The sequence below is a fragment of the Robiginitalea insularis genome (assembly GCF_052497835.1).
Map to the genome: position 1 here is coordinate 773,296 of NZ_CP199296.1, position 57,671 is coordinate 830,966.

Genomic DNA, 57,671 nt, shown 5'->3' on the forward strand with positions numbered 1-57,671 from the left:
TTACCTCACAGGTAAGGCAATCCAGGGGATGGTCCGTCAATACGAGTTCGATGATATTTTTACGCAACTTCTGGATTCGCTTGCTGCTGGTGTAGATAAACTGGCCTTCCACTACAGGGGTATGACAGGACGCCACTGTTTTCATGGGACCATCTTTTTCCTGGCTGATCTCTACACTGCAAACCCGACACGCACCAAAAGGATCGAGATTGGGGGCATCGCAGAGGGTGGGTACCAGGTTTTCGTCTGCATGCCTGCGGATAAAGGACAAAAGGGTATCTCCTTCCTCATAAGGATAGGCAACATCATTTATATAAGCAGTTTTCATGGGCATCAATCAGTTAAAAAAGGCTTTTAATTCAGAATCAAAATACTGGAGTATATTTCTTACTGGCAGGGGAATGCCACCCCCATGCGCACACAAAGAACCCTCTTCAAGAGTGGTTAGCAGATCTTCAAAAAGCTCCTTGTCTATGGTGTAGTCTCCTTTCAGGGCTTTGCCCGCCAATTCATGGGCCCGTTTGGTACCCAGGCGGCAGGGAAAGCATTTCCCGCAACTTTCATAAGCCGCGAAATCAAATAAATGTTCGATGTAGCGCATCATGGGATACTCTTCCGGGATACTTACCACAGAGGCATGGCCGAGCAAAAAGCCCTGGCCTGCAAAAGATTCGAAATCCAAAGTAAGGTCTCCAATTTTTGAAACCGGTACCACCCCACCCAGCGGGCCACCAATCTGAACCGCCTTTACCGGAGATTTAAAACCCCCTCCCAAAGTTTCGAAAACCTCCCTTAGCGGAGTTCCCATCTCCACTTCATAAAGGCCAGGCCGTTTGAAAAAGCTGTCCAGGCAAACCAGTTTCGTCCCGGAAGACTTTGCAGTCCCGATCGCCTTCCAGCTTTTCCCACCTTCAGTCATTATATAATGAAGGGCCGCCAGCGTTTCCACATTATTTACAACGGTTGGCTTATTGAACAAGCCTTTTTGGGCTGGATAAGGCGGGCGTACCCGCACCTCGGGGCGTTGCCCCTCAATGGAATTGATCAGTGCGGTTTCCTCCCCGCAGATATAGGACCCCTGGGCCTGTATGATCTTAAACTCAAAATCAAAGCCGCTATTGGCAATATTTTTCCCGGCCAGACCGGCAGTATTCAGGGAATCAATAGCATTTTGCATTACTTCCACAGCTTCCGGATATTCCGCCCGGATATAAACGATGCCGTGATGGGCTCCGGTTATGTAACCGCTCACCAGCATCCCAAAAAGTACAGAATGCGGTCTTTGCTCCAGTAAATAGCGATCGGAATAGGCCCCCGGATCCCCCTCATCTGCATTGCAGATTATAAATTTGGGACTGCCTTCTGCTTTCCGGCAGAAATCCAGTTTGCTGCCCATGGGAAAACCGGCTCCTCCCCTTCCCCTGAGACCTGAATCTTTAACCTCCTGCAAGGCCTTTTCTGAAGGTCCCTTTAAAATTTTTAACCAGGGCTTGTAATATTCTTCGATTCCAGGGAAGGCCTTCGTGAGAATTTCGACTCCACTGCTTGCCGTGTGGTAGCTGTCGGCTGCAATCTCAGCTTCATCGTCGAGGATATCCTTCAGGGCCGCTATATCATCCCCTGAATAATTCTTCCCCTTATAGTGAAAAGCTGCATTTTCATGGCACCTCCCCAGACAGGTCATGTGCCCGACCTGTTCTGCCTCAAAATGTTCCCTTAGCTTATCCAGAACGCCTGCCTGGGTTCCGGCACATTCACAGGCAGACCCGTTGCAGACATAAACCTGTTTTCCGCGGTTTTCAGGCTTCATAAAGTCGTAAAAAGAAGCTGTCCCGAAGGTATTCGCCTTTCCGATGAGGAATTCCTCCGCCAACAAGGCCAGTTCCCGGGCATCCGGGCTGCCCGAAGGCCTGGCCAGTTGTCCCATTTTGTCAAAGAGATTGTCATGCAAGCCTTTGCGACCGAGAAGTTCACTTAAATTTTCTGACATGGACTAACTTACTTTAGGTTTTTTTACCAATTCCCGTTTATTGTTGATGCGATGCGGATGAGAATAGCAGGTTGCACGGCCCTGCCGGCAAAATCCCAGCAGTGTAATCCCCAGTTCCTTCGCATAATCAACCGCCAGGGATGAGGGGGCTGAAACCGCCGCCAGAAAGGGGATGCCCGCCTTAAATGCCTTAATGGTTATTTCATAGGAAATCCTTCCGCTGACCGTCATGGCCATGGCTTCCTTTAAACACCCTTCCAGCAATAACCAGCCGATCACCTTATCTACTGCATTATGCCTGCCAATATCTTCGCGTACCACCAGCAGCTGCCCCTCTGAATCAAAGGCTGCGGCTGCGTGGGTACCTCCTGATTGTTTGAAATCGTGCTGCCCGCGATTCATCTGCTCAAACATTTCGCTAAAACTCCCTGCAGGGAATTGAATGGCCGCCTCAATGGATTTCCCCAAAAAAGCCTGTTCCCCCAATTCTGTTTTCCCGCATATTCCACAGGAAGAAACGGATAAAAGGCTTCTGCTGTTGGAATATCCACTCCCCAAAAGATTTTTGGGGATATCCAGATCCACAACGCTTACGATCCCTTCCTCGGTTTCCTTTTCCAACACCATGGATGGGTGGTAGCTACTATCCGAAATGATGGCCTCGGAATGCAGTAAACCGCGGACTAATTCTCTATCGGAACCCGGGGTTCGCATTGAAAGGGTAAAAGGTTTTCCATTGATGTTGATCTGCAGGGCTTCTTCAACGGTCAGGGAGTCCCCTACGGGATCCGCCCCGTCCAGGTCGAATTTAATTCCCTGATAAATCCGTGTGGCCATAGCTATTGAGCATTAGGTAAGCCCTTGAGGCAAAGCCTTACTGTATTAAAGATACTGGTTTTTCTTATAATTCTCCCGGATCAGCAGGGTCGCATGCTGTTAAAGCTGACGCGCTCAGGCAGTATAACAGAAAGAATATTTTGATTTGATGGCTTTTATTCCCCTTCAGAGGGTTTAAACCAGGAAGCATATTCAATATAGTTGCGGGCAATCCTGCGGATCTCTCCCTCGCTTAGTTCGGGGCTTATATCCTTTATTTTACGGGCGGGCACCCCGGCGTAAACGGATCCTTCCGGGACTATTGTGCCAGCAGTCAAGACGGCCCCGGCAGCGATGATGGAATTACTGCCCACCACGCAGTCATCCATTATTATGCTACCCATGCCCACCAGCACATTGTCCTTCAGGGTACAGCCATGAACAATGGCATTGTGCCCTATGGAGACATCATTCCCGATATTGGTGGGCGCCTTTTTATACGTACAGTGGATTACCGCCCCATCCTGCACATTTACGCGATCCCCCATTTTGATGTAATGAACATCTCCCCTGATTACAGCGTTAAACCAGATACTGCATTGCTCACCCATGACCACATCTCCCACCAGGGTGGCGTTTGCGGCCACAAAACAATCTTGCCCCATTTGCGGAGACTTGCCTAAAACGGCCTGAATATATGCCATTGAATACTTGTAATGATTCGTCTAAATTTATTCAAAAAAGCGCAATAATTCTCTTTTCCGGGAGGGAGCGACCATGATTTCCTTTCCGCTGTTCAGCAAAACGCTGCCCCCCTTCCCTTTGCGGTACCGAACCACTTCACTCACGTTTACCAGATACGATTTATGAACGCGGGCAAAGGGGAAGGCACTCAGTGCCTCCTCGAAATATTTAAGGGTTTTACTCACTAAGATCTTTCGGTTGGCCAGGAAAATCCTGGTATAATTATCATCCGCCTGGCAATAGTGGATCTGACTTACATCCAGAACTTCAAAACCATCCTGTAAGGGGATCGTAATCTTCCCTTCAACCTTTTTAACCCCCTGAAGTACTTTATCATTCAGGGCCGCTTCCCGTGCCTTGATTTCCCTGACGTAATCCACCGCACTTACCAGGGCATCTATGGAAATAGGCTTCATCAAATAGTAGGCAGCATGCTGATTCAGGGCATCCATTGCGTACTGCTGATAGGCGGTAACAAAAATGATCTCAAAATTTCGATCGGGTAGTTTTTCAAGCAAATCAAAGGCATTCCCGAAAGGCATTTCCACGTCGAGGAACAGCAGGTCGGGATCTGTATTGCCAATCACCTCCATTGCCTCATTGATATTCGAGGCCTGCCCCGATACCCGTACCCCATTGCAGTATTTCAGGAGGTAGTTTTCCAGGATTTCACGACTTTGCGCTTCGTCGTCGATCAGGACCGCTTTTAATTCCATATGGCTATTTTTTTCTGATTTTTAAAAGGACCCGCGTACCGGAACCATCCGCATTGAGATCGCTTACTTCCACCGAGATCCTGTCTCCATACATTTGGTTCAGGATACTAATGCGCTTTGCAATATTCCCCATCCCCCGGGATTTTTGCTGACGCTGGTTTTTGGTTTTCAGGCGGGCCGATTGTTTACGGCCGATTCCGTTGTCTGTTACTTCTATACTGATGGCATTGGCCAGCAATGGTCTTATCTGCACCTTAAGAATCCCTTTGTCGTCCTTATAGCGAAGCCCGTGCCAGACAGCGTTTTCCAGAAAGGGCTGCAGTAACATGGGGGGGATCTCAAAAGCCTCAACATCCAGGGCGGGAGCCACGTCAATGCTGTAGTCAAATTTATCCGGGAAACGGGTATGCTCCAGCTTCAGGTATAGTTCGAGCAGTTCGATTTCCTCTGACAGGGGGATAAGGTCCTTTTCTGAATTTTCGAGCACCCGGCGCATTAAAACCGAAAAATCGCTCAGGTACCGATTGGCGGCCCGTTCGTCATTTTTGGCGATATAGTTGTTTACCGAATTCAAAGCATTGAAAATAAAGTGGGGGTTCATCTGGGTCCGAAGGCCTTTGAGGGCCAAAAGGTAATTGGCCAGTTGTTGCTGGCGATTACTGCGATAGTAAAAGAAGGCTGCCAGGCCGGTGAGCAGCAATCCGAAGATCAGGGAATAGATGATCCACTGCTGGCGTTTATTGATCTCTTCAGTGAGCCGCTGTTCGGTCAGGGCCAGCTCGTATTTGCTGCGGGAGAGTTCCCGCTCCTGCTCCAGGCTGTTAATCCGGCTCTGACTCTCTGAAATTTCCCTGCTAAAGCGTGAAGCCTGTGAGAGCTCCTGTTCCTTTCTGATATACAGGGTATCTACAAGGGTAACGTATTGCTGGTACAGGTCCAGGGCCTTTTTGAAATCTCCCTTGTCCCGATAGACCTCCGATAATTTGCGGGTAGCATCTTTCTGAACTACCAGGTCTCCCTGGTTATCGGCTTCCTTAATGCTTTCGGAAAGAAAGGGAATAGCCAGGTCGTTCTGGTCCTGGGCTATATATGCACTGGCAATTTTATAGTTCACCCCTTGTGTGCTAATGGAATCCGACTCGGATTCCGGCGCTCCCTCGTTGAGAGACTTAAGTTGTTCCAGGCTTTGTTTTCGAAGGGCAATTTCTTCCGGATACCTGCTTTGCTGGTTATAGAAATCTGCCACCTTTTCAAATTCCTGGACGGCCCGCCTCGGGTTCTGGGCCTTTGCCTGTTTCAGGGAATTCCCATAATAAGTTTCGGCCTCCGTAGACCGATTGGCCCGCTGATAGGCATCTGCTATTTTAGAATTCAGATCCGGGATCTTGGGGGCAATCTGGTTTTTGCTGGCTATGGTTAGCGCCTGCTGGTAATAGGATACCGCCGTATTGGCCTGGATACGGTTGCGGTAGGCATCCCCCAGGGTTTCGTAGAGCTCCAGTTTTTGGTAGGGGATCAGCCCGGCCTGGTCTACCCTTGGGGAAAGCAGGTCTATGGCCTTGTCATTATCCTTGTGCAGGACATAAGCCTTCCCCAGAAGTAAAAGCGTTCTGGGGTTATCGAAGGTTTCCAGGCCTTCTTCATAATTGGAAATGGCCAGGTCCAGCTGCCCGTGAAACTGGTAAATTTCGCCCAGGGTAGTGAGGGATAGGGCCAGCTCTCTTCTGCTGCTTCGCCCGTCCAGGATTTCAATGGAGCGGGATATGAAATTCAGGCTTTTGCTTAGATCTTTGCGCTTAAACCAATTGGCCGAATCCAGCAAGATCCGGTGTTGTTCGGAACGGGTTAAAGAAACCTCCTCCCGGGTCGTTGCTGTAACCGTATCCAGCCCCGAAACAACTACTTTGATATCCTCATTATCCTTAATCCTGTAACGGACCGTCTGTATATCAGGCCCTCTTACGATCAGCACATCTCCTGCAGCCGCCTTTACACGAAATTCGCCCATACCATCAGTAAGCGTAAAAACCCCCTGGTCCGTGCTTACCTCAATTCCGGATAATGGAACTTCCCCGGTTTCTGAAACCACCCTTCCCTTCAGCGTAAATTCCTGCCGCATCCCGGGTACCTGACCAAAAAGCCATGCCGTTGGCAGTAATAGAATCAGTATAAGGACCAGCCGGCTTTTCATCAGGAACACGCTTAGAGAAGTATAAACTTAATCCATTTCGCTCAGTCCGTAAAACGCGCTGATGCCGAAAACTACCTTTATAAGCTGCCTTTTCAGGAGATCCCTAATGCTTTAGCCTGCTTGACTCATTCAAAAGGCCGGTTCGCTCATCTCCCGTTTTTTGTCTGGGAATATGCAGGTAGATTGCCCCTAAAAGTTGGAAAGATTATGAAAACAAAAAAATTTATTACAACCGTTATCCTCTTTTTGGCCTTTGCCTGCTCTTTGTTTGCCAGGCCTGAAAAGGAGTCACCTGAAACAGCATACCACAGATCCAGGGTTCAGATTGCGCTGCTGCTGGATACCAGTAACAGTATGGATGGCCTGATCAACCAGGCCAAGGCCACCCTGTGGGAACTGGTAAATGAATTTGCCTATGTGCGTTGTTCTGAAGACAGGACCCCGTCTTTGGAAATTGCCCTTTACGAATACGGCAACAGCCGCCTGAGCCCCAGGGGCGGATATATCCGGCAGGTCTTACCCTTCAGCAGCGACCTGGATGAAATATCAGAGAAATTATTTTCGCTGAGTACACAGGGGGGTGATGAGTATTGCGGGCAGGTTATCGCCACAGCCCTGCGACAACTGGAGTGGAGCCGGTCCGAAAGGGACCTCAAGTTTGTTTTTATTGCCGGAAATGAGCCTTTTAATCAGGGGGAAATAAGCTATAAAAGCGTCCTTGAGGACAGCTGTGAAAAAGGCCTGATCGTCAATACCATTTTTTGCGGGGATTACCAGCTTGGTATCCGCACCCTGTGGGAAGACGGGGCCAAACGGGGCGGGGGACAGTACTCAGCCATAGATCACCTGCGGGAGATTGTACACATAAAGACCCCTTATGATGAAGTTATCATTGAATTAAACCGGAAACTAAACCAGACCTATATCGGTTATGGGTCCAAAGGAGCGGCCAAAAAGCAATTACAGGCTACACAGGACGCCAATGCCATGGAAATGGAAGAGGCAGTACTGGCAGAAAGGGCAGTCAGTAAAAGTTCTGGATATTATCGCAACAGCGAGTGGGACCTGGTAGATGCCTATGCTGAAAACCAAATAAAGCTATCCGGGATCGATAAAACCTCCCTGCCAGCCAGTGTTCGGTCTATGGACGAGCCCACCCTCAAAAAACACCTGCAGACCCAACTCGGTGAGCGCAGGCGCATTCAAAAGGAGATCAGGGAAGTGAACCAGAAAAGGGAAGCCTATCTATCAGAACAGAGAGCCGACACATCAGACGCGCTTGAAAGCGCACTGAAAGCCGCAATAAGAAAGCAGGTTTCAGATAAGAATTATCACTGGATCAAGTGATTAAACGATAGCAGGAGGATGGTGTCGTTGGAGAAAGACCCGGCTTGGTTTATTCAGGTCGGGTTTTTCATTTAATAGTTTACCGCCGGGCAGTTGCAATCGTATCTTTTTGCGGATAACTGGCCAAAATCATATCCCAGCGTAATTTGGTGGAAGCCGCCGTTATCCAGGCGAATGTCTCCGGATTGATACGAATAGTTATAGGAAAACATAAACTGACCCACATTTACCCCCACAATTGGCGTAAATAGCTGCAGGCGCTGTTCCCCGAAATTCCCGTTGGTGAGAAATTGGGCTCCGTCAAAGCTGCGTCGGTAAGACAGCCCGCCCCAAAGGGTTCCGAACCCGACTTCCCGATATACTTTGGCGTTGATATCGATTGTCTTTTCTTTGGTGAAATCCGTAAGCTGCAACAAAACGGATGGTTCGTATTGCCACTTCCCCCTGCCAAAAACATAGCCGGCAGACAAGAGGTATCGCCTGAGATTGTCAAATTCTATAGCCGTATATAAATCCCGGCCAGTGCCCAGGGCGTTCAATACGGAAACATGTGCATAAAATTCAAGGAAATTATAAGACATCCCAAAATCCACATTGAAATAGCCCACACTGTTACGGCCACCGGTAATAATGGGGTCGGCAATCACAGAGCGAAATTCGGTTTCGTCCAGGCTGCTTTGGATGTAACCGGCGCTCATCCCGAAAGAAAGCTGATTAAGCACCCTGTAATCAGGACTGAATTGCAAGTGATGGGCATAGGTAAGTTTCAGGCCGGTCTGGGCATGGTATCCATTGGCATCGTTAAAGACGATAGCACCTACCCCACTGCTGGTTTGTGGAATCCGATAATGGAAACTAAGGGTTTGTAAATTAGGGGCCTCGTCTACGCTAAACCACTGTTTTCGGGCCGTCAGCCGGATTTTCCCCCCTTCCCCGACTCCTGCCATGGCGGGGTGGACCAGGTAATAATTATCGGATAAGTAGTCAAAGTAAACCGGTATACCTTCCTGTCCTCTGATCGCATGAATAGCAAGGCCGAAAACAAAAAGGAACAAGAAGGTGATTCGTTTCATCTAATCAGACTGGGCGCAGGTTGGTCATTGGGTTAAATATAGAGTATAACGGCAGAAAAGAGACATTATTATGTTCAAGTATCCCCTGAAAATACCCTATTTTTGCATCAAATTCAGGATTCCATGAAAGAATATGTGATCACCGTAAAAGAAACGAACAACCCTAGTATTTTGAAGTTTGAAACCAATCATCCCCTGGTGGAGGCTGGTCACTATGAGTACCGCAACATCGATGAGGCGAAGAATGCCCCGCTGGCGCAACAGTTGTTTTACCTGCCCTTTATCAAAACGGTCTATATATCCGGAAATTTTATCGCCATGGAACGCTTCGATATCGTGCAATGGGAAGACGTAAAAGATGAAGTGGCTCAGCAACTGGTAGAATACCTCAATGCAGGGGAACCTGTGGTTACTGAGGAACCCAAAAAAGATAAGGTGGCCGTTACCGTCTATGCAGAGGTGACCCCCAACCCTGCGGTAATGAAATTTGTCGCTAACAAGAAATTGGTGCCTGACGTTTTCGAGTTCAAAAATATTGACGAGGCCGCCACCTCACCCCTGGCGCGCAAATTATTTGAATTCCCTTTCGTAAAAGAGGTTTTTATGGACCTTAACTATATTTCAGTCACTAAATACGAGGTGGCAGACTGGAACGAGGTAACCATGGAACTCAGGGAATTTATACGGGAATACCTCGCACAGGGCGCGGAAGTTATCAGTGCGGATACCCCAAGGTCTTCAGGGGTACAGCAAGCGGGCTCCGCAACCGGGGCTCAAAACCTGGATGAAACCTCACAGGAGATTGTGAATATTCTGGAAGAGTACGTGAAACCAGCTGTTGCCAGTGATGGCGGCAATATTGTTTTTCAGTCTTATGAGGCCGAAAGCAAAACCGTACACGTCATTCTACAGGGTGCCTGCAGTGGTTGCCCATCTTCTACCTTCACCCTCAAAAATGGTATACAAACCATGCTGCAGAACATGATGGGAGACAGGGTTGAAGAGGTAGTTGCCATCAACGGATGATTTGAGTGAAATCCCTTGAGTTTTCTGCCATTATTTAGTATCTTATAGGGACACTTAAAAATTCAAGATTATGGCAATATTAAAAGTAATTGAACTGCTCGCGAACTCCGATAAAAGTTGGGAAGACGCAGCACAAAAAGCACTGGATCAGGCGTCGCGCTCAGTAGACCACATCCGTTCCGTTTATATCAATGAACAAAGTGCTACCGTTAAGGACGGAAAAATTGACGATTACCGGGTAAATGTAAAAATCACCTTTGAGGTGAAATAGGCCATTCCCCTGAAAAAACCGGCGCCCGTATCCTGCGGGCGCTTTTTTTGTACAAATACCATTAACGAATATTAGTGAATACCAGACAACCTAATAATCTGATACACGAAAGCAGCCCATACTTGCTGCAGCATGCCTACAATCCGGTCCAATGGGAGGCCTGGAATGAACAAACGCTTCAGGCAGCCAGGGAGTCTGGTAAATTGATGATTATCAGCATTGGTTATGCCGCCTGCCACTGGTGCCACGTAATGGAACACGAATGTTTTGAAGACCCCGAAGTAGCCGAGGTCATGAATACACGATTTATCCCGGTTAAGGTAGACAGGGAAGAACGCCCGGATGTGGACCAGATCTATATGGATGCCCTGCAGATCATGACCGGGAGCGGTGGCTGGCCCCTCAACATCGTAGCTTTACCGGACGGACGTCCCTTCTGGGGGGCCACATATGTACGAAAACCGGATTGGATACGGGTACTGAGCCAGTTGTCCAAACTCTACAGGGAAGACCCGGATAAGATCCGGGAATACGCAGACGACCTCACCGGGGCCCTGCACCGTATCAATGAAATAGTACCCGGGCAACCATCCGGGCCGGATCTGGACAGGCAAAGGCTGTCCGGTCTGATTGAGGACTGGAAGCCCCGGTTTGACCCGCAATATGGAGGCAACAGAGGAGCCCCGAAATTTATGATGCCTGTAACGATGGAGCTATTCCTGCATTGGGGTTTTCGAACGGGAGATGAACAAATCATCAACCATACAAGGAAAACACTTGATGCCATGGCTGCAGGCGGGCTTTACGACCAGATTGGTGGCGGGTTCTCCAGGTATTCGGTGGATGAACGCTGGCATGTTCCCCACTTCGAGAAAATGTTATATGACAATGCGCAGTTGCTTTCCCTGTACGCCAGGGCCTATGCTGTTTTTAATGAGAATGATTATAAAAATGTGGTCCGGCAGACCCTGGCTTTTTTAGACAGGGAATTAAAATCGGAAGCTGGTGGCTACCAGGCTTCCCTGGATGCAGACAGCCTGAATTCAGAAGGAATATCCGAAGAAGGAGCTTTCTACGTCTGGACTGCAGCGGAATTAAAAACCATTCTGAAAAAAGACTATGGTTGGTTCAGTGATTATTACAACCTGAATTCAAAAGGGCTCTGGGAAGACGAAAAATACGTGCTCTGCCGCACTTTAAGTAAAAAGGAGGTTGCGACAGCCCATAAGATGACCCTTAGGGAATTCTGCGAGCGTCTCCAAATAACACGCAGCAAACTGCTGGAAATCCGTAACCGGCGGCCCCGGCCCGGGCTGGATCATAAAATCATCACCTCCTGGAATGGCTTGCTGCTCAGTGGCCTGGCAGATTCATACCGGTATTGCGGGCTTCATGAAAGTCTTGAAGCAGCCACCACCCTGGCAGGGTTTATCAGATCAGGCCTTAGCACCCCTGATGGCGGGCTTTACCATACACAACCCGGAGCGACCGCATCCATAAATGGCTTTCTTGAAGATTACGCCACCGTCATCCAGGGATATATCGACCTGTATGAGGCCGGGCAGGATCTTCTCTGGATGGAAGCTGCCAGAGAACTTATGGAATTTTGTCTGGAGCACTTTTCAGACGGTGAGAGCCCCCTGCTCTACTTTGTGTCCGACCTGGATGAACCCCTGATCCGCAGAAGCAAAGAAGTAAATGACAACGTAATCCCGGCATCCAATTCCATTATGGGGAAAAACCTGTTTCGGCTGGGTTTGTTTTTCGGGAAGGAATCCTATATCGTTCAGGCCGAGCAAATGCTCTCGGCAATGACACCGGCTATTGAGAAATACCCCTCACAATACAGCAACTGGATGCAGCTGGCCCTTTGGCTTACCGAAGACTTTTCTGAGGTGGTCATCACAGGACCGGAAGCCGGGAATTATCTGGAAGCAATGTTCCGGGATTATCTGCCCAATACTTTATTTGCTGCTTCCGTGCAGGCATCGGACCTGCCTTTATTCCACAACCGGTACAAGGCTGACCAAACCCGTATTTTTATTTGCAAAAAGGGCCACTGCCTTAAGCCACTCAACTCACCGGATGCAGCCCTTACAATGCTCCAAAAAACCTTTCAGCCTTAACAGATATTTAGATTTATTAAATTGGGAACCTCTTTCAATTTTTGTATACTGAAAACCTAAATTAATTAACTACAACAATGGACGAATTAAAAAATTACGAAAGTTATATTGAAGATGGTCTGACGCTGATGTGGGAGTTCTTACCCAATCTCATAACGGCCCTGATCATTTTGGTGGTGGGTTCCTGGATCATCCGCTTTATCAACCGGCTGGTGAAACGCTTTTTTGATAAAAAGGATTACGATGAGGCCCTGGAATCCTTTTTGATGAGCTTTATTAAAATAGGATTAAAACTCCTGCTCTTTGTATTGGTAATTACCCAGTTAGGAGTACAGTCTTCCTCATTGGTAGCCATGGTGGGTGCTGCCGGACTTGCGGTGGGGCTGGCCTTACAGGGATCTCTGGCCAACTTTGCCGGGGGAGTACTGATACTGTTGTTCAAGCCATTTAAAGTAGGGGATTTTATCTCCGCACAGGGCGTGGACGGCACGGTCAAGGAGATTTCCATCTTTACAACCAAACTGAACACCTTTGGGAACCAGGTGGCCATTATCCCCAACGGCCAGCTCTCCAACAACAATATTATCAATTACAATGCGGAGGATACCCGACGTGATAAAATAGATGTGGGGATAGGCTATGGATCCAACATCAAAAAAGCAAAGGATATCCTGCTGGAAATCTGCGCTGAGGACGATAGGATTCTAAAGGAACCGGCACCCGAGGTGTATGTGGGCGAACTTGCCGACAGTTCCGTAAATCTTACGCTGCGCTTTTGGGCAAATAATCCTGATTTCTGGAAAGCGCATTTCCATGTTATGGAGACCCTGAAGCTCCGCTTTGATAAGGAAGGAATTGAAATCCCATTCCCTCAGAGGGACATACATATGAAAAAATAGGGGTTTATTTCCCGGGGTTTTTACCGCCATGGGCGATAAAATCCTTCAGGTAATATGGCTCAAAATACGCCAGATCTTCGAAAGCTTGCCGCTGATATTTATCAAAGGCAAGCTTTCCCATTTCACGGGACGATGGAAAAAGCCCTGGATAAAAGATAAAATTGGGGTGTTTCAAAACTTCGGCACATTTCGAAGTCCCGGTACCCAGGAAATGAACCTTCCCTTTTTGGGCCAGCTCCAGAAAAGAATCCGGGTCAACAACTTTAGCGACTGTAGGGGCCATTCGCTTGTGGTCGCTGTCAAAAACCGCGGTATAGACTTCCATGCGCCGGGCATCCATCAGGGGAACGATCAGGCCCTCTGCAGGTGTTAATTGCCTGGCGAGGGATTCCAGGGTAGGGATACTGATCAGCGGAATATCCAGGGCGAAACAAAGCCCTTTGGCCGAGGCAACACCAATACGCAGGCCGGTATAGGAACCCGGGCCTTTGCTCACGGCAATTGCCTGCAAATCGGCAAGGGCGATACCGGCTTCCACAACCACTTCCTCAATATAAAGGTGCAGCAATTCCGCATGTGAATAGCCAGGGCTGTTGTCTTCACGAATCGCTACCAGGTCCTGGTTTTTATACAGACTTACCGAACAATTTGTTCCGGCGGTTTCCAGATTTAATATCCATGCCATAGCCCGCAAAGATAAGGCCCCGGGCAATGCAAAAGCAAACCCGGGGCCTTTATCCGTTAGTGATTCATTCTCAGTCCAGGGAAATCGGAATCCCGTAGAAGAATTCCAGCAATTTGATCCTGAATATATAGTCGTATTTCGAACGTACTACTTCAGCTTCGGCATTATCCAAACGGGACTGTGCCTGACTAAAATCAAAGGCGTTCATAAGGCCTACCTCGTAACGCTCCTTGGCATAATCATAGGCCAGCCGCCTTGCTTCAAGGGTTTTCTGAGCCGCTTCATAGGTCTTTGCTGCATTCTGAACATCCACATAAGATTGGTTTACAGTAGTTTCCAGATCCAGCTTGTCCTGCTCCAGTTGTAATTCCTGCCTTTTCATGGAAATTTCAGCCCGCCTCACACTGTTGCGGGTACTGAACCCATTAAAAATGGGAATATTGATCCGGGCCCCGTATGAAATACCATCGTTGATCCATAACTGATCTGCAAAACTGATTTCCCCTCCGGTAAGCGGATCTCTGGTCTGGTCTGAATACCGTGTATTGTAGTTGAAAAAGGCACTCAGGGTTGGGTAATAAGCACCCTTGGCTATTTGCAGGTCCTTCTGGGCTAATTCAACATTGGCCTCCGAATTTTTAATATCGTTGCGGAAGGTAAGGGCCTTGCCAAAGATTTCTTTGGGGCTGTAGTTCAGGATATCGGAGGGGGGGACTTCAAAATCCTCGTCGGCAATATCAAAATTTGCATAATCCGTAATTTGCAGCAATTGAGCCAGGGCAATGCGCGAAAGCAATACCCGGTTTTCCCCATTGATAATCTGCTGTTCCTGTCCGGCAGCAGTAGATTCAATTTCCAGCAGGTCTCCTCTGGGCAAAACCCCGGCTTCTACCTGTTCGCGTGTACGGAATAAATCCTGCTCGGTTACAGCGTACTGGGCACGGAATACCTTAAGGGATTCTTTGTCGGATAACACCTGCAGGTAAGCGTTCGCAACATTCAGCCGGATATCGTCTACCAGGTCATCCAGGCGGTACTGAGAGGAAATCGCCAGCATTTCTGCACGCCGGACCCGGTTGATATTCCTGAGACCGTCAAAGAGCGTGAGGGCAGCCGTAGCGTTTCCGGTAGCCGTGATAATGGTAGTGGTTACCGGGGCATTGGTGGTAGGGTCAAAGGTAAGACCCGTGTTTCCGCCTCCCTGCAACTGAGCATCCAATCTGGGAAGCAAGCCGCCGATGGCATCGGAACGATCAATTTTATCGTTCATCAGGTCCAGTTCAAATTGCTGTATGGAAATATTGTTTTCCACGGCATAGGTAACGCATTCCTCCAGGGTCCATTTTTTCATTTGGGCCTGGGTTACTGCTACATTCAGGATACAGATAAGTATCCCCAGGGGCAACCAGCGTGTTAATTTCATTTGATTTGATTGGTTCATTTTTTGAAGCTTTGATGAATTAGTTATTGTCCTCGTCATCTTTAACAGGTTCCGTCTTATTCCAAATCTTGATTTTGTCCTCTTCTTTCAGCCCGGAGAGGATCTCAACGTAAATACCGTCAGAAATTCCTGTTTCTATATCCCTTCTTTCATATTTATTTTCCCCTACCTCAACTTCTACATAAGGTTTTTCGGTTTCCTTGTCAAACTGCAGCAAAGCCTCCTTTATAGCCAGGACACTATCCTTTTGCTCAAGTACCAAAGAGGCATTGGCGCTATAACCGGCACGGATGAAAAAGTCTTCGTTCAGGGCCACATCGCCCTCTATACGAAACTGCACAGCTCCCTGATCTTCCACTCCCTTAGGGGCAATGAACTTCAGGTTGGCGTCAAACTCCTTATCCTGAATGGCACCAAGGCTGATCTTCAGCGGCATATTCAGTTTCAGTTTGCCCACTTCAGCCTCATCTACCTGTCCCTCAAAAATCATTTTGCTCAGATCCGCTATGGTGGCGATAGTAGTACCATCGTTAAAGTTGTTGGACTGTATAACCTGGTCTCCTTCTTCTACCGGAATTTCAAGGATAGTCCCTGCAACTGTCGCACGGATATTGGTGTTGGCAGAGGTAGAGCCCCCGGCCGAACCCCGCTGAATGATCTGATAGTCATTCTTTGCATTTTCCACTTCCAGCAGCGCCTGGTCATACTGCAGCTGCAGGTTGTTGAAGGTCTGGCTGGAGATGACGCCCCGGTCAAACAATTTCTTGTTCCGGTCGTATTCTATCTTGGTATTGTCCAGGGCAATTTGTGCATTCCGTACACGTCCCCTGGCCTGATATAAAGCCTGTTCGTTGGGCACGACCTTAATTACGGCTATCAGGTCCCCGGCCGCAACTTTAGCGCCTTCTTCCAGGTAAATCTTCTCGATAATACCTGATACCTGGGGCTTTATTTCAATCTCGTCCTGAGGTATGACTTTTCCTGTTGCCACTACCTTGTTGACGATGGTCTGTTTGCTCAGGGTGGTGGTATCAAATACTACGGCAGGCTTGCTATTGGTTTTCAGCACCCTGGCAACTGCGTAGAGCGTTCCAAGTGCCAAAACAGTGATCAGTCCGTATTTTACGTATTTATTCATGGTTACTTAGTGTTAGTTTTCTTGTTATAAAGCTTATAATTATTCTTCTCGTAATGCATCTATGGGTTTGATTTTAACCGCCCTGTTTGCCGGGATCAGGCCAATAAGGATACTCAGGCCTACCATGAGCACAAAAGAGACGATTACCTGCAGCATACTCACCGTTGGATTGGTAAATGGCGCGTCTTCAGTCTGCCCGAAGGCAACGTCCAGCCCATGCAGGATTCCTATGGATATGATAAAACCAATCAGGCCTGCAAAGAAAGTCAGCACGATGGATTCCATAATAATCTGTCTTCTGATTACTTTTGGAGTTGCCCCCAAAGCCCTGCGTATCCCAATTTCATTGGTGCGCTCTTTAACGGTAATCAGCAGAATATTACTGACGGCGATTACCCCTGCCAGGAGGGTAAATATCCCAACGAAAAAAGAGAAGCCCGAGAGGACCAAAGTAAAAGCATTGATCCCTTCGAAGATTTTTGAAAAATCAAAGGAGCCAAACGCCCTCGCATCATCAGGATGTACATTGTATTTCCGTTTGAGCAGGTCCTTTATCTTTTTCTCGGCCACGGCAACGGATTTGTCGTCATCCACAAGTATTGCCATCCAGCCCACCTCATCCCCGCTGTTAAATGCTGTCTGGAATGTGGTAAAGGGAACAAAGACGGTATTCTCCCCTTCAAAATTTATATTGTCATTTCGTTTAAACGTACCTACAACTGTAAAATAAATTCCGTTGATTTTGATGCTTTCCCCTATGGGATCTTCTCCTTTCTCAAAGAGTAACTTATAGGCATCAATCCCGATGACGCAAACTTTCCGTGCCTGTTCAATATCGTTCTGGTTGATAAACCGCCCTTCCACAATTTTCTTTTTGGACATCAGGTCAATGGTGGGGAAATCCCCATATACACTGGAACCACTTGTTTTTCCTGCCCTGAGCACGGTAACCGTACCCCTGAAATTTCCCAGTTGAATACGGGGTGAAATGGTATTTACCTCTGGCACCTGGCTTTTTATCAGTTCAACATCGTCCAGGCTGAGGTCTATCGACCGGCCCCTTTCAAACCCTTTATAGGGCATGGAAGTACGCTGTGTCCAAAGGAACATACTGTTGGTGGCTGTTCCGGCAAAAATTTGATCAAAACCGTTTTTCATGCCATTGGTAGCGCCCAGCAAACCGATCAGGATCACTATGGCAAAGATCACCCCAAGGGTGGTGAGGAAAGTCCTCAGCATATTCTTGGTCAGGGTGTTGAATACCTCACTCCATAAGTCTCTGTCAAATATTCCCATGGTTAGTCTGCTCTAAGTGCTTCAATTGGTTTGATATGTGCCGCCTTGATGGAGGGGACAAGGCCGGCAAATACCCCGGCTACGATCAAAACGATCGTACAGGTAATGACCGTAGCATTATCCACATTCGGATTGGAGAAGGCAGGGGCATCCACCAGCGGGGATATAATGGCTACCAGCCCCATTGCGAATAACATCCCTCCGAAACCGGAAAGGGTAGTAATAACAATAGATTCCATCAGGATCAGTTTAATCACCTCAATAGGTCGCGCCCCCAGTGCTTTTCGAATCCCAATTTCCTTGGTGCGTTCCTTGATAATAAAAATCAGGATGTTTCCGATCCCAACAATCCCGGCTATCAGGATAAGTGCTCCCACTCCAATGGCAACAAACTTCAGGAAGTTTGTAAAGGTCTGTACATTGGAAAAGCCTTCCGCATAATTATTGATACGTAAGGCCCCCTGATCATCAGGGTGTATCACCAGCCGTCGTTTGAGGACCACTTCCATGGTATTGGAAAAATTAAGCGCCTTGGTAAAGTCAAAATTCGGATTGTAAGTCAATGCGATAGTATTGATCTCATCGGAATTCCCGTAAATCTGCTGCATGGTCGTGTAAGGAGCATACATATTGCTCTCCTCCCTTTCGTTTCCATCGTCAGAGAATAAACCGATAACCTTGAATACCAGCCCGTTCAGGATGATGTTCTGGCCAATGGGATCTTCATCCTTAAAAAGTTCTTTTTGTATCTGCCTGCCAATTACGACCACCTTGAGTTTGTTGTTCAGGTCATTGGTGTTCAGATAACGGCCCTTATTGATAACAGTTCGCTCAATTTCCTTGTGGTCCGGACTTACCCCTATCACGTTGTAGGACCCGGTCTCCTTTTGAAATTTGGTGACCGCCGAACGGGAGAAACGCGGGGAGATGTACTCGTAAAACCCTTCATAACTCCTTCGGATAAAATTCAAGTCGTCATTGCGGAAAACGATGCGACGGCCCGCTTCAAACCCGCCATAGGGTTTGGAAGTAGCATTTGGATATATAAAGATGGAGTTGGTGGCATCGTCATTGAACTGCTTGGTGAATCCATTCTGCATCCCGTTAATGGACGCAAGCAATAATACCAGGATAAGTATACCCCATGCCACCGAGAAACCCGTTAAAAAGGTCCTCAGCTTATTGCTCTTGATGCTGTGCCATATTTCCTGCCAGGTGTCTTTATTGAACATACTCCGAAGCTCTTACCTGCTTTATTTTTTTGTCTTCAACTATCACCCCGTCCCGGAGGTGTATAATGCGTTTACACATGTGTGCAATATCCTCTTCATGGGTAACTACCAAAATGGTATTGCCCAGGTCGTTGATCTTCTGTATCAGGTCCATCACTTCATAAGATGTGGTACTGTCCAGGGCCCCTGTAGGTTCATCTGCCAGCAATACCTTAGGTTCTGCAGCCATGGCCCTTGCGATGGCCACCCGTTGTTTCTGGCCCCCGGACAATTCGTTGGGAAGGTGGTGCGCCCATTCCTTGAGGCCAACTTGTTGCAGGTATTTGAGAGCCCGAGCTTCCCTTTCCTTGCGCCCGACCTTTTGGTAATAAAGGGGCAGGGCCACATTCTCTAAAGCACTCTTGTAATTGATCAGGTTGAAAGACTGGAATACGAATCCGAGGAATTTATTGCGGTATTTGGCCGCCTTGGTTTCGCTCAGGTTTTTGATGGGAACCCCATCCAGGTTGTATTCGCCCGAATCTGCTTCGTCCAGCATTCCCAGGATATTGAGCAAGGTAGACTTTCCGGAACCTGACGATCCCATAATAGCTACTAATTCTCCATCTTCTGCCGTGAAATTAATCCCCTTAAGAACGTGCAGGGAGTTGCTCCCCATCTTGTAGGATTTATGTAAATCTTTAATTTCAATCATGGTTGGTTAAGTGTTTTAAACCCAATTCTAACGGTTAGACCGTTATTTGACAAAATTGTTACAAAAATGCCTCTAAATTTTGTGTTAATAAATCAGGAGGTTATATCTGACTCGGCCAGAGCATTCCAGACTTTGATAGCATCTTCCTCCGTTATCCCGGATTTGACTTCCACAAAGATCCCGTCGCTCAGGCCCAACTCGAGATCTCTGCGTTCGAATTGCTGATCACCCACCGAGACTTCCACGAAGGGCTTTTTGGTTTCAGGGTCAAACTGAACCAAAGCTTCCTTCAGCGCCAGTACGCTATCAGCCCTCCCCAGAATAATGGAGGCGTTGGCACTGAGGCCAGCCCGGATAAAAATATCCTGCTGTTTTTTAAGGGTCCCTTTAATTTCAAACTGTATGGCTCCGTTTTCCGCTTTCCCTTTAGGGGCTATGTAGTCCAGAACTGCCTCAAAGACCTTACCCTCAAGGGCCCCAACGGTAATTTCAAGAGGCAGGTCTTCCTTGATTTTCCCTACCTCAGATTCATCTACCTTCCCCTCAAAGATCATTTTATCCACATCGGCAATGGCCGCAATGGTGGTCCCTTCGTTAAAGGTATTGCTCTCAATTACCTGGTTCCCCACTTCAACGGGGACCTCCAGTACCATTCCGCTGACAGTGGCCCGGATGAGCGTATTGGCAGCATTGCTCAGGCCCCTGGTGGTACCGGTATTCACAATTTCAAAGCGCTCATTGGCGGCGGCATAGGCCTGTTTGGCCTGGTCATAACTCACCTGTGCACGTTCCAGGTCTACCTGTGAAATGACCCCTTTGGAAAACAGGTTTTGTTGGCGCTGGTAATTCCGCTTTTGATCGTCCAGGGTTATCTTGGCATCCTGAATGGCATTTTTTGCGTCATTGAGGGCATTCAGGTTGGGTACTACCTTGATTTTAGCGATCATATCACCGGATTTGACATAGTCTCCCCCCTCTACATAGATTTCTTCGATCACCCCGGAAATATTGGGCTTGATAAGCACCTCTTCCAGCGGCAGAATACTCCCGGTAGCCACCGTTTTCTTAACAATATTCTGGCGGCTGGGTTTTTCGGTCTGATATACCACGGGGTCTTCCGCATTTTTCTGATACAGGTAATACATGGCCGAGGAAAAGGTCAGCACAATGACTACTAAAATGATTACGGTTACTGATTTTTTCATTTTCGTTCGTAATTATAACAGTGATTTATCTTTCAATTTTATTCGGCCCTGAGGGCATCTATGGGCTTAAACCGGATAGCGCTCTGGGCGGGGATCAAGCCCGCAAGCAGGCCAGAAATAATAAGGATGAGCAGGGCAATCATCACCACTCCTACGCTCACGCTTGGGCTCATAAACATATCCACCGGCCCACTGGCATCCAGCAGGGAATTGATTCCATAGATAAACAGTGCCCCAAAAGTGATTCCAGCCATTCCTGAGACAATGGTTAAAAACAGGGACTCCAGCAAAATCTGTTTCCGGATGCTGCCGGGTTGCTCTCCTAATGCGCGTCGTATGCCGATTTCCTTGGTCCGCTCCTTTACCACAATCAGCATGATGTTGCTTACCCCGATAATTCCCGAAAGCAGCACCAGGATCCCCACGAAATAGGCGATAAAACGCATTGCCCCGAACAGGTTTTCAAACCGGTTGTATTGTTCGTAAAGGTCAAAATAGCCTATGGCCCTGGGGTCTTCAGGATGTACCTTGTGCTTTTCTTTCAAAACGCTCACGATATTTTCCTTTAAAGAGGTAATAGATGTGCCATCATTGGCCGTAATGGCCATCCAGCCTACATTATCGGCCCTGTTAAAGGCCTGGGAAAAAGTAGTAAAGGGGATAAAGATCTGTTTCTGCCCTTCTTCTCCATCCCCTCCATTAGAGCGCTTTTTATAAATACCCACTACCATAAAATTAACCCCCTGAATCTTGATATAAGTACCCAGCACATCTTCTCCCATATCATATAATTCCGCAACGACCCCTTCGCCAATAACGGCTATCTTTCGCTTTTCAAGGATATCATTCTGATTGAGGAAACGCCCCGAGGTAATACTCATGGGTTCCTGGTTAATAATTTCGGGATAATCCCCGTAAATGTTATAGGCCCCGGTTTTGATCCCGCGAACGGTATTGCTACCCCCGCCAAAACCGCCTAATTGATTCCTCGCTGAAACAAAACGCAAACTTGGAAACCGCTGTTTGAGCAGGTCCACATCCTCCAGTTTAAACCGGAATTCACGGTCCTTGGGAAGTCCCTTGTAGGGCTTGGTGGTGCTGCGGGTCCAGATAAACATGGAATTGGTGGCAATATCACGAAAATCTGCCTTAACCCCGTTTTCCAGGCCCTTTCCGGCAGCCAGCAGGATGATCAGGATCAGGATACCCCAAAACACCCCGAAAGCGGTCAAAACGGTACGGAACCAGTTACTGGTAAGCACCTCCAGGATTTCTTTCCAACGGTCTCTATTAAACATGACAATCCGGATTACACAATCGATTCTCCCATTCCCTATTCATCTCTGAGCGCATTGATTACCTGAATGTTGGCAGCCCGCCAGGCGGGGAAAAAGCCTGCGAGGGTACCGGCCAGAATCAGCACAAAAACAGTGGCGAGGGCCACATTGAGGTTTACAGAGGGGTTTTTTACATAGTCTACTTCCACATGCGGGCCCACCAGTTCCAGCAACCCCATACTGAAAATCAGGCCGAGGAATCCGGAGATGGCGGTAACAAAAATCGCTTCATGCAGGATCATCCCAACTATTTCCCAGGGTTTTGCCCCCAGGGCTTTGCGAATCCCAATTTCACGAGTACGTTCTTTTACCACAATCAACATAATATTGCTAACCCCGACCACCCCGGCAATAATGGTACATATCCCCACAAACCAGAAAAATAGTTTGATATTATTAGTAAGGCTGTAATAGCGCTTGGCCTCTTCCAGGGCAGACCATACCCGAAGCGCACTGGTATCATCGGGCGCTATGGTGTGTATCTGGGAAAGGTATTGATGCAGTTGGTCTTTAAAAGCGACCGCTTCGGCCACTGCCTGATCGAAATTCGCTGCAGGCGGCAGGGTAAAGGCCATATTATTCAGGCGATCCCCCCCGTTGAAGACCTGCTGAGCCGCACTGAGGGGAATATACAGGCGTTCTTCCTCCCGGTCTTCCCGCTCCTGGTAGACCCCTATGATTTTAAAGGGAATACCAGAGATATCTATATAAGCCCCCAAAGGAGATTCCAGCTCATTGAAAACATCCTTGCGGATTTTTTCTCCTATAACAACCACCTTAGCATTGTCAACCAGGTCAGAGTAATTGATAAAACGCCCCATGGACATCTTTGCATTCTCGATAAACTGAAAATCGTCATTTACGCCCTGAACGCCGTACACAAGTGCCTCGTTTCCATAAGTGACCGATACGCCGCGCACAAAATTTCGTGCGCCATCGTATTCGATATGGTCGCTGTTCATGGCCACCCAGTTGTCAAAATTTTCATTTCGCAACTGAATACGTCTTCCAGGGTTGAGGCCTTTGAATTCCTTGGTAGTTACCCCTGGCCAGACCCAAACAGAAGTGGCTGCGTCTTCCTCAAATTCATAGGCTATCCCATTGCGTATGCCCTGCCCAAAACCCAGCAGAATTACCAGGATAAAAATACCCGAGGCAACCGATAATCCGGTAAGAAAAGTTCTGAGCTTGTTTTTGCGGATGGTCTCAAAGATTTCCTGCCATCGCTCTAAATCAAACATTGGGTTGGTGCTTTTGATTGATGATGTACCCAAAGGGTACTAATTAGACTAAGGGTGGGGGAAATTGTTACAGTTTCAGGGACTGAAAATAAACCTTCAGGATTTAAGCTTGCGGTATACGATAAAAATAAGGGACCCCACCAGGATGTAAGGAATAGCCATAAGGTATACAATTCCATTGTTGATCCCCTCTGCCACTGACTGGTCACCATTGCTTTCCAGAACAGCCCTGCACATGGCACACTGTCCCTGAAGGCTTATTGGCAGCAAGATCAGAAGTAAGGTGATACAGAAAAGCAAGCCTTTTTTTGACATATTCTAATATACGTAATAAGGTGAGATCATCAGATATACAATTACCCCGGTAACCGCAACATACAGCCAAACAGGAAAGGTAATCCGGGCTATTTTACGGTGTGCTGCGAAATCCTTCAGATACGCCCGGGCATAAGTGCGCAAAACCAGTGGTATAACCGCAATTGACAACAAAATATGGGATATCAGGATGGCGTAATACAGGTATCGTACCCAGCCTTCTCCACCATAGGGGGTAGAATCCGAGGTCATATGGTAAGCCACGTACATTAGTAAGAACAACAAGGAAAGTACAATGCAGGTTGTCATTAAATTTTGATGCAGTGCCCTTTTACCACTTCGGATGGCCCAGAGGGCAACCAATAGCAAGACCGCTGTAAGCCCGTTAATTCCGGCATAGATGGGGGGAAGAAAACTAAGCGGTTCCACATTGGGCAGGCGTACCCCAAATAGTATAGCTACCACCACAGGAATGGCTATGGAGATGATATTGATCCAGCGATTGAGGTTAGGTGCATTCTTTTGAAGGCTACTTTCCACTTGTATTTTCTTTTAAAAGTTTTTCAATATCCTCCTTCAGGAGACTGATCTGTTCTGTTTCACCCTGGGCATTTACTTCCTGATCCAGGCTGATAGCGCCGCGGTAGTAAATAATAGGATTACCAAAGGAATCCTTACGCGAACGAATATAGCCCTGCTGGTCTATAAGCGCGAAAAGGCCGGAGTGCTCAAAGCCTCCCGGGACGTCTGGCATTTCTGCCGCAAAGATGTTAAAGCCGGAATTGGCCAGTGCATAGATCGCATCTGAATCTCCTGTGAGCAGGTGCCAGTCCATGTCTGTAATCCCATATGCCTCAGCATACTCCTTTAATACGGAAGGCGTGTCATATTCAGGGTTAATTGTAAAGGAAGCCACCCCAAAATTCTCATAGTCTTTGAATTCCTGCTGTAATTCCACCAGGTTGCGGTTCATTATTGGGCAGATACTGGGGCAGGTGGTAAAAAAGAATTCCGCCACATACACTTTTCCCAGGTAGTCCTGGTCTGTGATCAGCAAGCTGTCCTGGTTAAGCAATGCAAACTCGGGCACTTTACGCTTTTCCCCATTGAGGTAAATATAGGAAAGCGGAGCATCCTCCGGATCGGTGTTCATGCGGTTGATGTCTACCACGTCATCATTCTGGAGACGCGCCACGATCCTGGGCACAAAAATGATCCCGAAGACAAGGATGACTGCTCCTATCCAGATATAGTTGTATTTTCCTTTTTTCAACATTGCTAATTTTCGCTGTCTTTAATTGGCTCTGTCTGCGTTGTTCTTTTTCAAAGCCAGACGATATTCCGCCAGTATGATCTTAACATCGTCTTTCATCTTATTGTTAAGGTCTGCCACGGAAATGGCATTAAAGCCGTATTTGGTCCCTTCATCCTCATCCTTGTTGCGTCCGCGCAAATTCCTGTCTTTGTCGATAATAAACACATAGGGAGTGGAGTAATCCGCATCCAGTTCCAGATCGGACTGCAGGGATTCGAAAAATGTTCGGATCTGCCCCGGGGAACCAAAAACAAAGCGCCAGTTCCGCAAATCAGTAAAGCCCGACAATTCCTTTTTTATTTCCTCAACAGCCGCCTCCTTCCCTTCCGGAACCAGCATAACCATCTGAAAATCGTTAAACTCGTAAAAGGGCTTATAAATCTTCTGGTTCAGGTTAAAGGCTATCCCCTTTTTAAGGTCCGGTTCCGTGCCCAGAAAACCCACTATGCTGATTTTTTCAGCCAGACGCTCCCGGGTATTAAAGGCATCCAGTTCCATAACATCTTCCGTCAGAACCGGCAACCTGCCAAAATTGGTAACCCCGGATGCGAAAAACATATAAACCACCAGGGGAAGGATAAAGAGTACGGTTAAAACAAAGGTCTTTTTCATCGGCTATAAAAGGATTACAAAAATAAAAAAGACGGTTGTGAAACCGTCTTTAGATTCTGTTAATTCCTTTTAAAAGTCCCAGGCAACAAACCCTTCCTTGAAAACCGTATAAATGTAATCTGCTTCGAACAGCAGAATAAATATAAGGTAAGATACCAGGAAGATAGGGGTCCATACAATGGCCCTTCTGAGCGAACTTTTTTCATCCCGAAGGTGCATAAAGTCCCAGGCTATGTAATAGGCCTTCACCAGAGTGAGGATTATAAAGATCCAGTTCAGCAGTTTCATCCCAACAAAGGTGTTGGAGGTAAGTATTTCTGGCTTGGTAATCCCCAAAGCCACCTCAACAGCTGTAACCAGGGAAAGGAATATTAATACTCCCCAGATTTTTTGTGTGTTGGACTTGAATTTTAAAAGCCCTCTGAAAATTTCTAATTTATGTGCGTGTGCCATATTTGTTTATGATTTTTGGCGCTTATACAAGATAAAAGAAGGTAAATACAAATACCCAGACAAGGTCTACAAAGTGCCAGTACAACCCGACTTTTTCGACCATTTCATAATGTCCCCTACGCTCGTAGGTGCCCAGGATTATATTAAAGAAAATAATGATATTGATCACGACCCCTGAAAATACGTGGAAGCCATGGAAGCCTGTTATGAAAAAGAAGAAATCTGCAAAAAGGCGGCTTCCGTATTCATTGCGGATCAGGTTTGCCCCTTCCACCACTAATTTGGCATCCTTTATTTTCTGAAGTGATTCTTCCCGGTTCAGGATCGTTTTCTCCCCCGCCTCGTTAATCTGCTCGGTGCGGATCAGGATATTCGGGTTGGTGCGCAGCCCTTCGGCCACTTCGTTTACCGAGTAGCTGGGCAATGCCTCTCCCTCGTAGTACCACACTCCGTTACGTCGTTCATGGTCTACCCTTTCATCCGGCAGAGTTGCTGCAAAATCGGCCAGGGCAGCGCGCTCTCCCGTATCTGCTTTTACAAATTGAAGGATCCGGCCGCCATTGGTTTCGAGAGCCCCGTAATCTCCACGGATAAACGTTGCCCATTCCCAGGCCTGTGAACCTACAAAGATCCCTCCTCCAATAATGGTCAGGAACATGTAGATAACTACCTTGTTCTTCATCATCCGGTGTCCGGCATCCACAGCCAGTACCATGGTTACCGAAGACATAATAAGGATAAAGGTCATAAAGGCCACATAATACATGGGGTAATTCCCGTGGAAGAAAGGCACGTGAGTAAATACCTCGTCCGCTATAGGCCAGGTTTCAATAAACTTAAATCTCGAGAAACCATAAGACGCAAGAAAGCCAGAGAAGGTAAGGGCATCGGAAACGATGAAAAACCACATCATCAGTTTCCCATAGCTGGCCCCCAGTGGCCTGTTGCCTCCACCCCAAACGTTTTCTTCCGAAGGTGTTGTAACCGTAGTATCCATAAATCAGCTATTCGTATTAAGAGAATTTTAGCAAAAATACATTTTTTTAGTTGTAAGAAAAGCAGATGCGCTTACAAAATCTGCCCCTGCAGCTTTAGTTGTAGAAATAGAAAAATAACACCAGATAAATCCAGAGAAAATCCACAAAATTCCAGAAAGTCATCCCTAATTCCATTCCCAGCATATTTCCGGGCAGGTAGCGGCCCTTTAACTGCTGTACTAAAACCACGATTAGGCTTATTAATCCTGCTACCACGTGTAAAATATGCACAACAGCGATAAGGAATACATACGAAAGGGTGATATTACTGGTGGGACCTGTAAAATAGTATCCCAGTGCAATCATCTCTGAAAACCCGAAAAACTGGGCGATAATAAACGAAACCCCCAGCAGGAGGGTTATCACCAGCCAAATTGTTGCCTGTTTTTGTTGCCCTTTTTGCACACTGTTCCTGGCCAGCCAGTAGGTTAAGCTACTGCAAAGGATAATCGCGGTACTGATCCAGAAAGCTTGCGGAAGCTCAAAATTTTCCATCCAGTCTTCCCGGGAACTACTCACGATATAGGCACTGGTCCAGCCTGCAAAGCTCATCAGCAGGCTCGCAATCCCAAACCAGAGCATCATCTTTTTGGCGCGCTGTTTTTTTTCTAAAGGACTTAACTCATCTATCTTCATATTCATGAAAGGTATTTATCGGCTACGTAAATGATTTGTATCAGGCTAATATAAGTTACACTGCTAAGCATCAGGGATCGGGCAGACATACGGTCCCTTTTTTCATACAATTTCAGGGCAAACCACAGCATAACCAATCCCATTAAAAAGATCAGGACTGCTGACGGAACGGATAATTGCAAACGGCCCGTTATCCCAAAAACCGGAATAATGGAAATGACAATCATCCAAATGGTATACATAATGATTTGTACTGCGGTACCGGTATCTTTTTTACCAGTAGGCAACATTTTAAAGCCTCCCCTTCGGTAGTCTTCATCCAGCATCCAGCCCAGTGCCCAGAAATGGGGGAATTGCCAGAAAAACTGTATCATAAAAAGGGTTCCTGGCTCTATGCCGAAATCGTTTGTGGCCGAAACCCATCCCAGCATAAAAGGGATTGCCCCGGGAAAGGCACCTACAAAAACAGAGAGCGGAGTGATGGTCTTTAAAGGGGTGTAAACACAGGTATACAGAAATATGGAAATTGCCCCGAAGAGGGCAGTTTTTGGGTTTAGCAGATACAGTAAGATGATGCCTGTAAGGGTAAGCACTATTGCAATGGTCATTGCCTGTGCAACCGTCATTCTTCCAGAGGGCAGGGGCCGGTTCTTGGTTCGGTGCATTTTGGCATCCAGGTCCTTCTCGATTACCTGGTTGAAGGCATTTGAAGCCCCTACCATGCAGTATCCCCCCAGTACCAGCAGTACGAGGGCGGAAAATTGTATTTCAGCAGTCCCCAGAAAATATCCCGCCACGGCCGAAAAGACCACACTCAGGGCTAACCTGGCTTTGGTGATCTCCTTAAAATCGGTGATTACCATTTGAAAAGTTGACGGCTTTACGGTCCCTGCTGCGGATTTCATCAAATTGACCTTACTTGGGCCCGCAAAGATACACAGCAACGACTTGCAATCCAACCCGGAAGCATAAAATACACCTTTGCCCTAATAGTAAATTCTACCAGGGTTTCTTATTCCAATTGGAAGGAAATTGGCATGCTGTAGCGAACAGCTACAGGCAGCCCGCGGATCTTACCGGGCTGCATCCGAGGCAGCTTCCCCAGAATGCGACCAGCCTCTTGTTCCAGCAGTACAGAGGGGCCTCTTAATCGAAAATGGTTTGCCTGTCCGGTCTCATCAATAATAAACTCGACGTAAACCCGGCCTTCCTGTTGCAGTTCCACTGCCTGGTCGGGATATCGGAAATACCTTTGAACATGCCTGCGCATCATTCGATTAAAACAGGCCCTCTGTTCCTCCTGTGCAACCCCTTCACATCCTGGGAATACAGGGAGTTCCTGCACCGAATGCAGGCTGAAAACCGCTCTTGTATTTTTATTGTCAATAGTTGTTCCGGAGGCATTGCCCACAGAGAGTGCTGGCGCTGTAATGTCTGGCCGGGCTAAGGAAGCGGGCTTTAAAGGTATTCGTTCCGATACCACTATTTTGCTAGAGGCTTTCGGCCTTGGCTGCTCAGCAGGCTTTATTTCTTTTTGTTCTGCCGGGGCCTGTTCGGAAAAAACGTAGGCAAATTCAGATTGGGCAGGTAATGGATCATACAAACCGGGTTGGCTCGGGGCTACTACCCACTCCAAAGCGCCATACACAAATAGCATCGAAAGGATCAGACCCAACTGAAAATGCAAGGTTCCCAGCCCTTTTAACCGGGTCGCCTCTTTACGTGAAGTGTTCCTGACTTTACTTTGTTTCTTTTCCATGAGTGCGAATTGTATTGGTTATTCCAACAAATTCGCAACAAAAACAGGTTCCGGCAAGCCCTAATTAGGCTATCGCTGTATCCTTACAGGCAAACCGGACTTTTGGTGAGGGAGCTCTTTTTATAAAAGCGCAAAAAAAATCCCGACCAGCGGTCGGGATTGTAATTTTATTGAAGCTTAAAGGTAATCGGGATACTGAAAGGAACCCTTACCGGACGACCCCTCTGTTTCCCGGGGGTCATTTTGGGAAGCTTCTGAATAATACGCATGGCTTCGGCTTCCAGATTCTTATCCGGGCCTCTCATACGAATGTTTCCAATACTTCCGTCTTTCTGAATAGTAAACATAACAGCTACCCTTCCCTGAATCCCCATTTCCTGTGCAATTTCAGGATATCGGAAATTCTTACGGATGTGCTTCTGCATCATCTCGTTAAAACAAGCTCTTTTGTCAGATTCACTTTCACAGCCGGGGAAAATCGGTACGTCTTCGATTACGGCAAAGGGAACGTCAATGTCTTCGTCAACATCATCCACTTCAATATCTTCCACTTCGATAATCTCTTCTTCCTGACTGGTTTCAGTAGACTCAATAACAGTCTCCTCTACCTCTTCTTCATCCTCTACCACCTCGATTACTTCAGGGGCGGCAGGCGGTGGTGGCGGTGGCGGAGTTTTTATCTGCTCCGTCATCGGCACTTCCTCATCCAATGCATCCTCCACATTCAGGGAGATGTCATAATCATTTACCTCGTCATATGTTTTCCACTCAAAAGCGACAAACACCAACAACATTACCAATGCCAATCCCAGAACGAAATACAAACCGCTATTTCTGCTCAGGTCGGCCTTCGGGTTCTTTTTGATTTCCATGATTTTGTGAATTTAATATTCGCTAATTTAACTAATAATTTGTCAAAAACGCAATTAATCATTCCATTTTAACGCCTTTCGCCAGTAAAAGAGATATCTCAGAAACAACAGCCCTGCTACCAGGCCCGTCGTATTTGCCAGTATATCCCACCATTCCCCGCTGCGTTGCATCCTGAGTACCTCCTGAAGTACTTCAATGAGCATGCCATATAGTAAAAGACCTGCGAATGCCAGTAAAAATGTTCGGCCCAGCGTGATGTGCTGCCGGAATTGTTCCCAGATAAACAGACTGCCTAAAACCATCGCGGTGGAATAGAATACAAAATGTACCAGTTTGTCCATGTGAGGGATCTCTATGGGTGGTGCAGCCAGTCCTGAAAGAGACATCAGGCTGGCAAGGGTTATGGCCGCCATCCAGCCGAAAAATAATATTGTGAATATGTACCCTTTAAGCACCTATTAATTCCTTGTACTGGGAATCGTCCATCAGGTCTTCCACTTCAGCAGGATCACTGATTTTAATCTGAACCATCCAGCCTTCTCCGTAAGGGTCGGCATTGACTTTTTCGGGCTCGTCTTCAAGCAGCTCATTAAAAGCAACTATTTCCCCGCTTAAAGGCAAAAACAGGTCGGAAACCGTTTTTACGGCTTCCACCGTTCCAAACACCTCTTCCCGCTCCAGGGTTTCATCCAGGGTCTCAACTTCAACATAGACAATATCTCCGAGTTCGCCCTGTGCGAAATCCGTGATTCCCACAGTAGCGATATCCCCTTCTAAGCGGACCCACTCATGGTCTTTGGTATACTTTAATTCGGCCGGTATATTCATAGGATTTATATTTTTCTGTCCAGCAAATGTAACTTTTTCCCGCCTGAGATACCAAAGCCGGGATAAAAAATTCGATTGCCACAGAGACAGCCTTAATACAGGAGGCAACAGGGATATCAGTTTTACGTATAAATAGTGTACGCTTCTTAATTTCCGAAATTATAGCGGAGGGTAAACCCGGTGTTGATAGTGGTTTGCGGGAAGGCAGTTGAAACGGCAAATTGTGAGAAGGAATGGTCAAAGAAGAAAAGGGCATTTAAGTTTTTGCTCAGGGCGTAGTCAGCCGTGAATTTAATGGAGAGCAGGTTTTGCCCGGAAGTAATCTGGTTGTTGTCGATATCCAAATTGCGGATAATGGTGATATTGTCGCGAAGGCTGATGTCTGCCTTTAAATTCAGGTCTCCCTTTAGACGTTGTTTTTCCCCTCCAATATTGGTGACCAGCTTCACATCCTTAAAGCGGTACCCCAGCCCCAGGGTGTATTCCTTTCCGTTAATTTCAGTAAGCAGGTTATTGTCAAAACTCAGGGAGAGGGCCCTGTCCGTTCGAACCTCAGCCAGCACGCTCAGGGAGTTCATCATTTCAAAATCTACCCGGATCAAAGGGTTGAACTGGTCGTTAAGAACTACGTTGTTAATAATGTTTTCAGGCATCAGATCCAGGGTTTCTGCCTTGATGGGAGCCTGCCCGTCCTGCAGTAACTGATCCCGTTCCAGGTTGGTTTGGAAGGAATTGATGCTGTAGGCTGCACGGTAGCCATGACTGAGGGAGAACCGCTTAAATTTCTTTTTAAACCATTTATTTTTCATCAGCCCGGTATACTTGATATTCCAGTTGGGAATGGGGATATCCCGGAAGGCATCCAGATTTACCCGGTCTGCACTCTGCCCTGTGTAGGCAGCGAAGAAAGCGGGCAACAAAACATCCTGGCTGGTTTTCCCATATCGAAGCGGGAAGCCATCTGCATCCAGGCCTTCATCCTGACCACCACGGTCAGAGAGCAGCCTGTTGGCAATTATTACCCTGTTTTCCTTAAAGGTTTCAAAGGTTTCGGAGTCAAACTCATCGCTCTTGCCAAAGGCCGTTCCTATCATCAGGGTTGAGATGCTGAAGTTGCCAAAAGTATTGGGGGTTTGCGGGATGTACTCCCCATCTTCAATCCGGAAATTTTCCTGCAGGCTGCTGGAAAACTGCCGGTCCGCGATCAGGTCTATGGTCAGTTCCGGAACGGGCTGGGCCGTGGCAGTCAGATTGAGCTGCTTATTGGTCCTGCGAATAAACTGCTCGTTAAACTCATTAAAGCTGGTAAGCCAACCGTTCCTTGCCGCCTCATAGCGAATATCTGCCTGGCTTCCGAATACAAAGCCAAGGCTGGGACGGGTGGTGCCAATAAATCCAATAGATTGTGTATAACCTGGCAAAACCGTTCCGTTATTTTCACTGTAGTTCACATTCACACGCTTGACCATGGTAAGCACATCAACAGCCGTGTTGAAAAGGCCGCTGGTCTTTCCGGGACTTTTACCAGAGGGCTCCCCTTTGGTATTGCCCGCCTTGTCCCTTCGGGGCGCAGCAATCTGGTTGGTAACCTTCCCGTCGCGTTTGCGCAGCCCCAGCCGGTCGTAAAGCCGTTGCATACTGAGGGCAGCCGTTATGGAATGGGTATTGGCGTTCTGTATGGTATTGATGGTCGGCAAAGTGAGCTGGTTATCCGGAACACCCGGGTTCTGGGCCTTAGCAACAGCCAGGTTCAGGGCGTCGCCTCCCCGTTGCCAGTCAAAGTTACTGGTGTAGGTATACTGGGCATTAATAAAATCGAAAATGGGGATTTTGTTCAGGGGCAATTCATAATTGAGCTGCATCTGCTGGGCGTGCCGGTTGGGCTCGCCGATGTCAAAAAAGCCTTCCCAGAGGGTTTGATCCGCAAGGATGTTCGAAAAAGGGTTCCCTTCCTCCTCGTAATAATTCCTTATAATATTGTTATTCGATGCGGTCAGGTTGATCCTCAGGGATTTGGTTAGTGCATAGTTCAGGGCGTATTGCCAGTTGAACAGATAATTGCGCTGTTGTAAAAGCGGGAGTTCGAGTCTATCCACCCCCGGTTCCAGTACATCCCTGAATCGCTGTTGATTCAGCTGCCTGTTAATATTGGATTGGAGCGATATACTGGTTGGAAGCAGGTTGAAATTCAGTTCTTTGAGCCATCGCCAGTAGTTCCCCATAAACAGCGAATCTTTACGGGCAAACGGGGCAAAACTGGCCGGCCTGAAATTATGGTTGTAGACCACTCCGGCCTGCACATTCTGATCCCTCAGGTTTGCAATTTCAAAATCCCGGTGATCTGTTTCATTGTAAGAGTAATTAAAAGTGAAGTTCTCCACGTCGAAGAAATTCGCCTCTGCCTCTTCTCCCCTGTTCTTGCGCACCCCTATAAAATTTATACTGGTACGCTTGGTATAGTCTTCGGCCTGCTCCAGGATTTCATCTGCCTCATCCTGAGTAGCGGCAGCATCTATCCTGTCCTGTAATTTCAGGTCGTCGTAAACCGGGTCAAATTCCGGGGTAATCAGTTGCTCGGATATCCCGTAATTAAAAGGAATCTGCAAATTCCATTTATTGGGCAATAACTGCCCGAGTTCCACATTGGTAACTACATCATAGGAAATAGCATCTTCCCGGCTGCGCTCATTGGGCATCTGGTCTATAGCCCCGAAGCCCGAGGTACTGGTGGCACCGGTTGCAGAAACATTTGCAAAATCTGCCATATTCGCATCAATGGCCGCAACAGCCGCCCATCCTCCGTTATTGTCGAGCCCTGCAAGCCGCAGCTCATTGAACCAGACCTCGGTCCGCAAAGGGACGTTGTCTATATTTTTGATTCCCACCATCATGGCCCGGATACTCCCCAGGGAGGGATTTCCGCGAATCCCGATCCGGATCTGCCCCAGCTGGCGAGGGTCAAATTCATTTACCTGTACGGCGACACCGTCCACTATTTCGTAAAAGGTTATATCCCCAAGCGTTTGGGAAGAAATCCCCTCTGATTTTACCTTATTGAGATCCGCAAGAGCTATATCCAGCTCATTGATAGCCGGCCAGACCTGTTCCGGACTTATGGCAGAAAAGTCTGTATACTCCAGCGGCACTTCAATCTGGTAGAAGTTTTCGGAAAAATCCGTTCCTATCCGCAGGAATCCAACGGCGGACTGTCCGTCCAAAAATGGGTCAGTTGCTGCAATCTTTTCCGCATGTAAAAACATTTTGATGCGCTCATACTGCCGCATGTCTATGTTGACATTTTTAAAGACCCCCCGGGAATCCTGTGGTTCCAGGTTATTGACCACAAACGAAAGGGATTGCTCATTCTGCCGTACAATAGTATTGTTGTTGTTGAGTTGTTCCCGAAACACCCCCGGAGGCAAAACATAAGGGATGGGGATACGGGCGTTGTTCTCTTCTATATTGACAGCATTCACATCTATGGTGGTAACATCATCCTGCGGATTGTCATTATCCGTTTGCAGGGTTTTGGTATAGGTCCGCCAATCGCCACGGACCAGGTCCAGGGTTGCAAACCGCAATACCACCGGATCGTTGAAACCGGTAAGGTACATCCGCATAAAGCTGATGGAACGGAAATCAGTAATGCCCCCGATGGCATCCGTAAAATCGGTCAGGGGGATTTTATACTGTATCCAGCGCCTGTTGAGCTGGGAGCCATTCGGGAGGTCTGGGGTAACCCCCTCTTTAATATCCGTTACATAAGGGTCATCCACCGAAATACCCGGGCGTATAGGGATGCGATACTCGTAATAGCTGTTTACCGTATTCATGGTAAGGTCCCTGTCTACATCTTCCACATCCGGCAGGGTGGTATTCCCCCTGTTGGTATTGGTAACGGCTACGGGAGAATTCCCGTCGGTATTGTTAAAATCCAGATAGCGCTCCAGGATACCTCCATCGCGATTCAGGTAGTAGGTGTAGTTATCCAAAGCGGGATCTTCAGCCGGGCCATTGTAACCCGAGGCCGCTTCCTGGGAATCATCCAGGCCATCAAATCCTATATCCTGAAGGGACCGGTTGGTCTCATTGGCATCGAAGGCATAAACAAGTGCCTGGGTTGCCGGGACCTGACCCCATACGGTCGGGGCTACCAGTTCATTGGTATTAAGTCCGGGAAGTCCGTTTTCGTACTGTTTCCTTCCGTCTTGCAAGATGTCTTCACTGATATTTCCCAGGTTGATCACCAGCTCCCCCGGGCCGGTTGCCTGTCCGTCCACATAAGGATCCAGCACCCAGAACTGTACAAACTCCACGTTGGATTGTTCAAAATTAGTGCTGCTGAGCGACCTCATAATCCCGCCCCATTTTTCCTGAGGGGTCTCCGAACCAAAGGCAGGGTTTGCGTTATACGGGCCTTTCTGATTGGGATAATAAGCGATATCCAGGGTATTCTGTACGGTAGTCTGCCCCTGAGCAATATCGATCCTCGGGAATACTTCATCTATAAAAATCCGCCGCGTGGCATTCTGGGAAATGTCAGTATCAGTAACCCCGGCTGGGCGCTGATTTGTGTAAAAAATAGGGTCTATTGTATACCAGGCCATCTTGGCGCGTTCGTAACCGGTTTCCAGATCCACCTCTCCTTCATCCAGGAATTCAAGCGGGGTACTGGCCAGGGTCCACCCCAGGGAAGACCGGATATCGATCAGCGCCTGTGCGCCTTCAAAATCGTCCAGGTAGGTAGTGGTTTCTCCCCGGAAGTTCGCGTTCTTGGGGGAATTTGGACTTAAAAAAGCAACTTCCCCCCTCAGGGACACGTTGGAGGGCACGTCCGTGTCTATGTTGGGCAACATGTTGGCAAGCCGTGTCAGGAATGGTACCTCAGTTGAAAAGTTCCCGTTTAAGCCAAAAATTGTATTGTTAACAGGTTCTACCCCAAAATTTGCCTTCTGGGTCAGTGGGCGTTCATTCAGGTTCAGCAGGGTTGCTCCCAGCACGAATTTCTCATTGAACTGGTGTTCTATATTCACCCCGGTAAATCTTCGGGTTTGCTGCCCGAATACCGCATTGTTTTCAACCGAGATATTGATTGGGGTATTCGAAGCCTGCAGGCTTGGGTCCAGGATCTGGACGGTACCAGCCTGGTAGTTCACCGTATAATCAATTCCTTCCTGTAATTGCCTGCCCCCGGCTGTAACCCGTACGGACCCCTGCGGGACATTGAAGGCCCCGATAGGGATCCCGTTGCCGCTTTGGGATTTATAGCGGCCGCGTATCCGGAAGCGGTTTTTCTCTGCATCCTGAAGGGAAGCGGCCTTGGTCTGGGCATACATGTTGCGGAATACATACTTCTGCTGGTTTTCATTGTATCCCTGATCATCAGTTACATCGTAAACCCCGCCACCCAGCAGTTCAAACAAATATTCCCCAAAAGGTTCCACCTTGGTAAAAATGATTTGCCCGCCCTGGGTATTAACGGTTATCCCCGGTATAAAATCGAAAAACCCGTCCCCTCCCGGTTGTACATCCTTGTATACATTGAGGCGGTCCAGGTTGAAGACATCGATCAGGATACGTTCTTCCAATGGCTTGGGAATATCCGGCCAGCCGGTATTCGGGTTAACCGGCGTAATATAGTTCCTCGGGGTGGGGTCGGTATAGAGGATGTTCATTTTAAAATCCTCCTCAGCCAGCTGAAAGGCGCCGGTAGCGTATATATTTTTCATCATCAGGTCCCAGATCGGGTCTGTGACATTGGTAATGTTGCTCTTAAGCAATTTCAGAACCAGGGTGTTGTTCTCAAGAATGGGTGTTACCCCTCCCGAAACCGTGGTTGCATCAAGCCCCCCATTGGCGAATTCCCCTACCTGGTATACATTTCCGTTGAAAGTATACTGGAAGGCAACAGCCAGGACCTCATCATTGCTCAATCGCTGGTTGAGGGAAATATAGCCCAGTTGTGAATTGAAACTGTAGTCCCGCCCCTGTTCCAGTTTCCTTGCGTTTTCCAGAAATGCATAGTCAAAGCCCTGATTGGCCAGGTAGCCCCCCGGGATCTGAAAGGCATCATCAACGGTGGCAATGTCCCGTATATCGTCAGTGAGCACCCCGCCATTCCCTATCAGGGCCGGATCGTAATCATTGGCCCCGTTTCTGGGAAGCTCCGGATTTGCCCCGGAAATATTAAAGAATCCTGCCGGATCACCCCCATTCCGTCCGATCCGTGTCTGTGCAGAAATGGCCTCCCCCAAATCCTGTATCCCCACGATATTCCGAACGTTAAGGGTCTGCTGGCTTCGGTTGGTGACCCAAACCTCCAGCCTTGTAATTTGTACCTGGCTTCTGATATACGGGTAGTCTTCCAGGGCCTGGTCATAGCGGTCCCTGAAATACTGTGAGAGGAAAAAGTGCCGGTCTTCGTCGTAGTCCAGTGCGGTGAGCTCAAATTCATTGAGGGTTCCGCCCCCCTGGGCCACAACTGTATTATTCTGTGAGCGTTGTTCGGAGAATACTGCAGTAACCGTGGTTTTACCAAACTGCAATTGGGTCTTTACCCCAAAGAGGCTCTGAGCTCCCGTAATCAGGGAGCTGTTTAAGGGCATATTGACGTTTCCGATTTCGATCTTTCTGATGATATCGTCCTCGGTTGGGGTATAATCCAGTTTGATAAGGTTTTGAAAGTCGAAGGTGGCTTCCGTGTCGTATTGGGCTGTAACCTGCAGGCGCTCGCCCACCTTTCCCAGCATGCTGAGACTGATTCGCTGGTCAAAATCAAAAGCCAGGTTGGTTCGGTTCCGTGGTGAAAGGGCCGGGTTGTCATTTTTTTGCCAGATAACCCCAAGGTCCATTGCAACCGAACCCTGCGGGATCACTTCTATAGTGTTTCCACCAAAAATACTTTCAAAAAAACTGTTGTTGACATAGAAGTTGGGCAGCAGGTTTTTCCGGGCCTCCTCACTACCTTCCTTTTTTCCGGAAAAGGCATCTATCTTATCCTTGAAGTAAGATTTCATGTCTTCCTTTCGCACCAGTTCAAGGTACTGTTCCGGAGTAAGGATTACCGGGTAGCGGATATCGTATTCACCCACCTTCTCCGTATAGATATACCTATCTAATTCCGGGTCATAGGAGTACTTGGATACGATGCTTTCCGGATTTTCCAGTTTAAGTCTCCCCAAAGCGATTCCGGTTTGAACCGAATCGGTTTCAGGAAGTTCCGTTTCCTGAGCCTGTATACTCCAAAGGGAGCAACAGAGCAGGAAAAAAATGAAAAATAACGGTTTGCAAAAGGATGTGAAAAATGCTAACGCCCCTGTTTTCAAACTTTCTACAAATTTTTAAGCGTGTTTTTAATAATGCCCTCCACGCTTAAGGTCGGGTCTTGTTTCAGCACCGCATCCACCGCCTTTTCAGACTGCTTGCGGGTAAAACCAAGAACCTCTAATGCAGATAACGCTTCTTCTTTATTTGTATTGTCTGATTTGTGGGAAACTTCGCCCAGGTCGTAGATTTTGAAAATTTTGTCTTTTAGGTCCAGAATGACCCGCTGGGCTGTTTTGGCACCAATGCCCTTAACGGCCTGTATAGCAAGGACATCTTCAGTAGCTATGGCATCCCGTACCTGTTGCGGGCTCATGGAGGAGAGCATGGTCCGGGCCGTGCTGGCACCTACCCCGGATACAGAAAGCAGCAAGCGGAAAATCTCCCGTTCGGCTGAGGTATAGAATCCATACAGGGTGTGGGCATCTTCCCGTATTTGCAGATGGGTGTACAGCGCGAGAGATTCCTGGTCCGGGATGGCGGAATACGTATTGAGGGATATGTTTACAAAATAACCAATCCCGGAACATTCCAACACCACATGGGTAGGATGTTTTTCAATAAGCTTTCCTCTGAGGTGATGTATCATATATTCCCTTTAAAATAGTATATCCCGCTATGCCCACGATCCGGATTTGCCTTTGCTTTTGGCCAATTTACGCTTTTCCCGTTCCTGTGCATCAATTACGGCAACCGCAGTCATATTGACCATTTCCTCCACACTGGCTCCCATTTGCAGAATATGCACTGCTTTTCGCAGCCCCAGCATTATGGGACCAATGGTATCCGCAGCATGCAATTCCTTCAACAGCTTATAGGTAATATTTGCCGATTCAAGGTTAGGGAAAATCAGCGTATTCACTTTTTTCCCGGCCAGTTTTGAAAACGGGAACTGACTCTGGTGTAATTCCCGGTTCAGTGCATAATCGGTCTGGATTTCCCCATCAACCACCATTTCAGGATGCTTTTCGTGCAATATTCTGATGGCATCCCGAACTTTCCGGGCATGCGGGTGGTTAGATGCTCCAAAGTTGGCATAAGACAGCAATGCGATAACGGGGTCAAATCCAAAGGCATGTGCCAGATTCGCGGTCATTCTGCTAATTTCAGCCAGCTCCTCGGCTGTGGGGTCAATATTTATCGAGGTGTCAGCCAAAAACAGTGGTCCGCGGGAGGTAATCATGATATGCACCGTGGCCGCTTTGGAAACTTCCCCGGCCCGCCCAATGACTTCAAAGATAGGCCTGACCACTGAAGAATAGGAACGGGAATATCCGGAGATCATGCCGTCTGCATCACCTTCAAGTACCATCATGGCCCCGAAATAATTGCGTTCCCGCATACGGCTTTTTGCGCTGTAGAGGGTAGATCCCTTGCGCCTGCGGCCTTCCCAGTAACGCTGGGCATAATGCTCGCGTTTTTTAAGGGATGCCGTTTCATATTGATCGATGATGGGTATGTCTGCGTCAAACTCCAGCTCCTTCATCATGGTTTCGATAATGACCCGATTTCCAAGCAAGATCGGATGGGCAATTTTTTCTTCATAGGCGATCTGTGCTGCCTTTAAAACATCCAGTTGGTCTGCCTCGGCAAAAACGATCTTTTTGGGCCGGGCCTTTGCGCGGCTCATCAGCAGGCGCATTACCTTCTTGTCATCCCCGGAACGCGCCAGCAATTCCTCCTTGTAGCGTTTCCAGTCGGTAATAGGTGCCTTCGCAACCCCGCTTTCCATGGCTGCCCTGGCAACAGCCGGTGGGATTTCTGCTATCAGCCGGGGATCAAAAGGCTTGGGAATAATGTACTCCTTTCCAAAGGTCAGCCGGGTTTCTCCATAGGCGATATTTACCTGTTCGGGTACCGGTTGTTTGGCGAGGTTGGCCAGTGCCTTCACGGCTGCCATCTTCATGGCTTCATTTATTTTCGTTGCCCGTACATCCAGCGCCCCCCTGAAAATAAATGGAAAACCGAGTACGTTATTCACCTGGTTCGGATGGTCAGACCTGCCTGTGGCCATGATTATGTCCTTCCGGGTTTTCACGGCTAACTGGTAGTTGATTTCCGGGTCCGGGTTTGCCATCGCAAAGACAATCGGTTTTTTAGCCATGCTCTTCAGCATTGCGGTAGAGAGAATATCGGCAATCGAAAGCCCGATAAACACATCGGCATCTTTTACGGCCTCTTCAAGGGTGTCAATTTTTCGATCGGTTGCGAACTCTTTTTTCTCTGTGGATAAATGCTCCCGATCCGATCGGATGACCCCTTTGCTGTCCAGCATCACTATATTTTCATCACGTGCCCCGAACGCCTTGTAAAGACGTGTACAGGAAACAGCTGCCGCCCCTGCGCCGCTGATCACAATGCGAACTTTTTCCATTTTCTTGCCGGCCAGCTCCAGGGCATTGAGCAGTGCAGCGGCCGAAATGATAGCGGTGCCGTGCTGATCATCGTGCATAACCGGGATGTCCAGTTCTTCCTTTAACCGGCGCTCAATTTCAAAGGCTTCCGGCGCCTTAATGTCTTCCAGGTTGATTCCGCCGAAGGTAGGAGCCATAATCTTTACGGTCTCCACAAACTTATCTACGTCCTTGGTATCCAACTCAATGTCAATCCCATCTATATCGGCAAAAATTTTAAATAAAAGGCTCTTCCCCTCCATCACCGGCTTGGAAGCCTCAGGACCAATATCCCCAAGGCCCAGAACAGCAGTACCGTTTGAAATTACCGCGACAATATTTCCCTTAGCGGTATACTTATATACCTGTTCGGTGTCCTTTTTGATTTCCAGGCAGGGTTCTGCTACTCCCGGGGAATAGGCCAGTGCCAGATCGCGTTGGGTGGCGTAGGGTTTGGTAGGAACAATTTTTATTTTACCGGGCTGTGGTTTGGCGTGGTAGATTAACGCCTCTCTTCTTTTTTTCTCTTTGCTCATGGCAAGTGGGTTTGTATCACAAAAGTAATGGGTTTCTTGAATTTGTAATCAGATGTTCCCTAAAATACCGGAGAAGATCCGAACATTGAAACAATAAATATTAACTGCTGATCGGAGTTTGCGGGTTTGTTGGGTAGTTTCAGCCACCAGGGTGGGTGTAACCCCCGTTATATATTGAAATTGTATTCAACCTGACCCCTTTTCTTTCACAAAGTCTATATTTCTTTTAAGCCCGCTCCATTTGGTCCTTTTAACTGCAGATTTCCGAAAAACCTGGCGGAACACCTCTTCCGTTATCTCTTCCCAGTCCTTTTTGTCCATCTCCAGTAATTCCGGACGGGCATTAAACAAAGGTTCCCTGTGTGGTTTTGAGAAGCGGTTCCAGGGACACACATCCTGGCAAACGTCACATCCAAAAATCCAATCGTCAAATTGGCCTTTTACCGACTTAGGAATTTCATTTTTTAACTCAATGGTGAAATACGAAATACATTTGCTTCCGTCTACTACATAAGGAGCGACTATTGCCTGTGTGGGACAGGCATCCATACAGGCGGTACAACTCCCGCAATGATCGGTTACGGGATGGTCATATTCCAATTCCAGGTCCAGGATCAATTCGGCAATAAAATAAAATGACCCTACCTGCCGGGTAAGCAAGTTGGAGTGTTTTCCGATCCACCCAAGGCCACTGCGGGCGGCCCAGGCTTTGTCGAGAACCGGAGCGGAGTCTACAAATGCCCTGCCGTGTACCTGCCCGATTTCATCCTGAAGGGTAGCCAGCATTTCCTTTAATTTTGCTTTAATCACAAAATGGTAATCCGTTCCATAGGCGTATTTCGAGATTTTATAAGACTCAGGATTTTGTTGTTCTTCCGGATAGTAGTTCAGCAAGAGGGAAACCACGGAACGGGCTCCGGGCACCAGTTTGCGCGGATCCAGCCGTTTATCAAAATGATTTTCCATATAGGACATTTCGCCCTGCATACCCTGCTTCAGCCAGGCCTCAAGACGGGGGGCTTCCTCCTCGAGAAATTCCGCTCTGGAAATACCACAGGAAAGAAATCCCAAACGTTTTGCCTCCTCCTTGATAATCCGGGTATGCCTCTCAATGGATTTCACAACATTCATTTTTTGGTGGTCTCGTCTGCCGATTTGATTAAAATGCGAGTGATTATAAGGAGTTTCTCGGTTCCATTCGCAACCGGACCGCTCCGGGCTTCAGAGATATCAAAGGGTTTATTTTTAAAGTATTCTGTTCGGCATGTACTTGATATTTTCGAATGAACCAACCTACCGTCAACACCATTTCGTACATGGCGAAATTATTCCCGATACACATCCTCGGACCTGCTCCAAAGGGAAAGTACTGATGTGAATATTGCTTAGCCCGGTTTTTTTCGAATCGAGACGGGTCAAACTGCTGAGGATTGTCCCATAAATCCTCGTGGCGGTGTAATTCGTATAAGCTCATTAACCAGGTTGTCCCTTTTTTAAATGGATTACCCCCTATGGTATCCTCTGAAAGTGAAACCCTGTCAATTACATATGCCGGCGGATATAGACGCAGGGCTTCCTCTATGCACTGCTGGGTGTAGCTCAGGCCCTGGAGGGTCTGCATCAGGTTACCGCGCTCAAACTCCTGTTCGGAAACCTCATCAAATACCTGTTGCTGGATCTCCGGGTGGGTTGCCAGAAGGTGAAAAGTAAAACTTAGGGCATTGGCGGTGGTTTCATGGCCTGCCGTAAAAAGGATAAAAACCTCATCAATTAACTGCGTAATGCTCATCCCGGTTCCATCTTCATAGCGGGCTTCCAGCAGCATATCCAGCAAGTCTCCCTTTCGCTGGTCTGTCTGCATCCTGTTTTCGATCAACCGCTTCAGGATATTGCGGGCTTCAGCAGTCATTTTAAGTTGGCTGGATATTTTCCCGGACAGCCGGAACCACCATTTAAAATAGGGTTGACGCATTTCCTGAATCAGCATCTGCTGGTTTTCCTGAGCAATATCCTGGAGCCGGTTCATATCTTCCCTCAGGTTAGGGGTCTGAAACAGGGACTGGGCCACCACCTGAAAAGCCAACTGGCTCATATATGGAAAGATGTCAGCCATCTGGTTTTCCGGGATACGGCCGAGCTCATTTGTAATAGCATCCAACATCCGATCAAAGAGCAGTTGCAGTTTTTGCTTGTGGAATGCCGGTTGTATCATCTTGCGGTGTCTCCTCCAGAAATCTCCTTCACTGGTCAAAAGGCCTTTACCTATATACTTGGCCACATCCCGGGTTTGCAGCTGGGATTTGGAATAATTGCGATGATTCTTTTGCAGAATGTGCTGTATAATCCCCGCATCCCTGGTAAAAATGACCTTGCTTTTTGGACCGATATCCACTTTGAAAGTATCCCCGTATTTTTCAAAATTTTCATGGTGAAAAGGCAGCGGGTTAGCCAGGATCCTTTTGCGGTTCCTGAAAACGGTGAGCGCCGAAACACTCTGAAGTGATGTTAGGTTTCCGACGGTATTTGCGGGGTCTGATTTCGTTTTTGGCGATTTGGAGTTCACAGTATCAGTTTGCTAATCCTTCTCCACTAAAAAGGCCCTTCTGGGAACCGCCCGGGATCCGCCCCAGGTGTTTGTACGCCAGTTCAGTTACTTCCCGTCCTCTGGGCGTCCTCATAATAAACCCCTGTTGAATCAGGAAGGGTTCATAAACCTCTTCAATGGTCTCTGCATTTTCCGATACTGCAGTTGCCAGGGTCGTAATCCCCACGGGGCCGCCCTTGAATTTATCTATAATGGTTGCCAGAATTTTATTATCCATTTCATCCAGACCGTAGGCATCCACATTCAGTGCTTTCAGGCCAAATCGGGAAATCTCCATGTCTATATTTCCATTTCCCTTGATTTGTGCAAAATCCCGAATCCGCCTCAACAGGGCATTACAGATCCTTGGGGTTCCCCGGCTTCTGCCCGCAATTTCAATAGCAGCATCTTCGGTTATGGGCACTTTTAGTATCTCAGCACTCCGCTGTACAATGGTTGACAACAGTTCCGTGTTGTAATACTCCAGGCGACTGGAAATTCCGAATCGCGCCCGCATAGGTGCCGTGAGCAAACCGGATCGGGTGGTAGCACCCACCAGGGTAAAGGGGTTTAAATGGATTTGTACAGACCTGGCGTTGGGCCCGGTCTCGATCATTATATCGATTTTGTAGTCTTCCATTGCCGAATACAGGTATTCTTCAACAATAGGACTAAGTCTGTGGATCTCATCTATAAATAAGACATCCCTGGGTTCAAGGTTGGTCAGTAAGCCCGCCAGGTCTCCCGGTTTATCCAGTACGGGGCCGGAGGTCACTTTCAGCCCCACCCCTAATTCGTTTGCGAGGATGTGAGCCAGGGTGGTTTTCCCTAGGCCAGGGGGACCGTGCAGTAAAGTATGGTCCAGGGCTTCTTCTCTTTGATTGGCAGCCTGTACAAAAATTTTCAGGTTTTCAAGCACCTGTGCCTGTCCGGTAAAATCATCAAAGGTTACCGGCCGCAGTGCCCTTTCAATATCCAGTTCTTCCTGAGAAAAACGATCTGCCGTAGGATCCAGGTTTTCATTCATATACAAACAAAGATAGGAAAACTGCAGTGGGAATTTTCATTAGTACAGGCGGTATTTCCTTGATAATCCTTGATATTTGTCATATTTTCCAAACAGAAAGTTCCGCTACTTTGTACTCTCTTAATTTGGTTGAAGGAATATAAGAGAAGTAAATAATCCTAAACAGCAAAAAGCCAATTACAACATGACAGCAATCGACCTCAAAAAATACGGAATAAAAGTAGAAACGGTACACCGCAACAGCAGTGTCCCGGTACTTTATGAAATAGGCCTTCGAAAAGAGGCCGGGACCGCCATCTCGGATGTCGGGGCCCTCTTGGTTTACTCCGGTGAAAAGACAGGCCGTAGTCCAAAAGATAAAAGGATAGTGCGTAATCCGGAATCAGAAAAAAACATAGACTGGGGAGATATCAATATTGGCCTGGACGAGCACACCTATATGGTAAATCACGAAAGGGCCATCGACTACTTAAATATATGCGAGAGACTGTTTGTTGTAGACGCTTTCGCGGGATGGGATCCTAAATACCGTCTTAAGGTTCGAATTATCTGTACCCGAGCTTATCACTCCCTCTTCATGCAGAACATGCTGATTATGCCTACTGCAGAAGAGCTGGAAAACTTTGGAGAACCGGATTATGTAATTTTCAATGCAGGTGGCTTCCCCGCCAATATGTACACCTCCGAAATGACTTCCAAAACCTCTGTTGACGTACATCTGGAGCGACAGGAAATCGTGATCCTGGGGACACAGTATGCCGGTGAAATGAAAAAAGGTATTTTCGGGGTAATGAATTATCTCATGCCTTTGGAAGGGGTACTTCCGATGCACTGCTCCGCCAATGTGGGAGATAAGGGAGATGTTACCATCCTCTTCGGACTTTCGGGAACGGGGAAAACCACCCTGAGTGCAGATCCGAAACGCAAACTGATTGGCGATGACGAACATTGCTGGACGGATGAAGGCACCTTTAATATTGAAGGCGGTTGCTATGCCAAGGCCATAAACCTGTCAGCAGAAAATGAGCCGGATATCTTCAATGCGATCCGCTTTGGTACGGTACTGGAAAATGTGGTTTACGACAAGCAGACAAGAGAGGTAGATTACACAGATACCAGTATTACCCAGAATACCCGGGCTTCCTATCCTATTGAATTTATAGACAATATCCAGATGCCATGTATCGCAGGGCATCCCAAGCACATTATTTTCCTGACCTGTGATGCCTTTGGGGTTCTGCCCCCGGTTAGCAAACTCACTCCGGAACAGGCCAGCTACCATTTTATTTCAGGGTATACAGCCAAAGTAGCCGGTACCGAAATGGGGGTTACAGAACCACAGGCCACTTTTAGTGCCTGCTTTGGGGCGGCCTTTATGATGTGGCATCCCAACCGCTATGCCGAGCTGCTTGCCGAGAAAATCAAAAAACACCAGGTTACAGCCTGGTTGGTTAATACCGGATGGACCGGCGGACCACATGGAGTAGGATCCAGAATCAAATTGAAATATACCCGCGCCATGATCGACGCTATACATCATGGAGATTTTGATAAGGTTGCATTTAAGGAAGATGCTGCATTCGGCTTCCGGATTCCTGAATCCTGTCCCGGGGTGCCTGCTGAGGTCCTTAGCCCGAAAAACACCTGGAAGGATAAGAATGCCTTTGAAGACACTAAGTCTAAATTAATCGGGTTATTTAATGAAAACTTCAAGAAATTTGAAGCTGGGGTAAATAAGGATATTATTGCCGCAGGACCCAAAGTTTAACTATTATAACCAAATTTTAGAAGCCCTGTTTTTTTTATAGAAGCAGGGCTTTATTTTTCCGGTCCTAGTCCGGCACCTTTTTAAGGGTTGCGTTTTCGGTAAAACTGAGAATTCGAATTTCAGGCTGTCCATAGAGAAATAAACGGGAACTGCCTCCTGCTCTTATTTCCATTTTTGTTGTGGCCTGCAGCCTGGCAGTGGTCGATTCAGAAAGCGTTGCCTCTACTTTGGTTGCTTCCATCCGATCGCCTTTCACTTCGGTGTTATCCCCTGAGTTCACATATAAGCGTTCACTGATACCTTCCAGTTTTAAAGAAGCGGATTCGCTTAAGGCCACCCCCATGGCATTATTAACTGAAAAGAGGAGGGCATCGGTCCGGTCACCCATCTTCAGGTGCAGGGAATCCGAACTAATGTTCAGGTCGGCTACACTGTTTTCTGTCATCTCCATCTTGAAAACGGCTGTTTTCAAAAGCAACTTCAGCCGGGAATATCCCCCTGATTTTATTTCGGTCTGGTCCAGATTGATCAGTTCAGGCGTTTCAAGATATCCCTCATCCATCCGGATGGATTGAAGGTCTCTGATATAAACGGTAATATCTAATTTCTTATTGGCGGTAATATCGTAGAAAGAACTTATTCGCAGCGTACTATCCTGTACCTCTAATTTTAATATGTCTATGAGGTTATCATCCGCTTCAATACGATATCCTTCCGCTCCCTGTTCCAGCTTTATCTCAAGGTCATCGACAAGGGCCAGGTGGCGAAATTCAGGAAGCGGATTCTCGACTACCACAACGTTCCTGCTGCCTTTAATTTTTGGTTTGCGCTGAGCGTTTACCAAGCCTACCGAGCATAAAAGGACCGTCAGGCCGAGAATACGAAATAAGTTATTGCGAAACATATGATATGCATTTGGGTTGTTTAAAGATATTACAAATCCCCCAAAACAATACTCTTTACTAGAAAGCAAAAAAAAAGCCCATCCGTAAAGATGGGCTAAAAGTGTGTTATATTGGACTTAGTGCTGTAATTCCTCTTCTCCTTCCTGTAGCGGAATGTGCTGCATTACAAAATCCTGTCCTGGAATAATGTATTCGCCATTCTCATAGGTTTTGGAGAAATCATATGCCCAGCGGTGTACTTCAGGAATTTCACCAGGCCAGTTTCCGTGAATATGTTCCTGCGGAGCCGTCCATTCCAGGGTAGTGGCATTCCATGGATTCTGCGGTCCCCTTTCTCCGTAAAAAATACTACGGATAAAGTTATAGGCGAAAATCAGCTGGGCTCCTGCCGTAATTATGGCAAACACCGTCATTAGTACTTGTACATCCACAAGCTCATCGAACATGGGGAAAGCTGTATTTTGGTAGTAACGTCTCGGTACCCCGGCCATCCCCACAAAATGCATCGGGAAGAATACACCATAAGACCCTACTGCGGTTATCCAGAAGTGGACATAACCAAGGTTTTTGCTCATCATCCTTCCCTGGAACATTTTTGGGAACCAGTGATACACCCCGGCAAATAATCCGTAAAGTGCAGAAATACCCATTACCAGGTGGAAGTGGGCAACTACAAAATAAGTATCGTGTACATTGATATCCAGGGTACTATCTCCCAGGATGATCCCGGTAAGACCCCCTGTGATAAAGGTTGATACCATTCCGATAGAGAATAGCATGCCCGGGTTTAACTGCAAATTACCCTTCCATAAAGTGGTGATCCAGTTAAATGCCTTTACAGCCGAAGGTATAGCGATCAGCAGGGTAGTAAAAGTAAATACCGATCCCAGGAATGGGTTCATCCCTGATATAAACATATGGTGCCCCCAAACAATAGTTGAAAGGAAAGCGATAGCCAGTATGGAAGCGATCATTGCCCTATAGCCGAAAATAGGCTTTCGCGCACCAACGGACATAACTTCAGATACAATTCCCATAGCGGGTAAAATAACGATGTAAACCTCCGGGTGTCCGAGGAACCAGAAAAGGTGTTCGAACAAGACAGGTGATCCTCCCTGATAGTGAAGCACCTCGCCCTGAATAAAGATATCTGAGAGGAAGAAAGATGTTCCGAAACTACGGTCCATGATCAGCAATAATGCTGCGGACAGCAGTACTGGGAATGAAATAACCCCAATTACTGCAGTAACAAAAAATGCCCAGATGGTTAAGGGAAGCCTCGTCATGGACATACCCTTGGTCCTGAGGTTCAGTACTGTTACAATATAGTTAAGTGACCCAAGCAGAGAGGAGGCAATGAAAATAGCCATGGAAACCAGCCAGAGGGTCATTCCCATCCCGGAGCCCGGCTGCGCCATAGGAAGGGCACTTAAAGGCGGGTAGATGGTCCACCCGGCTGCTGCAGGTCCGGCTTCTACAAAAAGTGAGATAACCATTACCACACTGGAAGTAAAGAACATCCAGTAAGAGAGCATATTCAAAAAGCCGGAGGCCATATCTCTTGCTCCGATCTGTAAGGGGATAAGCAGGTTACTGAATGTACCGCTAAGGCCCGCAGTCAGAACAAAGAATACCATGATGGTCCCGTGAATGGTTACCAGAGCCAGGTATATATCCGCATCCATTACGCCATCAGGAGCCCATTTTCCGAGAACAGCCTCAAAAATCGGGAAAGATTCTCCTGGCCAGGCCAATTGCATCCTGAACAATAGCGACATGGCGATACCGATGAATCCCATAATCAGACCTGTTATCAGGTACTGTTTAGAAATCATCTTATGATCCTGGCTGAAAATATATTTTGTTACAAAAGTCTCTTTGTGATGATGTCCGTGATCGTGAGCGTGATCATCGACTACTGCAGTTGCTTGTGCTGACATAATCTTTTTCTTTTTTTTCTTTTTATAGCATTTTTATTATTGAACGGAGGCCACAGTCTGGGAAAAGGTCTGCTGGCTTTCCATCCAGGCATTGTATTCTTCTTCTGTTTCCACAATGATCTTCATCTGCATATTGTAATGCGATTTTCCACAAATCTTATTACAAAGCAGGATGTAATCGAACTCCCAGGGTTCGGAATTAGGATCACCGTTTGCAGCGCGCTCTGCCCTTAGCGCATTGGTGCGTTTCACCTTTTCGATCACATCCGGAAGCTGTCTCATTTCCGCAGTGGTCTTGGTAGGGGTAAATGAAAACTCCGTGATCATTCCGGGAACACAATTCATTTGTGCACGGAAATGCGGCATGTATGCCGAATGCAATACATCCTGTGACCGGAATTTAAAATTCACTTTCCGTCCCACCGGCAGGTGTAACTCTTTTACAATAATATCATCTGAGGCATTGGGATCAGACTCATCAAGCCCCAGTACATTCGCCCTGTTGATGTCGATCATGCGTACGTTGGCATCACCCAAAACGTTATCGGCTCCGCCGTAACGGGCGGTCCAGTTAAATTGCTGGGCGTAGAGCTCCACTATGAGGGGATCGTCATCTTCATTAATATCCATGATGTTGGTCCAGGTATAAAGGCCCCACAGAATTAAACCTGCCAAAACAATTACAGGAATGATTGTCCATATGAATTCCAGACGGTCGTTATCTGCATAGAATAAGGCCTTCTGACCTTTCCGCCCCCGGTACTTATAGGTAAAATAATGCAATAAGGCCTGGGTTATGGTTTGGACGATAAAAATAATAACGAAAGTCCATAACATCAAGGAATCGTACTCACCTCCGTGAGCAGATGCCGCTTCCGGAAGGATATATTTGCCGTATTTCCAGAAGCTGAATATGGTAATCCCGTAAATAAAGATGAGGAAAGCGAACATAAGATACCCGTTGTTCTTATTGTCCTCTTCCGATGCTACCTCTGAACTCCCTGCTTTAGCTTTAACCTGAGATAATTCAAAGATCTTGGTCATCTGCCAGATGGCGATAGCTACTAAAACTAAAACAGTGATCGTCAATAATGCTGTCATTGTATGATCTGATATTATTCGCTAATAATTCTTCTAATAATGAAATTGTCTGCTTTCTTCAATAAACGGATTCCTGGTAGGCTGCAAGGGTGCTTTGCTAAGCGCCCTGAAAACCCAGAAAATAAATGCACCTCCAAAAAAGAGGACTCCCCCTATTTCAGGAATACCAATAGTCCACTGTTCCCCAACCGTGGCGGGCATGATCATATTGAAAACATCCAGATAATGTCCAAGTAATACAACAATACCGGTCATCACCACGAACCAGTTTACCCGTTTATAATCGCTGTTCATTAATAAGAGCAGCGGGAAAACAAAGTTCATCGCGATCATTCCGAAAAACGGGAGACGATACTGATCTATCCGTTGCACGAAATAGGTAACCTCTTCCGGGATGTTGGCATACCAGATAAGCATGAATTGCCCGAACCAGAGATAGGTCCAGAAAATACTGATCCCGAACATAAATTTTGCGAGGTCATGGATGTGGCTGTCATTCACATCCGGCAGGTACCCCCTGGATTTAAGGTAAATGGTAATCATGGCAATCACAGTGATCCCGGAAACAAACATACTGGCAAAAACATACCAGCCAAAGAGCGTACTGAACCAGTGCGGATCCACACTCATGATCCAATCCCAGGACATCATGGATTCGGTAACCAGGTAAAACACCAGGAAGCCCGCAGACCATCTGAAATTCTTTTTGAAACTCACATTATCATTAGATGCGTCCTGAGCAAGGGATAATTTTCTGGAAACTTCCCTGTACAGGATCCAACCTCCTAAAAAGAAAGCCGCCCGAATAAGGAAAAATGTAGGGTTCAGATATCCGGCCTTGCCCTGTAATAATTCATCGTGAGCCACTACTTCAGAATCCATCCAAACGAACATATGATTCATATGAAGTACCGATAAGACCAGGATAACAAAAATGATGATTCCTCCGGGTACCAGATAGGCCGTTATGCCTTCCATAACCCTGAAGAGTAAAGGAGACCACCCGGCCTGGGCAGCCCGCTGTACGGCATAAAAAGCCAATACCCCCAAAGCAATCATAAAGAAGAAAAATGCCGCTACATACATTGCAGACCACGGACGATTCCTCAACTGGTGATATACATGCTCATCGTGTTCCGAGGCGTGATCGGCATCTGCATGCCCGGCCTCTGCATGCGACTGTTCCGTTGCAGCAGCTTCATGCCCGCCGCCATGATCATCGTCGTGTGCAGCAACCATTTCCTTGGCCTCTTCAATTGAAGAAGGTACGGATACGAATCCTATTCCCATTCCAAAAAGCCCCAGGGCCATCAGGATAAGGGATCCAATTTTTAATCTGTTTGAGAAGGTATACATCTGCAATCGGTATCTTATTTTGTTAGGTCTTCTTTAAGTTTCATAACATACTCAGCAACCTGCCAGCGCTCGGTATGATTTAACTGATTGGCATATGAGCCCATGGAATTGAGTCCGTAATATATGACGTGATAGGTACTCCCCACGGTAATATTCCTGGCCTGATCGGAATAGGAGGGTACACCCAGGATTTTTTCCTGTTGCACCAGCCATCCCTGACCGTTCCCTTTTGCCCCATGGCAAATGGCACAATTGATGTCGTATAATTCTTTTCCTACCGCCAGGTTTTCCTCTGTCTGAAGGGAATCCAGAGGACTCATTGCAGCCCTTGAAAGCTCTTTGCCTTCAGGGGTATCCTCAAACGAATAGGGTACCATTCCACGTGCAATGGTATGATCTGCCGGCAACATAGCCTCTGTACCTGCTGGAAGCCATTCCACTTTTTCATAGGTTTCATAGCCAACGGATTCATACATATTGGGCATATACTGGTAATTGGGGCTTTTATCATCCTTACAGGAGAAAATCCCGAAAACCAGTAACAAGGACCAAATTCTTAAAAGCGTATTTTTCATCTTACGATCTTACTTTTCAATACTGTTAATTTCAACCGCTCCGCTTTCTCTCAGCATAGCAATCAGGCCGTCTGTATCGCCATGTGGCTCAATTTCCATTATAAAATGGTCATCCGTAGAGCGAACATCCGGGTTTTCAGCTTTCTTAAATGGCCATAACCTGCTTCTGAGGTAGAAAGTGATTACCATAAGGTGAGCTGCAAAAAATACAGTCATCTCGAACATGATCGGCACAAAGGCGGGCATGTTCTCCAGGTAGCTGAAACTGGGTTTACCCCCAATATCCTGAGGCCAGTCTTCAATCATTATATAATTCATCATAACGATAGCCACAATCAGCCCGAGACACCCATACATAAATGAGGTGATGGCAATCCTTGTAGGTGCCAGGCCCATCGCCTTGTCCAGTCCGTGGACGGGAAACGGGCAATAAACCTCTTCAATATGGTGCTTAGCAGCTTTTACCTTCTTAACTGCATGCATCAGGACGTCATCGTCGTTGTAATAGGCGTGAATCACTTTAGATGCCATTCTCTATTTATTTTCGTTTAAACGTTTTGCCTGCCCGGCCCAATCATCCCGTTGCGCCCTCCCGGGGAAGGAGCCGGTGATTGAATCCAGCAAGTCGTATTCCCGCTGACTCATTTTGCTGAGCTGCGCATAAGAATAGATTCCTATGCCGTTAAGGGTTTTTTCCATTTGAGGGCCTATTCCCTTAACCTTTTTAAGGTCATCGGGCGTTTGAGTGGCCGGGTCAAAAGTACCAAGGCTGTCCATCAGGCTGCTAACCTGGGCAGTAGCTGCCTCTGTAGCCGGGGCCTTTTCGCTTTTAATGCTTTTTACTGTTCCGCCAGAAAGTGGGGTTACCTGGTAAAGAGGCTTACCTGCATCCCTGAGTTTTTTATAACGCTCTCCCGACGATTTCAGGATAGATTTCACCTCTGCCTGAGCGATTACCGGGAATGTCCTTGCGTATAACAGGAACAATACAAAGAAAAATCCGATGGTCCCAATAAATATCCCGATATCCACAAAGGTGGGGGAAAACATGGTCCAGGAAGACGGAAGGTAATCCCTGTGCAGGGAGGTTACGATAATTACAAATCGCTCAAACCACATCCCAATATTTACCACAATGGAAATGATAAAGGATACCAGGATACTGGTCCGGATTTTCTTAAACCACATTACCTGAGGGGAAACCACGTTACAGGTCATCATCAGGGTGTAGGCCCACCAATAAGGCCCGGTTGCACGGTTCAGGAAGGCATACTGCTCGTATTCCACTCCGGAATACCAGGCAATAAACAATTCGGTGATGTAGGCACACCCCACAATAGAACCCGTGATCATAATCACGATATTCATCAGTTCGATGTGCTGTACGGTAATATAGGCTTCAAGGTTACAAACCTTTCTCATAATTATGAGCAGGGTTTGTACCATGGCGAAACCTGAAAAGATGGCCCCTGCAACAAAGTAGGGTGGGAAGATAGTGGTATGCCAGCCCGGAATAACAGAGGTTGCAAAGTCAAAAGATACAATGGTGTGTACAGAAAGTACCAGGGGGGTAGCCAATCCGGCCAGAACCAGGGAGACCTCCTCAAAACGCTGCCAGTCTTTAGCCCTTCCGGTCCAGCCGAAGGAAACCAGGCCGTAAATCTTTTTCTGGAATGGTTTTACAGCGCGGTCCCGGATCATTGCAAAATCAGGTAATAATCCAGTCCACCAGAACACCAAAGAAACCGATAAATAGGTCGAAATCGCAAATACGTCCCATAAGAGCGGGGAGTTGAAATTAACCCAAAGGGAACCAAACTGGTTTGGGATGGGTAATACCCAGTAAGCCAGCCAGGGCCGCCCCATGTGGATAATCGGGAATAACCCGGCCTGGATAACCGAAAAGATCGTCATGGCTTCCGCTGAACGGTTAATTGCCATTCTCCATTTCTGACGGAACAGCAGGAGAACCGCAGAGATAAGGGTTCCTGCGTGACCAATACCCACCCACCATACAAAGTTGGTAATATCCCAGGCCCAGTTTACGGTGCGGTTCAGTCCCCAGGTTCCGATACCAGTGGAAATAGTGTAAATGATACACCCGACTCCCCAAAGAAAAGCAGCCAGAGCGATGGAAAACACTATCCACCACTGCTTGTTGGCCCTTCCCTCTACGGGGGCTGCAATATCTACAGAAACGTCGTGGTAACCTTTATCGCCTAGAACAAGGGGTTTCCGTATTGGTGCTTCGTAATGCGACGCCATATAATCTTGTTTTCGTTTCTTGGTTTGTTATGCTTCGTCTGTGTTGCGGACCTTCACATGATAGAACACATTGGGTTTGGTCCCCACATGTTCCAGGAGGTGATACATCCTGTCACTTTCTTTTAATTTGGACACTTCGCTTTCAGCATCATTTATGTCTCCAAAGACGATCGCTCCGCTGCTGCAAGCATTGGAACAGGCTGTCTGGAATTCTTCATCGGTAACTTTTCGTCCTTCCCGCTTGGCATCCAGAATGGATTTCTGAGTCATCTGAATACACCAGGAGCACTTTTCCATTACCCCGCGTGACCGCACGTTTACATCCGGGTTGAGTACCATTTTACCCAAGTCGTTGTTCATGTGGTAATCAAACTCATCGTTATTATTGTAAAGGAACCAGTTAAAACGACGTACTTTATAAGGACAGTTGTTCGCACAGTAACGGGTACCAACGCAGCGGTTGTAGGCCATGTGGTTATGGCCCTGACGGCTGTGCGCGGTCGCAGCTACCGGACAAACTGTTTCACAGGGAGCATGGTTGCAATGTTGACACATAACCGGCTGGAAAGCCACCTGCGGATTAGCGGCAGGGTCTTCCATTTCCTCGAAGCCAGACTTGGACTCAAATGCCCCTGAAAGCTCATCTTTTTTGATGTTATCGGCTTCAAAAGTATCTTCAGAGGAATAATAACGGTCTATACGCAACCAGTGCATATCTCGCGATTTGCGGATTTCCTGTTTTCCAACCACAGGGACGTTATTTTCCGCATGGCAGGCAATAACACAGGCCCCGCAACCGGTACAGGCATTCAGGTCTATGGACATATTGAAGTGATGCCCTATAGACCGGTCAAAGCTATCCCAAAGGTCTACAGTGGTAGCCGGTACTTCCTGATGGTCCAGAGAAACCTGTGGCACGTGGTTCCACTCAGAATGATCCTTCGTATTGAAAATCTCCAGAGTGGTCTCTTTTATTATATCCCCGCGGCCCATTAAGGTTTTATGCAGCTGCACACAGGCAAACTCATGCATACCAGCTGCTTTTTCAATGCTTACTGACTGAATACTGCTGAAATTATCATACAGAGTGAAGGCGTTTACCCCAACCTGCATCTCGGATTTCATTCCTGTTTTCTTCCCGTAACCGAAGGATAAACCTACTGTTCCTTCCGCCTGCCCGGGTTGAATAATTACAGGGACATTATTAAGGGTTTGGCCGTTGGCAGTAATATTCACATAGCTTCCATCCAAACCTCCATTGGCAACATGCTCATTAACCAGTCCCATTTCCATAGCGTCTTTCTTGGAAATGGTGAGATAGTTATCCCAGGACACCCTGCTGATCGGATCGGGGAACTCCTGCAGCCAGGGGTTTCCTGCCTGCCTTCCGTCACCCATCCCAACCTTCGGGTACAGTACCAGACTCATTCCATTTTCAGAAGCCGAAGCCAGCCTTCTCACTGAGGCTGCAATAGGCAAAACAGTTGCTGATTCCGGCATGCCGTCTGATGATTCTTTATCAGTTTGCATACCCCGCATTTCAACCGGGTCGCTTTCAGACATTGCAAAAACGCCGTCGTGAAGGGCCTGGTTCCAGTCTGCTCCGGAAAGGATTTCAGTTTCCCAGGTTTCGCGTATAAATTCGTAATAGGTCTGTTCAGATCCCATCCATTTAAGCAAACAGTGCTGGAACTGACGCGTGTCAAATAGCTCCCTTATTACCGGCTGGGTAAGGCTGTAATGTCCTTTTTTGGGCGAAATATCACCCCAGGATTCCAGGTAATGATTGGCTGCTGCTGTATAGGTGGTGAGCTCTGTAGTTTCGTTTTTATTCATTGAAAAGGCAACGGATAATTCCACCTTTCCGACGGCTTCAGCAAAGTCAGCTGCATTGGGAAGCGAATAGGCCGGGTTTACACCGTCCATTAGCAACATGCCGATCTTCCCTGCCTGCATATCGCTGATCAGGGTCTGAACGGCTGTTGTGCTTCCTTGTCTGACATATCGGGGGCTTTGCGGATCATAAGCCTCACTTCCGAGCATTTCATTAATTGCCAGTGCTACTGCCTGGGCATCTGCATCGTCCAGCCCGGTCAGCACTACTGCCTTCCGTTTGTTCTTTCCGATACCGGCCACCAGTTTATCGAGCTCTGCATTCACACGCTCAGGTAACTCGCCTCCTACATTACTGCCATTTAGTTTGGCATAGAGATGAGCCAGGGCTACTTTTTGCTTTGCCGGACTCAGCGGAATACGCTTATCGGCATTTGCCCCGGTCAGTGACATATTTGATTCGAACTGCACGTGGCGCGACATTTTCCCATTTTTGGGCACACGGCCTTTACTATAACCGCTGTCGAAGCCACCTCCCTGCCAGTCTCCCAGGAAGTCTGCCCCAAAGGAGATGATCAGTTCTGCCTTATCCAGATGATAATCTGCAAGGGCGCGTTCCCCATATTTTGTCTCAAAAGCCGCTAAAGCTGCGTCTTCGGATATGGCATCATATGATACGTGCCTTACATTGCCATATGCCTCTTTAAAGGCATTTACCAAACGGCTGGCTGATGGGCTGGCATAGGTTTGCGTAAGTATGGCCACCTCT

General features: G+C 47.4%; 48 protein-coding genes (2 of these 48 only partly in view). 6 read left to right on the forward strand and 42 right to left on the reverse strand.

The annotated features are described in order from the left end of the window. From fdhF to ACT6NV_RS03560, 6 genes are all read right to left on the reverse strand, one after another. Nucleotides 1–328, reverse strand: the 5' end (the start) of a protein-coding gene (gene fdhF, locus ACT6NV_RS03535) for a formate dehydrogenase subunit alpha (protein WP_445385893.1). It extends 2,405 nt beyond the left edge of the window; the window shows 328 of its 2,733 coding nt (coding positions 1–328); it begins with the start codon at nucleotides 326–328; the stop codon falls past the left edge of the window. A gap of 9 nt (nucleotides 329–337) precedes the next feature. Continuing rightward, on the reverse strand, nucleotides 338–1,990 hold the full coding sequence (locus ACT6NV_RS03540; RefSeq protein WP_445385894.1) for an NADH-ubiquinone oxidoreductase-F iron-sulfur binding region domain-containing protein: 1,653 nt from the start codon (nucleotides 1,988–1,990) through the stop codon (nucleotides 338–340). 3 nt (nucleotides 1,991–1,993) lie between these two features. Beyond that, nucleotides 1,994–2,827, reverse strand: coding sequence for a formate dehydrogenase accessory sulfurtransferase FdhD (fdhD, locus tag ACT6NV_RS03545; protein ID WP_445385895.1), 834 nt, complete (start codon nucleotides 2,825–2,827; stop codon nucleotides 1,994–1,996). A gap of 155 nt (nucleotides 2,828–2,982) precedes the next feature. Beyond that, nucleotides 2,983–3,510, reverse strand: a complete 528-nt coding sequence (locus tag ACT6NV_RS03550; RefSeq protein ID WP_445385896.1) for a gamma carbonic anhydrase family protein — start codon at nucleotides 3,508–3,510, stop codon at nucleotides 2,983–2,985. Nucleotides 3,511–3,537: 27 nt separating this feature from the next. After that, the gene (locus ACT6NV_RS03555) at nucleotides 3,538–4,266 is read right to left on the reverse strand and encodes a LytR/AlgR family response regulator transcription factor (RefSeq protein ID WP_445385897.1); all 729 of its coding nucleotides are present in this window, start codon (nucleotides 4,264–4,266) and stop codon (nucleotides 3,538–3,540) included. Between the two features lie 4 nt (nucleotides 4,267–4,270). After that, nucleotides 4,271–6,457, reverse strand: coding sequence for a histidine kinase (locus tag ACT6NV_RS03560; RefSeq protein ID WP_445385898.1), 2,187 nt, complete (start codon nucleotides 6,455–6,457; stop codon nucleotides 4,271–4,273). A gap of 207 nt (nucleotides 6,458–6,664) precedes the next feature. Between ACT6NV_RS03560 and ACT6NV_RS03565 the strand changes: the two genes are divergently transcribed. Continuing rightward, nucleotides 6,665–7,804, forward strand: a complete 1,140-nt coding sequence (locus tag ACT6NV_RS03565) for a vWA domain-containing protein (protein ID WP_445385899.1) — start codon at nucleotides 6,665–6,667, stop codon at nucleotides 7,802–7,804. 71 nt (nucleotides 7,805–7,875) lie between these two features. On the opposite strand, the gene ACT6NV_RS03570 is transcribed toward ACT6NV_RS03565, so the two are convergent. Next, nucleotides 7,876–8,877, reverse strand: a complete 1,002-nt coding sequence (locus tag ACT6NV_RS03570) for a PorP/SprF family type IX secretion system membrane protein (protein ID WP_445385900.1) — start codon at nucleotides 8,875–8,877, stop codon at nucleotides 7,876–7,878. Nucleotides 8,878–9,000: 123 nt separating this feature from the next. Here ACT6NV_RS03570 and ACT6NV_RS03575 point away from each other — a divergent pair, with 123 nt between their 5' ends. The 4 genes from ACT6NV_RS03575 to ACT6NV_RS03590 all read left to right on the forward strand — a co-directional run bounded on the left by ACT6NV_RS03575 (nucleotide 9,001) and on the right by ACT6NV_RS03590 (nucleotide 13,199). Continuing rightward, nucleotides 9,001–9,903, forward strand: a complete 903-nt coding sequence (locus ACT6NV_RS03575; RefSeq protein ID WP_445385901.1) for a NifU family protein — start codon at nucleotides 9,001–9,003, stop codon at nucleotides 9,901–9,903. A 70-nt stretch (nucleotides 9,904–9,973) separates the two neighbouring features. Next, on the forward strand, nucleotides 9,974–10,174 hold the full coding sequence (locus ACT6NV_RS03580; protein ID WP_445385902.1) for a dodecin family protein: 201 nt from the start codon (nucleotides 9,974–9,976) through the stop codon (nucleotides 10,172–10,174). A gap of 74 nt (nucleotides 10,175–10,248) precedes the next feature. After that, complete coding sequence (locus ACT6NV_RS03585) at nucleotides 10,249–12,300, forward strand: thioredoxin domain-containing protein (RefSeq protein ID WP_445385903.1); 2,052 nt, start codon at nucleotides 10,249–10,251, stop codon at nucleotides 12,298–12,300. A gap of 77 nt (nucleotides 12,301–12,377) precedes the next feature. Beyond that, entirely contained in the window at nucleotides 12,378–13,199 is an 822-nt protein-coding gene (locus ACT6NV_RS03590) for a mechanosensitive ion channel family protein (protein ID WP_445385904.1), read from the forward strand. 4 nt (nucleotides 13,200–13,203) lie between these two features. On the opposite strand, the gene tsaB is transcribed toward ACT6NV_RS03590, so the two are convergent. The 27 genes from tsaB to ruvB all read right to left on the reverse strand — a co-directional run bounded on the left by tsaB (nucleotide 13,204) and on the right by ruvB (nucleotide 45,159). Next, nucleotides 13,204–13,884: a tRNA (adenosine(37)-N6)-threonylcarbamoyltransferase complex dimerization subunit type 1 TsaB gene (gene tsaB, locus ACT6NV_RS03595; protein ID WP_445385905.1), complete on the reverse strand. Its 681-nt coding sequence runs from the start codon at nucleotides 13,882–13,884 to the stop codon at nucleotides 13,204–13,206. A 70-nt stretch (nucleotides 13,885–13,954) separates the two neighbouring features. Then, on the reverse strand, nucleotides 13,955–15,307 hold the full coding sequence (locus ACT6NV_RS03600; RefSeq protein ID WP_445385906.1) for a TolC family protein: 1,353 nt from the start codon (nucleotides 15,305–15,307) through the stop codon (nucleotides 13,955–13,957). A gap of 37 nt (nucleotides 15,308–15,344) precedes the next feature. Beyond that, nucleotides 15,345–16,463: an efflux RND transporter periplasmic adaptor subunit gene (locus ACT6NV_RS03605; protein ID WP_445385907.1), complete on the reverse strand. Its 1,119-nt coding sequence runs from the start codon at nucleotides 16,461–16,463 to the stop codon at nucleotides 15,345–15,347. 39 nt (nucleotides 16,464–16,502) lie between these two features. Further along, nucleotides 16,503–17,759 carry an ABC transporter permease gene (locus ACT6NV_RS03610; RefSeq protein WP_445385908.1) on the reverse strand — a complete coding sequence of 419 codons (1,257 nt, stop codon included), beginning with the start codon at nucleotides 17,757–17,759 and terminating at the stop codon, nucleotides 16,503–16,505. Nucleotides 17,760–17,761: 2 nt separating this feature from the next. Continuing rightward, entirely contained in the window at nucleotides 17,762–18,991 is a 1,230-nt protein-coding gene (locus ACT6NV_RS03615) for an ABC transporter permease (RefSeq protein ID WP_445385909.1), read from the reverse strand. Then, nucleotides 18,981–19,685 carry an ABC transporter ATP-binding protein gene (locus ACT6NV_RS03620; protein WP_445385910.1) on the reverse strand — a complete coding sequence of 235 codons (705 nt, stop codon included), beginning with the start codon at nucleotides 19,683–19,685 and terminating at the stop codon, nucleotides 18,981–18,983. Before ACT6NV_RS03620 ends, ACT6NV_RS03615 begins: the two co-directional genes overlap by 11 nt. Before the next feature lie 92 nt (nucleotides 19,686–19,777). Next, entirely contained in the window at nucleotides 19,778–20,890 is a 1,113-nt protein-coding gene (locus tag ACT6NV_RS03625; protein ID WP_445385911.1) for an efflux RND transporter periplasmic adaptor subunit, read from the reverse strand. Nucleotides 20,891–20,928: 38 nt separating this feature from the next. Then, complete coding sequence (locus ACT6NV_RS03630) at nucleotides 20,929–22,188, reverse strand: ABC transporter permease (protein ID WP_445385912.1); 1,260 nt, start codon at nucleotides 22,186–22,188, stop codon at nucleotides 20,929–20,931. Between the two features lie 35 nt (nucleotides 22,189–22,223). Further along, nucleotides 22,224–23,468: an ABC transporter permease gene (locus ACT6NV_RS03635; RefSeq protein WP_445385913.1), complete on the reverse strand. Its 1,245-nt coding sequence runs from the start codon at nucleotides 23,466–23,468 to the stop codon at nucleotides 22,224–22,226. A gap of 96 nt (nucleotides 23,469–23,564) precedes the next feature. Next, nucleotides 23,565–23,783, reverse strand: coding sequence for a hypothetical protein (locus ACT6NV_RS03640; protein ID WP_445385914.1), 219 nt, complete (start codon nucleotides 23,781–23,783; stop codon nucleotides 23,565–23,567). 3 nt (nucleotides 23,784–23,786) lie between these two features. Next, nucleotides 23,787–24,323: a DUF420 domain-containing protein gene (locus ACT6NV_RS03645; RefSeq protein WP_445385915.1), complete on the reverse strand. Its 537-nt coding sequence runs from the start codon at nucleotides 24,321–24,323 to the stop codon at nucleotides 23,787–23,789. Then, on the reverse strand, nucleotides 24,313–25,059 hold the full coding sequence (locus ACT6NV_RS03650) for an SCO family protein (RefSeq protein WP_445385916.1): 747 nt from the start codon (nucleotides 25,057–25,059) through the stop codon (nucleotides 24,313–24,315). Before ACT6NV_RS03650 ends, ACT6NV_RS03645 begins: the two co-directional genes overlap by 11 nt. An 18-nt stretch (nucleotides 25,060–25,077) precedes the next feature. Then, nucleotides 25,078–25,710, reverse strand: a complete 633-nt coding sequence (locus tag ACT6NV_RS03655; RefSeq protein WP_445385917.1) for a hypothetical protein — start codon at nucleotides 25,708–25,710, stop codon at nucleotides 25,078–25,080. 69 nt (nucleotides 25,711–25,779) lie between these two features. Further along, entirely contained in the window at nucleotides 25,780–26,163 is a 384-nt protein-coding gene (locus ACT6NV_RS03660; RefSeq protein WP_445385918.1) for a cytochrome C oxidase subunit IV family protein, read from the reverse strand. Between the two features lie 22 nt (nucleotides 26,164–26,185). Continuing rightward, nucleotides 26,186–27,160: a cytochrome c oxidase subunit 3 gene (locus tag ACT6NV_RS03665; protein ID WP_445385919.1), complete on the reverse strand. Its 975-nt coding sequence runs from the start codon at nucleotides 27,158–27,160 to the stop codon at nucleotides 26,186–26,188. A 94-nt stretch (nucleotides 27,161–27,254) separates the two neighbouring features. Beyond that, complete coding sequence (locus ACT6NV_RS03670; RefSeq protein ID WP_445386664.1) at nucleotides 27,255–27,836, reverse strand: cytochrome c oxidase subunit 3; 582 nt, start codon at nucleotides 27,834–27,836, stop codon at nucleotides 27,255–27,257. 2 nt (nucleotides 27,837–27,838) lie between these two features. Beyond that, the gene (cyoE, locus tag ACT6NV_RS03675) at nucleotides 27,839–28,741 is read right to left on the reverse strand and encodes a heme o synthase (RefSeq protein ID WP_445385920.1); all 903 of its coding nucleotides are present in this window, start codon (nucleotides 28,739–28,741) and stop codon (nucleotides 27,839–27,841) included. 107 nt (nucleotides 28,742–28,848) lie between these two features. Beyond that, a complete protein-coding gene (locus ACT6NV_RS03680) occupies nucleotides 28,849–29,595 on the reverse strand; it encodes an energy transducer TonB (RefSeq protein ID WP_445385921.1) in 747 nt (248 codons plus the stop codon). Nucleotides 29,596–29,762: 167 nt separating this feature from the next. Further along, nucleotides 29,763–30,467, reverse strand: coding sequence for an energy transducer TonB (locus ACT6NV_RS03685; RefSeq protein ID WP_445385922.1), 705 nt, complete (start codon nucleotides 30,465–30,467; stop codon nucleotides 29,763–29,765). A 54-nt stretch (nucleotides 30,468–30,521) separates the two neighbouring features. Then, nucleotides 30,522–30,881, reverse strand: a complete 360-nt coding sequence (locus tag ACT6NV_RS03690; RefSeq protein ID WP_445385923.1) for a VanZ family protein — start codon at nucleotides 30,879–30,881, stop codon at nucleotides 30,522–30,524. A 34-nt stretch (nucleotides 30,882–30,915) separates the two neighbouring features. Next, nucleotides 30,916–31,296 carry a glycine cleavage system protein GcvH gene (gene gcvH, locus ACT6NV_RS03695; RefSeq protein WP_445385924.1) on the reverse strand — a complete coding sequence of 127 codons (381 nt, stop codon included), beginning with the start codon at nucleotides 31,294–31,296 and terminating at the stop codon, nucleotides 30,916–30,918. A 146-nt stretch (nucleotides 31,297–31,442) separates the two neighbouring features. Further along, nucleotides 31,443–38,621, reverse strand: coding sequence for a T9SS outer membrane translocon Sov/SprA (gene sov, locus ACT6NV_RS03700; protein ID WP_445385925.1), 7,179 nt, complete (start codon nucleotides 38,619–38,621; stop codon nucleotides 31,443–31,445). A 5-nt stretch (nucleotides 38,622–38,626) separates the two neighbouring features. Next, nucleotides 38,627–39,208, reverse strand: a complete 582-nt coding sequence (gene ruvA / locus ACT6NV_RS03705; protein WP_445385926.1) for a Holliday junction branch migration protein RuvA — start codon at nucleotides 39,206–39,208, stop codon at nucleotides 38,627–38,629. Between the two features lie 27 nt (nucleotides 39,209–39,235). Next, entirely contained in the window at nucleotides 39,236–41,548 is a 2,313-nt protein-coding gene (locus tag ACT6NV_RS03710) for an NADP-dependent malic enzyme (protein ID WP_445385927.1), read from the reverse strand. A 186-nt stretch (nucleotides 41,549–41,734) separates the two neighbouring features. Further along, nucleotides 41,735–42,670, reverse strand: a complete 936-nt coding sequence (gene queG / locus ACT6NV_RS03715) for a tRNA epoxyqueuosine(34) reductase QueG (RefSeq protein ID WP_445385928.1) — start codon at nucleotides 42,668–42,670, stop codon at nucleotides 41,735–41,737. A 52-nt stretch (nucleotides 42,671–42,722) separates the two neighbouring features. Further along, nucleotides 42,723–44,111, reverse strand: a complete 1,389-nt coding sequence (locus tag ACT6NV_RS03720) for a cytochrome P450 (protein ID WP_445385929.1) — start codon at nucleotides 44,109–44,111, stop codon at nucleotides 42,723–42,725. 4 nt (nucleotides 44,112–44,115) lie between these two features. Beyond that, nucleotides 44,116–45,159 (reverse strand): Holliday junction branch migration DNA helicase RuvB, encoded by a 1,044-nt coding sequence (gene ruvB / locus ACT6NV_RS03725; RefSeq protein ID WP_445385930.1) that lies wholly within the window; start codon nucleotides 45,157–45,159, stop codon nucleotides 44,116–44,118. A 184-nt stretch (nucleotides 45,160–45,343) separates the two neighbouring features. Here ruvB and pckA point away from each other — a divergent pair, with 184 nt between their 5' ends. Next, the gene (pckA, locus tag ACT6NV_RS03730) at nucleotides 45,344–46,927 is read left to right on the forward strand and encodes a phosphoenolpyruvate carboxykinase (ATP) (RefSeq protein WP_445385931.1); all 1,584 of its coding nucleotides are present in this window, start codon (nucleotides 45,344–45,346) and stop codon (nucleotides 46,925–46,927) included. A gap of 64 nt (nucleotides 46,928–46,991) precedes the next feature. On the opposite strand, the gene ACT6NV_RS03735 is transcribed toward pckA, so the two are convergent. The 8 genes from ACT6NV_RS03735 to ACT6NV_RS03770 all read right to left on the reverse strand — a co-directional run. Next, nucleotides 46,992–47,831: a GIN domain-containing protein gene (locus ACT6NV_RS03735; protein WP_445385932.1), complete on the reverse strand. Its 840-nt coding sequence runs from the start codon at nucleotides 47,829–47,831 to the stop codon at nucleotides 46,992–46,994. A 117-nt stretch (nucleotides 47,832–47,948) separates the two neighbouring features. After that, nucleotides 47,949–49,772 carry a cytochrome c oxidase subunit I gene (locus ACT6NV_RS03740; protein WP_445385933.1) on the reverse strand — a complete coding sequence of 608 codons (1,824 nt, stop codon included), beginning with the start codon at nucleotides 49,770–49,772 and terminating at the stop codon, nucleotides 47,949–47,951. Nucleotides 49,773–49,808: 36 nt separating this feature from the next. Continuing rightward, complete coding sequence (locus ACT6NV_RS03745; RefSeq protein WP_445385934.1) at nucleotides 49,809–50,873, reverse strand: cytochrome c oxidase subunit II; 1,065 nt, start codon at nucleotides 50,871–50,873, stop codon at nucleotides 49,809–49,811. Between the two features lie 33 nt (nucleotides 50,874–50,906). Continuing rightward, nucleotides 50,907–52,229, reverse strand: a complete 1,323-nt coding sequence (locus ACT6NV_RS03750) for a quinol:cytochrome C oxidoreductase (RefSeq protein ID WP_445385935.1) — start codon at nucleotides 52,227–52,229, stop codon at nucleotides 50,907–50,909. A gap of 14 nt (nucleotides 52,230–52,243) precedes the next feature. Further along, nucleotides 52,244–52,804, reverse strand: coding sequence for a c-type cytochrome (locus ACT6NV_RS03755; RefSeq protein ID WP_445385936.1), 561 nt, complete (start codon nucleotides 52,802–52,804; stop codon nucleotides 52,244–52,246). Nucleotides 52,805–52,813: 9 nt separating this feature from the next. Next, on the reverse strand, nucleotides 52,814–53,335 hold the full coding sequence (locus tag ACT6NV_RS03760) for a DUF3341 domain-containing protein (RefSeq protein WP_445383145.1): 522 nt from the start codon (nucleotides 53,333–53,335) through the stop codon (nucleotides 52,814–52,816). 3 nt (nucleotides 53,336–53,338) lie between these two features. Further along, the gene (nrfD, locus tag ACT6NV_RS03765; protein WP_445385937.1) at nucleotides 53,339–55,069 is read right to left on the reverse strand and encodes an NrfD/PsrC family molybdoenzyme membrane anchor subunit; all 1,731 of its coding nucleotides are present in this window, start codon (nucleotides 55,067–55,069) and stop codon (nucleotides 53,339–53,341) included. A gap of 27 nt (nucleotides 55,070–55,096) precedes the next feature. Then, nucleotides 55,097–57,671, reverse strand: the 3' portion of a protein-coding gene (locus tag ACT6NV_RS03770; RefSeq protein WP_445385938.1) for a TAT-variant-translocated molybdopterin oxidoreductase. Its footprint extends 542 nt past the window's final position; the window shows 2,575 of its 3,117 coding nt (coding positions 543–3,117); its start codon lies off the right edge, out of view; its stop codon occupies nucleotides 55,097–55,099.

What these genes read in the sequence shown, in the direction of transcription:
- ACT6NV_RS03540 (WP_445385894.1), bottom strand. Translation starts at nt 1,990, where the DNA reads ATGTCAGAAAATTTAAGTGAACTTCTCGGTCGCAAAGGCTTGCATGAC.
- fdhD (WP_445385895.1), bottom strand. Translation starts at nt 2,827, where the DNA reads ATGGCCACACGGATTTATCAGGGAATTAAATTCGACCTGGACGGGGCG.
- ACT6NV_RS03550 (WP_445385896.1), bottom strand. Translation starts at nt 3,510, where the DNA reads ATGGCATATATTCAGGCCGTTTTAGGCAAGTCTCCGCAAATGGGGCAA.
- ACT6NV_RS03555 (WP_445385897.1), bottom strand. Translation starts at nt 4,266, where the DNA reads ATGGAATTAAAAGCGGTCCTGATCGACGACGAAGCGCAAAGTCGTGAA.
- ACT6NV_RS03560 (WP_445385898.1), bottom strand. Translation starts at nt 6,457, where the DNA reads ATGAAAAGCCGGCTGGTCCTTATACTGATTCTATTACTGCCAACGGCA.
- ACT6NV_RS03565 (WP_445385899.1), top strand. Translation starts at nt 6,665, where the DNA reads ATGAAAACAAAAAAATTTATTACAACCGTTATCCTCTTTTTGGCCTTT.
- ACT6NV_RS03570 (WP_445385900.1), bottom strand. Translation starts at nt 8,877, where the DNA reads ATGAAACGAATCACCTTCTTGTTCCTTTTTGTTTTCGGCCTTGCTATT.
- ACT6NV_RS03575 (WP_445385901.1), top strand. Translation starts at nt 9,001, where the DNA reads ATGAAAGAATATGTGATCACCGTAAAAGAAACGAACAACCCTAGTATT.
- ACT6NV_RS03580 (WP_445385902.1), top strand. Translation starts at nt 9,974, where the DNA reads ATGGCAATATTAAAAGTAATTGAACTGCTCGCGAACTCCGATAAAAGT.
- ACT6NV_RS03590 (WP_445385904.1), top strand. Translation starts at nt 12,378, where the DNA reads ATGGACGAATTAAAAAATTACGAAAGTTATATTGAAGATGGTCTGACG.
- tsaB (WP_445385905.1), bottom strand. Translation starts at nt 13,884, where the DNA reads ATGGCATGGATATTAAATCTGGAAACCGCCGGAACAAATTGTTCGGTA.
- ACT6NV_RS03600 (WP_445385906.1), bottom strand. Translation starts at nt 15,307, where the DNA reads ATGAAATTAACACGCTGGTTGCCCCTGGGGATACTTATCTGTATCCTG.
- ACT6NV_RS03605 (WP_445385907.1), bottom strand. Translation starts at nt 16,463, where the DNA reads ATGAATAAATACGTAAAATACGGACTGATCACTGTTTTGGCACTTGGA.
- ACT6NV_RS03610 (WP_445385908.1), bottom strand. Translation starts at nt 17,759, where the DNA reads ATGGGAATATTTGACAGAGACTTATGGAGTGAGGTATTCAACACCCTG.
- ACT6NV_RS03615 (WP_445385909.1), bottom strand. Translation starts at nt 18,991, where the DNA reads ATGTTCAATAAAGACACCTGGCAGGAAATATGGCACAGCATCAAGAGC.
- ACT6NV_RS03620 (WP_445385910.1), bottom strand. Translation starts at nt 19,685, where the DNA reads ATGATTGAAATTAAAGATTTACATAAATCCTACAAGATGGGGAGCAAC.
- ACT6NV_RS03625 (WP_445385911.1), bottom strand. Translation starts at nt 20,890, where the DNA reads ATGAAAAAATCAGTAACCGTAATCATTTTAGTAGTCATTGTGCTGACC.
- ACT6NV_RS03630 (WP_445385912.1), bottom strand. Translation starts at nt 22,188, where the DNA reads ATGTTTAATAGAGACCGTTGGAAAGAAATCCTGGAGGTGCTTACCAGT.
- ACT6NV_RS03635 (WP_445385913.1), bottom strand. Translation starts at nt 23,468, where the DNA reads ATGTTTGATTTAGAGCGATGGCAGGAAATCTTTGAGACCATCCGCAAA.
- ACT6NV_RS03640 (WP_445385914.1), bottom strand. Translation starts at nt 23,783, where the DNA reads ATGTCAAAAAAAGGCTTGCTTTTCTGTATCACCTTACTTCTGATCTTG.
- ACT6NV_RS03650 (WP_445385916.1), bottom strand. Translation starts at nt 25,059, where the DNA reads ATGTTGAAAAAAGGAAAATACAACTATATCTGGATAGGAGCAGTCATC.
- ACT6NV_RS03655 (WP_445385917.1), bottom strand. Translation starts at nt 25,710, where the DNA reads ATGAAAAAGACCTTTGTTTTAACCGTACTCTTTATCCTTCCCCTGGTG.
- ACT6NV_RS03660 (WP_445385918.1), bottom strand. Translation starts at nt 26,163, where the DNA reads ATGGCACACGCACATAAATTAGAAATTTTCAGAGGGCTTTTAAAATTC.
- ACT6NV_RS03665 (WP_445385919.1), bottom strand. Translation starts at nt 27,160, where the DNA reads ATGGATACTACGGTTACAACACCTTCGGAAGAAAACGTTTGGGGTGGA.
- ACT6NV_RS03670 (WP_445386664.1), bottom strand. Translation starts at nt 27,836, where the DNA reads ATGAAGATAGATGAGTTAAGTCCTTTAGAAAAAAAACAGCGCGCCAAA.
- cyoE (WP_445385920.1), bottom strand. Translation starts at nt 28,741, where the DNA reads ATGAAATCCGCAGCAGGGACCGTAAAGCCGTCAACTTTTCAAATGGTA.
- ACT6NV_RS03680 (WP_445385921.1), bottom strand. Translation starts at nt 29,595, where the DNA reads ATGGAAAAGAAACAAAGTAAAGTCAGGAACACTTCACGTAAAGAGGCG.
- ACT6NV_RS03685 (WP_445385922.1), bottom strand. Translation starts at nt 30,467, where the DNA reads ATGGAAATCAAAAAGAACCCGAAGGCCGACCTGAGCAGAAATAGCGGT.
- ACT6NV_RS03690 (WP_445385923.1), bottom strand. Translation starts at nt 30,881, where the DNA reads ATGGCGGCCATAACCCTTGCCAGCCTGATGTCTCTTTCAGGACTGGCT.
- gcvH (WP_445385924.1), bottom strand. Translation starts at nt 31,296, where the DNA reads ATGAATATACCGGCCGAATTAAAGTATACCAAAGACCATGAGTGGGTC.
- ruvA (WP_445385926.1), bottom strand. Translation starts at nt 39,208, where the DNA reads ATGATACATCACCTCAGAGGAAAGCTTATTGAAAAACATCCTACCCAT.
- ACT6NV_RS03710 (WP_445385927.1), bottom strand. Translation starts at nt 41,548, where the DNA reads ATGAGCAAAGAGAAAAAAAGAAGAGAGGCGTTAATCTACCACGCCAAA.
- ruvB (WP_445385930.1), bottom strand. Translation starts at nt 45,159, where the DNA reads ATGAATGAAAACCTGGATCCTACGGCAGATCGTTTTTCTCAGGAAGAA.
- pckA (WP_445385931.1), top strand. Translation starts at nt 45,344, where the DNA reads ATGACAGCAATCGACCTCAAAAAATACGGAATAAAAGTAGAAACGGTA.
- ACT6NV_RS03735 (WP_445385932.1), bottom strand. Translation starts at nt 47,831, where the DNA reads ATGTTTCGCAATAACTTATTTCGTATTCTCGGCCTGACGGTCCTTTTA.
- ACT6NV_RS03740 (WP_445385933.1), bottom strand. Translation starts at nt 49,772, where the DNA reads ATGTCAGCACAAGCAACTGCAGTAGTCGATGATCACGCTCACGATCAC.
- ACT6NV_RS03745 (WP_445385934.1), bottom strand. Translation starts at nt 50,873, where the DNA reads ATGACAGCATTATTGACGATCACTGTTTTAGTTTTAGTAGCTATCGCC.
- ACT6NV_RS03750 (WP_445385935.1), bottom strand. Translation starts at nt 52,229, where the DNA reads ATGTATACCTTCTCAAACAGATTAAAAATTGGATCCCTTATCCTGATG.
- ACT6NV_RS03755 (WP_445385936.1), bottom strand. Translation starts at nt 52,804, where the DNA reads ATGAAAAATACGCTTTTAAGAATTTGGTCCTTGTTACTGGTTTTCGGG.
- ACT6NV_RS03760 (WP_445383145.1), bottom strand. Translation starts at nt 53,335, where the DNA reads ATGGCATCTAAAGTGATTCACGCCTATTACAACGACGATGACGTCCTG.
- nrfD (WP_445385937.1), bottom strand. Translation starts at nt 55,069, where the DNA reads ATGGCGTCGCATTACGAAGCACCAATACGGAAACCCCTTGTTCTAGGC.